This window comes from Undibacterium sp. 14-3-2, from assembly GCF_016595265.1.
In the GTDB taxonomy this organism is placed as follows: Bacteria; Pseudomonadota; Gammaproteobacteria; order Burkholderiales; family Burkholderiaceae_D; genus Undibacterium; species Undibacterium aquatile.
In genome coordinates this window covers 634084-691754 of record NZ_JAENGS010000002.1, presented here as the reverse complement: position 1 = coordinate 691754, position 57671 = coordinate 634084, and the positions used below count along the sequence as shown (strand labels likewise).

Sequence of the window (57671 nt, the reverse complement as noted above, 5' to 3'; positions counted from 1 at the left end):
ATACTGAAAATCAAAGGGACGGAAATTCAGCAAGCCATCAGCGAATTATTGATGCAGGCATTGGGACCGCAGGCGCAGCCATTCCAGCCGGAAACAGCTGTGTACGGATATGACGGCGATGCAGCGAACGATGGCGATGCGCGTTCGTTGGGATCAAATTATTTCAACCTGCGTAAGTTATCGATTTACGGCGGTTCAAACGAGATACAAAAAAATATCATTGCCCAGATGATGATGGGGTTGTAATGTCCCGCGCCGGAAGAGGCGGATGCCGAGGGCATTTGCTTCTGTTATCCGCTTATGTCATCCGTTTTTGTCATTCATTCCCAGTGCTGATTTTGCCGTTCGCTGAACAATAAAATGTCCTACAATGGCGGCTTGATTTCATCGCAAGGAAACTATCATGGCCGTCAATTCTCCCGTCCCTGTCGCTGCTGATCTGAAACCGGTTGCCGGTATTCGTCTGGGGCATGCCGAAGCAGGTATCCGCAAAGCTAACCGCAAAGATGTGCTGGTCATGGAACTGGCACCGACGGCAACTGTGTCCGGCGTCTTCACGACCAACCGTTTTTGCGCCGCGCCGGTACAGGTCTCGAAAGCGCATCTGGAAGGCATGCACATGGCGTCCGCCCCTATTCGTGCACTGGTGGTGAATACCGGCAATGCGAATGCGGGAACCGGCGATGCAGGCTTGGCGGCGGCAAATGCGACTTGTGCTGCGCTGGCGGATTTGCTGGGTTGCGAGGCCGCGCAGATTCTGCCGTTTTCCACCGGCGTGATTCTGGAACCTTTGCCTGTTGATCGTCTGGTGGCCGGTTTGCCGCAAGCGATTGCCAATCTGAAAGAAGACAACTGGTTCTTCGCTGCCGAAGCGATCATGACGACCGATACGCAGCCGAAAGCGGCATCCGCAACCGTAGAGATAGCCGGTAAAACCGTCACCATGACCGGCATCAGTAAAGGCGCCGGTATGATCAAGCCGAATATGGCGACCATGCTGGGCTATCTGGCGTTGGACGCAAAAGTTGCGCAACCCGTACTCGATCATCTGGTCAAGCAGGCCGCTGATAAATCGTTTAACTGCATCACAATTGATGGCGATACCTCCACCAACGATTCGTTCATGCTGATCGCGACCGGTGCGGGCGAACTGGAAGTGAATGAAATCGGTTCACCGGAATACGCGCAACTGGCGAAAGCGGTCATCGATCTGTCGCAAAAACTCGCGCACATGATTATCCGTGACGGTGAAGGTGCGACTAAGTTCATGACGATTGCCGTCGAAGAAGGGCGTGATATTGAAGAGTGCCGCAAAATTGCCTATTCGATTGCCCATTCGCCGTTGGTGAAAACCGCTTTCTTTGCATCTGATCCAAATTTGGGCCGTATCCTCGCGGCGATTGGTTATGCGGGCGTGACCGATCTGGATGTGAGCAAACTGAATCTGTATCTGGATGATGTCTGGGTAGCGAAAAATGGTGGCCGCAATCCTGATTACCGTGAAGAAGACGGGCAGCGCGTGATGAAGCAAAGCGAGATCACCGTCCGCGTTAAGCTTGCACGCGGTAACGCCAGCGCCACGGTCTGGACCTGTGATTTATCGCACGACTACGTATCGATCAATGCCGATTACCGTTCCTGATGTGCTGAACTATGACGCAGCTTGATCAGTTTTTACTCCGTGCCGAACATGTGTTAACCCGGCTGGAAAGTTTGTTGCCGATGGCTACACCAACGCCGGACTGGCAGCTAGGTCATGCGTTTCGCTGGCGTAAACGTGGTGGACAAGGTTATTTGCAAGTTGTCCGCCACGCGTCCGTTATTCGACTCGATGATCTGCACAACATTGCATCGCAAAAGGCGCAAATTGAGCAAAATACGCGGCAGTTTGTACAAGGGCTGCCGGCGAATAACGTCTTGCTGACCGGGGCCAGAGGCACAGGCAAATCTTCGCTGATAAAAGCTTGCCTGCATCAGTTTGCCAATCAGGGCCTGCGTCTGATTGAAGTCGATAAGAGCGATCTGGCTGATCTGGGCGATATCGTTGATCTGATCGCAGAGCGTCCTGAGCGCTTCATCATCTTCTGTGATGACTTATCGTTTGAGGAAGGCGAAGCCGGTTACAAAGCCCTGAAAGTGGCGCTGGACGGCAGCATTGCAACGCAATCAGAGAATGTCCTGATTTATGCGACCTCAAACCGACGCCATCTGTTGCCGGAAAAAATGTCGGATAACAGCAGTTATACGCATGGCGACGATGGTGATCTGCACCCCGGTGAAACGGTGGAAGAAAAAATCTCCTTGTCGGAACGCTTTGGTTTGTGGGTGTCATTTTACCCATTCAAGCAAGACGATTATCTGGACATCGTCGCTCACTGGCTCCGTCATTTTGGTTGCAGTGCCGCGCAGATTGAAGAAGCCCGCGCCGAAGCCCTGCGCTGGGCTTTGCAGCGCGGCTCGCGCTCCGGTCGCGTCGCGTGGCAGTTTGCACGTGACTATGCCGGTAAAGTGACGAAGGTGCCGCATGTCTGAAGTCGCGCCTGTGTCTGTCAAGCCAGTGGATGTGGCGGTTGGTATCTTAATGAAGCCGAACGGTGATGTCTTGCTCGGCCAGCGCCCCGCAGGAAAACCCTACGAAGGATATTGGGAATTCCCCGGCGGCAAAGTGGAAGCGGGTGAATCGATTCTGCATGCGCTGAAACGTGAATTTGTCGAAGAGTTGGGCATTCAGATTCTGAGTGCGGATCCGTGGTGTGGCGTTGAACATGTGTATCCGCATGCCCATGTCCGTCTCCATTTTTACATCTGCCGCGAATGGCAGGGGGAGCCGCAAAGTCTGGAGGGGCAGGCCTTCGCCTGGCAAGGCAGCGTCGGCGTGACACCGCTGTTACCCGCGACAATTCCCCTGCTTGAGTGGCTGGGGTTATTGCAAAACGACCAGATATCCACGCAGGCCGGCTCTCTTTCTTGAAACAATTTTCGACTTCGTAATTGCTTTGCTCTGTATCGTTGATAATGCTTCGACGATGCGGTACGCACGGTGTACCCGACGGAGCAGGCAGGAGCGCTTGCAGGTCAGATGCTTGCTAACATCGTATTCTCACGGGCGGAACCGCAACAGGTTCCGCCTTTTTTATGCCCGCAACGCGCAGAAATGGCTTCTGGCATTAAAAATATACTCCGGGGAGTATATTTAAAAGCCCTTTATTTACAAGGAGATGAAGGTGTTTTTGCCACATACTCCCCTAAAAATGCCTGATTGATCGATGTTTTCAGAGCCGTATACGTTGTATGCCGTTTCGCCCGCAGTAAGCGTTGGGTTGACCAATTAACCTGCGCGGTCAAAGATGGGGACAAGATTAGGGGAGAGTCATGCACAATTGCTACTACGTTCCTGGCTTGATGTCAGACTGGTCTATTTGTGTGAGCAGATTGGTGTTCCACACCGGAACCGCCAAAAAATTCCGTCATCCCAGACCCGGCCGTGCCAGGAAGCTGGGGAGCAACGGAGCAGTGAGCCGACTTAAGGATTTCCGGTCGAACTGCAAATCGCACGCAACTCGCACGCAGCTCGCACAGACTGATTGCATCATCGCAGCGTTTTAGGAAATGAAAATTAAAACGCTACGCTCCTGGAATCGCCTAACTGGGATCAACAGTCTCGGTGTCTGTGCTGGCAGTTGCTGCGTCACATGAACCGTTGTCTGCGAACATTGATGCGGCTTTTTGGATCGCCGTTGCGATTTGCTCTGCGACCGCCTGATCCGGGACAGCACGCGCCAACGTAACACCTCCGACCAGTAGAGATAGCAATACCCACGCATGGGCTGTGCGCTCGGTGTCTGTTTCCCCCGGTAATCCTGCCGCTACCGCTTCCAGTACGCGCAGCAGTTCGGTTTGATAGGCAGCACGAGCGACAGGATCTGAGCGCTCAATCTCGACGGATAAGCTGGGCAAAGTACATGCATCGGCCAAGTCGCATGTTCGCTTACGCCCCATGTAGAATGCGGCGAATGCGCCAATCCAGCCCGCGCCACGTTCCGCACGCACCGCCTCAACCCCAGCCCGGAGTTTTTGCAGATCGTTCACGACCGCCGCCATGAACGCCTCTGCCTTGGAGCTAAAGTGTCCGTAGAACCCCCCATGAGTAACGCCCGCTTCGCGCGCTAACCCATCGACCCCAATTCCGCCGTAACCGTGCTTTCTAAAGCCCCGGCCAGCGGCGTCCACGATCCGTGCCCGGCTTTCTTCTTTATGCCCCTGCGTATACCGCACCATATTGAATTTCCTTAATGTGACGAACGTAATATAATAATTGACGATATTACTATCGTAATGTAATGTGAACATGCTGTCCAACAACCTCTAAGGATATTTGTCATGCCATTACTACGAATCACACACCAGCGCGGAGCCCTGACTGACGCACAAAAAGTGCAACTAGCCGAAGAGTTGACCTCTGCCATTCTTATTGCAGAGGTTGGAGCGGACACTCCTGCCGGCCGAGCACTTGCTTACGTGCTGTTTGACGAGGTGGATCCCAAAACCTCGTGGTTCGTTGGCGGGAAACCTGACACGAGTCCACCCAAGGGCGGTCGTTTCCTGTTTGATATCGTCTATCCCGTGGGCGCCAGTATGCAGGCCGACAAGACCGAACTTCATGCCGCAATCAACCGGATTGTTGCGAAAGTCCTTGACGTCGACGGCAGTTTTCCAAATCGTGCCGGTGATTGGGTATTCGTGCATGAGGTACCGAATGGCAGTTGGGGCGCGAGCGGTCAGACTATAGGAATCCGCGAAATCAACCAAGTCGCAGGCGGTGGCCCTGAACGATCCGAGTATTTCGAACAGCTTCTGACCGCGCAGGAGCGCGTTCGTGAAGCACATGGATTTCCATCAGAAGTTAGCCGCGCCAATTCACAGCGCTTGTTGCTCCAGTCCGGCCATGATCAATCCCAGAACTAGGACGAGTCTATGCATTTATCCAACTATCTTTTCTTTACGACGACATGCGAACAAGCGCTGGATTTCTACACTACGTGCGGGCTTGGCGAAATGACCGAAGTGCTACGATACGGCATTGATGGAATGCCGCTCCCAAACGACACTATGCGCGGTCGTATCATGCATGCGAAGTTCGAGGGCCCGGGTATTTTGTTCTTTGCGTCAGATAACGATGATGCCGAGCCAATGCGTGGTTCCGCGCACATTTTGCAAATGAATGACCGAAATCGAACGGAGCAGCTTTTCGACCAATTGGCAAAGGATGGTAAGGTCACAACGCCACTCGCCACACAGCCCTGGGGTGATTACTTTGGTAAGTTGACAGACCAATTTGGTGTGCAGTGGATGTTGAATTGTTCAGTTTGAGTTGTGCCCGTTCAGCCTTCTGAGTGGCTACAGGCCCGCAATCGGTAACCACAATCAGGCGTAGATTGTCTGGCTCAAGAGAGAGTTAACAAGTTGCGGTAGGGTGATGGGTAGCCGTCGTCTCTACTGCGGCCTCATGATATCGTAATTTATGCTCCGGCCTTGTTGGCCACATATGCTGATTGTCTTTGGCAGCGTCTGTGGATCTATATTGCTATCTTTACTAAAAGAAGCGACGAAAACCAGCGTTCGTTCACCTCATTTATCGCCCTGGACGTGAATTGCTCAATGATTTGCTCCAGCAACTGTCATCAGCTCACGCCAGCAATGCTGGTCAATAAGTGTCAGACCATGCATCGGCCTTTTTCCAGAAATGCGAATTCGAAATAGTTTGAAGAAATTTTGAAATGAATTTAAAAATACCAGTGCAAATATTGCAATAATAATCTTGCGATTATGTTAACTAAAATATTCAATATGAATTGTTGCATGTATGTAGCTATGGTATCGATTGATCAACGCAGTTGCATCATAAATAAACTGGTCAATCTTTGTCGGCACGTAAGGTCAGCTTCACCGGGATACGCACAGTCACTCCATTTTTTTGAGTGGATAACAAGACACTGAGTCAGTTATCCACAAATCTCATTAGGGCGGACAATAATCTCACTTCGTATGTCACTCAACGTTTTTTGGTAAAAAAGGTCGTCGCTCGTTTTTAATTTGGTGCTGTATTAAAATACGTACACTGTATTTATTTATATACGATGTGCCGGTTTTGATACGATTCAGTCTGGCTCTGCATGTGATTCTCGGTAAATGCTGCAAACGGTGTATTGGTTTCAATACACCTGTTTCTGGGTGGTTTTTCGGGCGACAAGCTAAGTCTTTGAATTGATGAGACTAATTCACGTGGCACGGGCATTGCTATGAATACTCATCATTTTCCCGGTAGCGATGGAGTGCTAAGAACATGCAACAAGTAGCTGGAAAGAGTGGCGCGGTACTGCGTATTGATTTGCAGGCGGTGCGGGGTAATTACAGGCTGCTGCGCAGCAAACTCGGCACTGCGCATTGCGGCGCTGCAGTCAAAGCCGATGCTTATGGGCTGGGTGCCATTCCGGTCGCGCAGGTGTTGTTCGATGAAGGTTGCCGGCATTTTTTTGTCGCGCACCTTGAAGAGGCTATCAGCTTACGTCCACATTTACCTGAGACGGCTGAGATTATTGTGATGCACGGTTCGCCCGTCGGCTATGAGGCTGAATTTCTGGCGCATCGTTGCATGCCGGTGCTGAACAGCCTCGAACAGATTCAGGCGTGGCGTAATCTGGCTGCGGCAAAACAAACCGCGTTACCTGCGATTATCCAGTTTGATACTGGCATGGCGCGCATGGGCTTGTCTGCTGCTGAAGTGGCGGAATGGCGCGCTGATCCTGATTTTATTCGGGGTATTGATGTGCGATATGTGATGAGCCATCTGGCCTGCGCTGAAGACCAGAGTAATCCTATGAATCGTCAGCAACTTCAACGTTTTCAGCAGATTCGTCAATTGCTTCCTTCTGCGGGCGGTAGTCTGGCAAATTCTTCGGGCATTTTTCTGGGGCCTGATTTCCACTTCGATCTGGCGCGCCCCGGTGCGGCTTTGTACGGTATCGCCCCGGTTGCCGGGCAGGAAAATCCTTTATTCCCAGTGGCGTACTTGCAAGGTCGCATCATTCAGACCCGCGAAATCTCTGCCGGTACTACTGTCGGTTATGGCGCGACATGGCAGGCCAACGAAACGACACGCATTGCGACGGTGGCGGTCGGTTATGCCGATGGCTGGATGCGCAGTCTGAGCAACCGGGGTATCGCACAGATCGCCGGGCGCGATGTGCCTATGGTGGGTAAGGTATCGATGGATACGATCACGCTGGATGTGACGCACATCGCCAGCGAGCATTTGCAGCCAGGGGAATTGGTGGATTTAATTTCCGCAACCAATACCGTAGATGCGGTGGCCGGTAAAGCGTCCACCATTGCTTACGAAATTCTGACCAGTCTTGGCGCGCGTTATCAGCGCGAGTATACGGACGGCAAACCAGACGGCAAACAATAGACGAACAATAGACGAACAACGCATCCGCGCTTAATTCAGTATTCAGTATCCAGGAGAAATAATATGAAAGTAGTGATCCTCGGCTCCGGCGTCATCGGCACCACCTCCGCCTATTTTCTGGCTAAAGCCGGGCATGAAGTCACGGTGATCGACCGTCAGCCAGCTGCAGCGCTGGAAACCAGTTATGGGAATGCTGGTGAAGTATCGCCAGGTTATTCGTCACCATGGGCCGGACCGGGCGTGCCGCTAAAAGCCATCAAATGGCTGATGATGAAACACAGCCCGCTGGCGATTCAGCCCACGCTGGATCTGAATACCTGGCGCTGGGTCATGCAGATGCTGATGAATTGCACCAACGCACGCTATGAAGTGAATAAAGGCCGAATGTTGCGCATGGCAGAATACAGTCGCGATGTATTGCAGCAATTACGTGCTGACACTGGCATTTCTTATGATGAGCGCACGCAGGGAACCTTGCAGTTATTCCGGAATCAGGCGCAGCTCGATGGCGCGGCAGCCGATATCGACATTCTGAAACGCTATGATGTTCCTTACGAAACGCTGGATAAAGCGGGTTGTCTGAAAGTCGAGCCAGCATTGGTGAATGTGCAGGAAAAATTTGTCGGTGCCTTGCGTTTGCCGGGCGATGAAACCGGCGATTGCTTCAAGTTCACACAAAATCTGGCGAAGCTGGCAGAAGGCCTTGGGGTACAGTTTAAGTATGGCGTGACGATACAGAAACTGGTACACGAGGGCGACGAGATTACTTCCGTCATCACATCGGAAGGTGAATTCAAGGCCGACCGTTATGTGCTGGCGCTGGGAAGTTACTCGCCTTTCCTGTTGCGCGATCTGGGCATCAAAATTCCGGTGTATCCGATTAAAGGATATTCGATTACGGTACCGATCACCGATGCGACACGTGCGCCTGAATCCACAGTCATGGATGAAACTTATAAGATTGCGATTACCCGTCTTGGTGATCGCATCCGGGTTGGTGGAACGGCTGAGATTGCCGGTTATAACCTCGATCTGCGCAAAGAGCGACGCGATACCTTGGAGTTCTCTGTCAACGATTTATTCCCGGGTGGTGGCGATGTCAGTCAGGCAGAATTCTGGACTGGTTTGCGGCCGATGACACCGGACGGCACACCTATCGTTGGCCCTACACCTTACCGTAATTTATTCCTGAATACAGGTCATGGCACGCTGGGCTGGACGATGTCATGTGGTTCCGGCCAGTTCATCGCTGACATCGTTTCGGGCAAGCGTCCGGCGATTTCTACCGAAGGTTTGTTCATGGATCGTTATGGCAGCGTTAATCGTCCTGTTGTAATGCCTCAGGAATTGGTATGAGTCAGTTTGAGCAATTGCTGTCATCCACGCAGATATTTGCAGATGCGAATCTGAATACGCGTTTTTATACGGCAATTGAACTGCTGGCACAGATCATGATGGAGATGCCGAGAGCAACGAACATTAGCAGTCTGGTGGAAACGACGGGAAAATCACCGCGGCTGATCCGTTCTATTCTCTCGACTTTGAGTCAGAATGGCCTGGTCGGGCGTGATAGCAAAGAGAAAGATGCCTGGCATTGTCGTGACTGCAGCAGCATCTTTACACTGGCGGATGTTTATCGTTGCTTTGTTGAGGCTGAAGAGCGCGCTTTGAAAGGCGCAAGCAATGACTGCAGTCTTGTCGGTGACGAACCGCGATCTGGCCGGAACTCGAGCCAGCAGAGCGTGGATCTGTTACTGATCCAGGTCAGAATGACGGTGAACCGAGCCGTGCTGGAGCAACTCGAGCAATTTGATCTGGGACGCTTGCGCGGTCTGGCGGCAACAAATAGTTTTCGCAGTCACTACGCGCGCCCACGCGACTACATTCCCGAGCCGCATTGATTTTCCACCACATTCATTCATCAACTCATGCGCATTAATATTCAGTTTCGTGACCGGGTTGGCATCGCACATGAAATATTGGCGGTGTTGGCCAGACGCGGCCTGAATGTCGTTGCGGTTGAGGTTGACCCGCCGAATATTTACATCGACAGCCCGGAACTGCTTGAATATATGCTTCCTGCCTTGCAGGAGGATTGCCAGAAGGTGAATGGTGTCGGCCAGATTGAGGTGATTGATGTATTGCCTGGCATACGCCGGCGCTTGCATCTGGACACCATGATGGCGGTCATGGAAGACCCTGTGCTGGCGGTCGATGGCAGCGGTAATCTGGTCATCGCCAATGCCGCTGCGGCAGCGGTTGCGGGGATGGATGAAGCAGCGTTGTGTCGGTTGACCCTGAGTCAGGTGTTGGATGATGCGGCGCTGCAAGAGGAACTGATTGCAAACGGATTCCGTATTCCGAGTCGTGAAGTGAGCTTGTATGGTGAGCCTTTCTTTATGGATGTGACGCCGGTATCTGAACCCTTACTTCCGGAACTGACACCCTTATCGCGCTCTGTCGGTGCGGTACTGACGTTTCATGCGCCGACGCGCATCGGCGGCAGGATTCATGCCCTGCAGAATTCTGCAGGCAGCGGCTTTGACTTATTGATTGGTGAGTCTGAGCAGATGCGTGTTTTGAAGAAGCGCGCAGCCCGGATGGCAGTGGTCGATGCACCTTTGCTGATTACAGGCGAGACCGGCACAGGTAAAGAATTACTTGCGCAAGCTTGTCATGGTGTCAGCAACAGAAGTAACGCGCCATTTCTTGAGTTGAATTGCGCGGCATTGCCCGAGAGTCTTGCCGAAAGCGAGTTATTCGGTTACATGTCAGGTGCCTTCACCGGTGCGCAGCGTGGCGGCAAACCCGGTTTGTTTGAAATGGCCGATGGCGGCACCGTTTTTCTGGATGAAATTGGTGAGATGTCCCTGTATCTGCAGGCGAAGTTGTTGCGGTTTTTAAATGACGGTAAGTTTCGTCGTATCGGCGGCGATAAAGAAGTCAGGGTGAACGTGCGTATCATCAGCGCGACGCACAGGAATTTGCCCAAGATGGTACAAGAGGGCTTGTTTCGCGAGGATTTGTTTTACCGCTTGAATGTCCTGCATCTGGAGATGCCAGCTTTGCGCGACCGACCTGATGATATTTTGCTGCTTGCCGGACATTTTATTGAACGAGCCTGCACGCAATCACAAAAACCGGTTTGTCGTCTGAATACGTCTGCTTGCGCAGCGCTGGTATCGAATCGCTGGCCGGGAAATGTGCGACAGTTGCAAAACGTCGTGTTCAGGGCAATTACGATGTCGGATCAGCGGGTGCTTGGCGCTGCTGATGTGGATTGGGCAGAGGGCAGCATCAGTGCCGATGAGGTCAATCTGGATACGGCAGAAAACTGGGATTTATCGGTGTCAGCGTTTGAACGGGCGCTGCTTGAACGGCTTTATCCGCAATATCCTTCGAGCCGGAAACTGGCCGCGAGACTGGCAACTTCCCATTCCATGATTGCGACGAAGTTACGCAAGTATGGCATACCGCAAAAGCGTTAATTCACTGCGCTTTCTTCGGGGTCTTCCGGTAAATTAACGGCGGGAATCGTATATTTTTCTTCAGCCCATGCGCCAAGGTCGATCTGTTTGCAGCGTTCCGAGCAGAAAGGACGCCAAAGGCTGCTTTCTTTCCATTCCACCTTGTTGCTGCAGGTGGGGCAATTGACAAAGGTAGCCATATTCAGAAATTAAAAATTACAGAGTGTGAGGTCGAAGGTGATATCGCCCTCAAATGCTTTGGGTTTCATATCGCCATCTTGTGACATGAAGCGTATCCAGAGCATATATTTGTTGGCTGAAATTTCAGGAATAGCGCCAGTCTCACGAGCTACGTTGACGCGCAAGAGTTGATACACTTTTCCCTGTAACATCTGCTGATAACTACCGGTTTGCGCAATGACTTTGCTTGTTGTGCCGGACTCTCGCAAAAGACGTAAGACCACATTGATCGCATCAAATAACGGGGCGATCGGTGCAAACCAGGCAGTAATGTCGGCAAATCGTTTTTCAGTCGTGTTTTTTTGCCAGGCGTGATAGCTGGGCAAATCGAATTCACATGCGCCACCGGGAATAATGGTACGGCCGCGTATGCTCATCAGCCATTCATTGTCACGAATATTTTGTCCGGTTTTTCCGGTGCAGGCAATGAGTGCACTGCTGACGCGATCGACATCGTCAAGCACTTTATCCAGCATTTCTGCCTGCACATTGGGATTGGACTTGAAGCCGATCAGGGTGTGTTTTTGGCGCTCAAGCTCTTGTAATAAGTCGGATTTCAGATCGGCACGACCTGCCACTTCCAGCATTTCAAAAATGGTTGCGAGCGCGATGTGATGTTGCAGAGGGTCTGGCTGATGTAGGAAAAAAGTAAATTTTTCGTACAGGTCTTCCAAACGCAATAGCGTTCGAATACGCTCGTTGAAAGGGTATTCGTAAACAATCAAAATAGTTTCCCTGTTTAAATTTATGCCAACTCTAGCCTCACGTGATTCTGAACCATACTGTCAGAAAATACAAATGCCAAGTGAATTTTTTTTGTTCTTATCGGGAATTATCTGATGACGCTATTTTGTGATGATTATTTATTGATAATTTTGCCAGAGATGCATAGTGTTCATGCAATGCGCGGACTTCGGCTTTTACTGAACTCAGATCGCCGTCATTAAAGATAAGATCGTCCGCAGCTTCTTGTCGTTGCTGGCGACTTGCCTGGGCTCGCATAATGGCGCGAACTTGTTCAGCACTTAAATTATTTCGTGCCATCACTCTGTGAATCTGGGTTTGCTCTTCACAGTCAACAACCAGGATACGACTCACCTTGTTGCGCCAGGTTGTTGATTCGACGAGTAAAGGAACGACAAAAATAAGATAAAGACCAGTTGCCAGGCTGGCAGCTTTTTCAGTTTCCTGACGTATCAGAGGATGAAGGATATTTTCTAACTTTTGTTTTTCGCCGCTATCGGCAAAGACCAGCTCACGCATCCGTGCCCTATCCATGGCGCCATCGTCAGTCAGATATGCATCGCCAAATTGTTCTCGTATCACTGGCATGGCGATGCCACCTGGTTGGGTCAGTTGATGTGCGATGACATCGGTATCAATAATACTTGCGCCAAAGTCGGCAAACATATTGGCAATGGTTGTTTTTCCACTGCCGATACCGCCCGTCAGACCAACCGTAAATCTCTCAGACATCAGAAGGTACTCAGGTACATGGCTGATAACTGTTTTCCCCAGAATAAAGCAATCAACCCAGCTCCTGCGAGGTAAGGTCCAAAGGGAAGTGGGGTGTTTTTCCCCATTTTTGACATGATGATCAGCGCAATGCCAACAACAGCACCTACAACGGATGACAGTAAGATGATCACGGGCAGCATACTCCAGCCCATCCAGGCTCCGAGTGCAGCTAACAATTTGAAGTCGCCATAGCCCATGCCTTCTTTTCCAGTCGCCAATTTAAATATCCAGTAAATTGACCACAGAGATAAATAGCCTGCCACTGCACCTATGACTGCTGAAGGTAATGATGTGAAAGTGCCATTCAGATTGACCAATAAGCCCAGCCAGAGCAATGGCAACGTCAGGTCATCCGGCAGCAATTGCGTATCCGCATCGATCAGTGTCATCGCAATCAGGAAGTAAGAAAAAAACATTGCCGATAAACCGGCAATGCCACTGCCAAAGTGCCAGATCATGCCTGCGCTCAGCAAACAAGTGAACAGTTCAACGAGCGGATAGCGAATCGAAATCGGTGCTTTACAACCCGTGCATTTCCCGCCGATGACCAGATAGCTGATGATGGGGATGTTCTCAATTGCAGTAATTTTATGTCCGCAATGAGGACAAGCCGAGCGCGGTATGGTCAGGTTATAAGGTTCTTGATGAGGTAATTCCTGCCCGGTTTCATGCGCAACGTAGTTATCGGACTCTCGCTGCATCATTTTTGGCAGGCGATAAATAACCACATTCAGAAAGCTGCCTACTAACAACCCGAAGATGCCTAATATGACCGTACTCAGTACATTTCCGGGTTGTGCAAAAAAAATTTCTTCTAACATCAGACGACTGAACCCAGTTTGAAAATAGGCAAATACATCGCAACGACCAGACCGCCGATAATGACACCCAGAATCACCATGATCAGGGGCTCCATTAAGCTGGATAAAGACGCAACGGCCTCGTCGACTTCTTCCTCGTAGAAATCAGCTACTTTCCCCAGCATGTTATCGAGCGCCCCCGATTCTTCGCCGATGGCAACCATCTGCGTCACCATCGTCGGGAAAACATTTGAATTTTGCATTGCGACAGTCAGACTGGTACCGGTGCTGACTTCCGTCTGAATTTTTATCGTAGCGTCTAGATATACAGCATTACCGGCAGCGCCGCCGACGGAATCCAGCGACTCAACCAGGGGAACGCCGGCCGCAAACATGGTTGCCAAAGTACGAGTCCAGCGAGCAATCGTTGCTTTTCTGATCACTGCACCGAAAATAGGAGCTTGCAACAGTAGTCTGTCCATGGTGCGCTGCATTTGTAAGGAGCGCCGCCAAGTCTGAAAGAAAAAATAGACGGAGCCAAAAAGACCACCGAAAATCATATACCAATACTTTACAAAGAAATCAGATATTGCCATCACGAACAGTGTTGGCGCGGGGAGATCGGCACCGAAACTTGTAAACACTTCTTTAAATGCCGGAACTACCCAAATCATGATCACCGCTGTCACTATAAAAGCAACCGACAGAATCGCAATTGGGTAAGTTAATGCGGATTTAATTTTTTTCTTAATCGACTGGGTTTTTTCTTTGTAAATAGCCAAACGGGTCAGCAAATCTTCCAGAATACCGGCTTGCTCACCAGCGCCGACCAGATTGCAGAACAGGGGGTCAAAATACAAAGGAAATTTTCTGAATGCCTGATTCAGACTGGTCCCTGTTTCTACGTCGCCACGTATATCCTGTAACAACTTGGATACTGATGGATTTGCATTTCCTTTGGCGACGATATCAAATGACTGCAATAGTGGTACACCAGCTTTCATCATGGTCGCAAGCTGGCGTGTGAATAAGGTGATGTCCGCATCCGTAATTTTTTTACCTGAGCTATAAGTTTTTTTCTTTAGCTTGGTAACCAGAATACCCTGACGCCTGAGAGTTGCATTGACGATAGCCTCTCCGCCTGCGCGCAATTCTCCCTGCACTGTTTTTCCGAATTTATCTTTACCTTCCCAGGCATAGAGAACATCTTTGGTTTTTTTTATAGGTTTGGCGGAATTAGTTGCCATGTAACTGCTCTCCGATTATTCGTTAGTACATCCAAGTACTTCTTCCAGACTGGTTAATCCTTGCCGCACTTTCAGCAATCCAGATTGGCGCAAATTGCGTATTCCTTCAAGCTGTGCTTGTTCTTCAATTTCCATGGCACTACCATTATTTAAAATAATGCGCTCAATCGACTCGGAAATTGGCATGAGCTGGTAGATGCCGACGCGTCCTTTGTAACCATTTCCATTGCAGCGATCACATCCAACGGGTTCGTAAGGCTTCCATGTCCCGTCCAGATCTTCTTCTTTAAAGCCGGCCGCAAGCAGTACTTCATCCAGTACTTCTGCTGGGCGTTTGCAAGTGCAGAGGCGGCGTGCCAGACGCTGTGCAGTAATGAGAATGACCGATGACGCAATATTGAAGGGCGCTACGCCCATGTTCATCAGACGTGTCAGGGTAGAAGGGGCATCATTGGTATGCAACGTTGAAAATACCATGTGACCGGTTTGTGCAGCCTTGATAGCAATATCGGCAGTTTCCAGATCACGGATCTCACCGACCATGATGACGTCCGGATCCTGACGAAGGAAAGATTTTAGTGCTGCAGCAAAAGTGAGGCCGGCTTTATCGTTCACATTGACCTGATTCACGCCCGGTAAGTTAATCTCAGCAGGGTCTTCGGCCGTGGAAATGTTAATGCCCGGTTTGTTAATCACGTTCAGGCAAGTATATAAAGATACCGTTTTACCTGAACCGGTCGGGCCGGTCACCAACACCATGCCGTAAGGACGCTGAATCGCATTCATCAGCGTTTCTTTTTGATCCGGATCGTAACCCAGTGCATCGATCCCCATTTGCGCTTGCGATCCGTCGAGAATACGCATAACGATCTTCTCACCGAACAGTGTTGGCAACGTGCTTACACGAAAATCGATGGATTTATTGGCGTTCAGAACCAATTTCATCCGGCCATCCTGAGGTATTCTTTTCTCAGAGATATCGAGCTTGGAAATAACCTTGATGCGGGATGACAGCTTATCCTTGATCGCCAGCGGCGGCTGGGCAATTTCCCTTAGTTCACCGTCAACCCTGAAACGAATCCTGTAGAATTTTTCAAAGGGTTCAAAATGCAAATCGGATGCCCCCAGGTTGATGGCATCGACCAGCATTTTTTGCAAGAATTTGACGATAGGTGCGTCATCAACCTCATTGGCCTGGGCATCTGCCGCTGCCGCAGCAGCGGCTTGACCTAAGTCTTCTTCTTTAAAGTCCAGATCGAATTCATCGCCAGACAGGTCGTTCAGACTCTGCTCTGATGTTTTACTGATTTTTTCCAACATTTTCAGCAACGCATCATGCTGCACCATGATGAGTTCTATGCCCAGGCTGGTCTGGAATTTAACCTGATCGAACGCTGAGTTGTTGGTTGGGTCTGAAACCGCCAGTGCCAGTTTGTTTCCTTTTTTTGCGATAGGAACAAGGCGCTGCGTTTGCATGAGCTTGGGATCAACTAATTTGTCCGGTATCAGACTCTCATTGATTACCGATAAGTCCATTAGCGGGTAGCCAAAAGTTTCAGAGCAAAACGTGGCAAGGTCACGCGGACTGATAATGTTGCTTTGCAATAGCCCATCGATAAAACGTGTTTTGTCTATCTGAGTCTTTTTTACTATCGTGTCTGTTTGTGCTGCTGTCAGCAAATTGCCTTGCATTAAAGCTCGGGCAAGTCCTGGGGTTGTTACTTGCGGTGCAGTGTTTGGTGGAGCGGCAGACATAGTGACTTATGGGTTAGGTTTGCAAAAAGAATGAATTGCTTTGCGATGATGCAACTGAAGCCCTTTTTTGTAAAGGCATGCTACTTTTTTTTACATCTGAGCTGCATTCAGCCAACGGAACTGTTGTCTTTGTGTGAAAGTGCGCGACAAAAATACTGCTGAACTCAGGAGAGTCTGCTAATAAAGAGAGGCAAGCACATTTCTGTGATTGCCTCTATAGAAACTTTGCTTAAATGAGATTTTTTACGCTCAGTGATTGCGTTGAACGGCAAACTGACTCAAAGTGAGAAGTGCCTCTTTGTATGGAGATTCTGGTAAATGCGTGACCGCGGCTGATGCTTTACGCGCTGCTTCCACCGCTTTTTCTTTAGTGTAATTCAATGCGCCGGATTGCGTAATCGCATGTAAGATTTTATCGAACTGTGATTCATCACCTTGTTCTATACATGTGCGGACCAGTTCTTTTTCTTCGGCCGTACCATTTTTCATGAGATAAATCAGAGGCAATGTCGGTTTGCCTTCACGCAAATCATCACCGACATTTTTCCCGATTTCTTCCGCGTTTCCTGTGTAATCGAGCACGTCGTCGATTAATTGAAATGCAGTGCCTATGCTGCGACCATATTCTGCTGCCGCTTCTACCTGTTCTTCATTTGCCCCTGCAATAAGAGCGCCAACTTTTGCTGATGCTTCGAATAATTTGGCTGTTTTTGAACGTATTACTTGTAAGTAACGATCTTCCGTCACATCCGGATCGTGCATATTGAGTAGTTGCAGCACTTCACCTTCCGCGATCACGTTGGTGGCGTCGGCAACAACTTGCATAATCGGAACGCTGCCGACAGACACCATCATCTGGAACGCGCGTGAATGTAAAAAATCGCCGACAAGCACGGACGCCGCGTTACCAAACAGTGCGTTGGCAGTCTGGCGACCACGGCGCAGCGATGACTCATCAACAACATCGTCATGCAGCAAAGTTGCTGTATGGATAAACTCAATAGTTGCTGCCAAGTCGTGGTGGTTTTTCCCTTGATAGCCGTAAGCGTTCGCAATCAGCAGTACGAGAACGGGACGTAAGCGTTTTCCACCTGCACTGATAATGTACTCAGCAACCTGATTTACCAGAGGAACGTCAGAATAAAGCTGTCGGCGAATAACATCGTTAACCGCAGACATATCCGCAGTAATCATGTCGGTAATAGGGTTTGGGTTTGCAGTGGCAGACAAGGGGGAATCCTGCTAATTAATTCAAGACCGCGAGATTATACGACGACAATATTAAATTTGCGCTGTAAGCCGGTACGCAATACATCTGTTTTCTCGTTTCTTATTGAAATTCCTCAAACCGTTTTCATTCGTGAGGTTTTCTCTGCTGAAAAAATATGCAAATTGTTTTTGACGCAAACTCTAAGTCTATGTATAATTTGGGGTTTTCCCGAATTCCCAGGTCGTTTTTGAAGTGCGGGGGAAAATCCCTTTTATTTATTTGATGAGGTTTCACATGTACGCGGTCATAAAAACCGGCGGCAAACAATATAAAGTTGTCGCTGGTGAAAAACTTAAAGTAGAACAGATACCTGCAGACATTGGCTCCGAAATCACCATTGATCAAGTACTCGCGTTGGGTGCTGGAGAAACAATTAAATTTGGTACTCCATTGGTCGCAGGTGCTACGGTGCTGGCTAAGGTAGTAGATCACGGTCGTCACGACAAAGTACGTATTTTCAAAATGCGTCGTCGTAAGCATTACCAGAAGCGTCAAGGCCACCGCCAAAACTACACTGAATTGCAAATCGTATCTATCAACGGCTAATCTCTCGATTACCTGTTAATTACCTGTATCAAGGAGCTATTAAATGGCACATAAAAAAGGCGGCGGCACCACGCGCAACGGCCGTGACTCAGAGTCAAAACGCTTAGGCGTTAAAGTTTACGGCGGTCAGGCTATCAATGCTGGCGGTATCATTGTTCGTCAACGCGGCACACGTGTTCACCCAGGTGAAAACGTTGGCATGGGCAAAGATCATACTTTGTTCGCGCTGGTTAACGGTAAAGTACAGTTCGCAATCAAAGGTGCTTCCAAGCATCAATACGCGATTGTCGTTGCAGCTTAAGTTTTGAAGTAATTCAAGCTAAGGCGCAAGCCAGTATGATGAAAAGGCTCTGCCATTGGTAGAGCCTTTTTAGTTTCGAGAAATCCTGTATAAATCGTTTGTTCCATCTGGGTAGCAAAGATTTATACAAGCTTTTTTAGGTGGTAAAAATGAAATTTATTGACGAAGCCAGAATTGAAGTTATCGCCGGCGATGGCGGTAATGGGGTTGCCTCTTTCTGTCGCGAAAAATTCCGCCCATTTGGCGGTCCTGATGGTGGCGATGGTGGCCGTGGTGGCAGTATCTGGGCGGTTGCTGATCGTAATATCAACACTTTGGTTGATTATCGCTATTCGAAACTGCACAAGGCAAAAGACGGTGAAAATGGTCGTGGTGCAGATTGCTACGGTAAAGGCGCGGATGATATTTTTCTCCGCATGCCAGTAGGAACCTTAATCGCAGACCGTAACACAGACGAAGTGATCGCTGACTTGACCGAACATGGTCAGCAAGTGGAGCTGGTTAAAGGTGGTGAAGGTGGTTGGGGAAATATCCACTTCAAAACCTCGACCAATCGCGCCCCACGTCAGCGTACCGAAGGTAAAGAGGGTGAACGTCGTGAATTGCGTCTCGAACTGAAAGTGCTGGCAGACGTTGGTTTGCTGGGATTGCCAAATGCGGGTAAATCCACGTTCATCACTGCAGTATCCAATGCGCGTCCTAAGATCGCCGACTATCCATTTACGACTTTGCATCCGAATCTGGGTATGGTGCGTGTCAGCCACGAAAAGAGTTTCGTGATTGCCGATATTCCTGGTTTGATCGAAGGTGCTGCGGATGGCGTCGGTCTGGGGGTGCAATTTCTGAAGCATCTGCAGCGCACCGGCTTGTTGTTGCACATTGTTGATCTTGCGCCATTTGACGATAACGTTGATCCAGTTAAAGATGCGAAGGCCCTGATCAAAGAGTTACGTAAATACGATGAGAGCCTGTATGACAAGCCGCGCTGGCTGGTATTGAATAAGCTGGATGTCCTCAGTGAAGATGAGCGTAAGAAAAAAGTCAAAGACTTTGTTAAACGTTTTGGCTGGAAAGGCCCGGTATTTGAAATCTCCGCGTTGAATCGCGAAGGTTGCGAAGATCTGGTCATGGCGATTTACAAAGACATCGAAGAGAAGCGTACACAAGAGCAGCGTTCACAAGAAACACAGATGAAAGAAGAAGCGCAGGGCATTTTATCCATTGATCCGGATGATCCTCGTTTTAAAGTCTGGGACGAATAATCAAAAAAGCCTGAATTTCAGGCTTTTTTTTTTCGCCTGCTACTTTGTCAGACATTCAAAAATGATTTCCTGATTCGTATTGAAATAATATTTTTTCAGGATATTGGTATGAAAAGAAAAGATAAGTCTGAATTTAATTTAGTTTAATGTGATTAAGTCCACATAAAGTATAATTTAAGACTTTCCTTCCCATCGACTTTGGTTTTACTCTTTATGCATTCTGTGATCCAGCAAGCCAAACGGCTGATAATTAAAGTGGGTTCTTCACTAGTAACAAATGACGGCAAAGGTATCGACAAGGTAGCGATAGAACGATGGGCTGTACAGATTGCCGCATTGCGACAAATGGGAAAGGAAGTTGTTCTGGTCAGCTCTGGTGCCATTGCAGAGGGGCGGCAAAGGCTAGGCTTTGACAAACGACCTACAGGCATACATGAGCTGCAGGCTTGCGCAGCCGTGGGGCAAATGGGGCTTGCGCAAATATATGAAAGCAGTTTTCGGGCGCATGACATTGGTACTGCACAGATTTTACTTACTCATGCTGATCTTGCTGATCGCGAACGTTATCTGAACGCTCGCTCGACCTTATTCACCTTGTTGCAATTCGGTATCGTTCCTATCATCAACGAAAATGATACGGTTGTGACTGATGAAATCAAGTTTGGCGACAACGACACCTTGGGTGCGCTGGTGGCGAATTTAATCGAAGCCGATGCCTTGATTATTCTGACGGATCAAAAAGGCTTGTATACCGCAGATCCTCGGAAAAATCCCGATGCAAAATTTGTACATGAAGCGAAAGCAGGGGATTTAACACTAGAGGCGATGGCCGGCGGAGCAGGTTCCAGCCTCGGTAGTGGCGGGATGCTGACCAAGATTCTGGCCGCTAAACGTGCGGCGAGTTCCGGGGCGCATACCGTGATCGCCTGGGGGCGTGAAGAGAATGTGCTGGTCAGGCTGGCAAACGGCGAAGCCATCGGCACGCAGCTGGTTTCCGATATGGCACCGATTGCGGCACGCAAACAATGGCTGGCGGATCATTTGCAAACTGCGGGCACCATCGTGCTCGATGCTGGTGCCGTACAGAAATTAACACGGGAAGGTAAATCCTTGTTACCGATCGGCGTGCTGGAGGTGAGCGGTGAGTTTGGTCGTGGCGAGGTGGTGACTTGTGTTGATGAAGCGGGGCGCGTTATTGCGAGAGGTTTGTCGAATTACGCCAGCGCAGACGCGCGGCGTATTAAGCGCCATCCTTCGGCTGAAATTGCAGCCATTCTTGGCTTTGTCGAAGAGCAGGAACTGATACACCGGGACAACCTGGTTGTTCTGTAAAAAAAGGTGCCTGAGCCCCTTTTTTTGTATAAGTCCCGCGTTTTTTAGCGATTAAACGGCGAGCGTTTCCCGTTCAATCGGTCCGTGATCATTGCCGCTTTTCCTGCAACCGTATTACCGTCACACAAATACTCGGTGTATAAAACGTGGTGCTGCTTGTTAGCGCCAGCATTTGAAATTCTGTCCCACTCTTTACGTCGAGATGCTGACCAGGTGCCGTCGCTGCGACCAAATGCGTACAGCTTTTTTTCATAGCTTTCGCAACGTATCGCTTCATAGCTGACGTTTTTTGCGCCATTGCTGCTGGTCGACACCAGTGTGTAACGCACAGAACCATCTTTTTCGACCGAAACCGACGGCTTATCTATCGAAAAAGTCTGCGTGCCGCTGTTATAAAAAGGCAGCAGATTTTCTGATTTTGGTGCGGCAGGTAATTGCATAGCCGTTTCCTGCCATCCTGTATTCACTTCATCGTCTTCCTGATCTGCCGCGTACGTCAGCGGCAGATGCAATCCGGCTGCAATCAGCAGCAGTCCGAACAAGCCTTTGGCATAGCGGTGTTGATTGTCATGTGCCATAAATTATTTCGATTCTTCCTGTTCAGGTTTGTCCGGATTCATCAATTTTTCCGTGACCTTCGGCGTTTGTCGTTGCGAGCGTTGGCGCTGGGCTCCGGGGTGATCGCTTCTGTGCAGATAACGGGATAACTCCTGTAACGCCAGTTGATAAACACCACGTTTAAATTCAATCACCACATCCAGCGGCACCCAGTATTCATGCCAGCGCCACGCATCGAATTCTGGGTGGTTGCTGGCACGCAGGTTGATATCGCAATCGCGACCCACCATGCGCAGCAAAAACCAGATCTGTTTTTGCCCACGGTAATGCCCACGAATTTCACGTTTGATAAAATGATCTGGCACCTCATAACGGAGCCAGTCACGGGTGCGGCCGATAATTTTGACATGTTCCCGCAACAAACCTGTTTCTTCTTCCAACTCACGAAACATTGCCTGCTCAGGAGATTCGCCATATTTAATGCCGCCTTGCGGGAATTGCCATGAGTGCTCGCGCACGCGCTTTCCCCACCAGACTTGATTGTTGGCGTTAAGCAAAATTATGCCAACGTTAGGGCGGAAGCCTTCACGATCTAGCATGTCTAACCTCAAAACTTTCTGTGGCTAAACGGCTTGTCCCTGCAATTGAAAGCGTCGGTTACGTCAAAAAGCGAGCCCATTTAGTTCCGGGCAGCAGCCAGTCTGGCGAACAAAACGCGGTTTCCTTCATCAAATATGCAAAGAGTGGGCGCATTAGCCAGCTAATCCTTTAAAATTGAGTTGATTATAACCTTCCATTTAAAAAGAATCACTGTCATGCGAGCTACCCGATTTTTTATTTCTACACTTAAAGAAGCCCCTGCCGACGCTGAGATCGTCAGCCACAAACTGATGATGCGTGCCGGCATGATTAAACGTCTGGGATCCGGCATTTACAACTACATGCCTATGGGCTTGCGCGTGATTCGTAAAGTCGAAAATATCGTCCGCGAAGAGATGAATCGCGCCGGTGCGATTGAAATGCTGATGCCGGTTGTGCAGCCTGCGGAACTCTGGCAGGAAACCGGTCGCTGGGACAAAATGGGTCCGGAACTGATGCGCGTGAAAGACCGTCACGGTCGCGATTACATCATTCAGCCAACCTCGGAAGAAGCGATTACCGATGTCGTGCGTTCGGACATCCGTTCATATCGTCAGTTGCCAGTCAACTTCTATCACATTCAGACCAAATTCCGCGATGAACGCCGTCCGCGTTTCGGTCTGATGCGTGGTCGCGAATTTACGATGAAAGATGCGTATTCTTTCGATCGCGACGTTGAAGGCCTGAAGAAATCGTATCAGATCATGTTTGACGCTTACACCCGGATTTTCCAGCGCTTTGGCCTGCAATTCCGCGCGGTTGCCGCGGACAACGGTGCGATTGGCGGCTCTGGCTCGCATGAGTTCCATGTGATTGCAGAAACCGGCGAAGACGCGCTGGTGTATTGCCCGACATCGGATTACGCGGCCAATATGGAAGCCGCAGAAGCTGTGGCATTGTCGGCAACACGTCCTGCCGCGAGCGCAGCACTGACCAAAACAGCGACACCTGGCAAAGCCAAGTGCGAGGACGTTGCCGCATTCCTGAATATTCCTTTGCAAAGCACAGTCAAATCGATCGTACTCGCGGTGGATGATGAAGAAAAAGGCGAGGCTGGCAAACAAATCTGGCTGTTGCTGCTGCGCGGCGATCACGAGCTGAATGAAGTCAAGGCCAACAAAATACCGGGTCTGGCGAATTACCGTTTCGCCACCGAAGCGGAAATCGTCGAATGGTTCGGCACATTGCCAGGCTACCTCGGTCCTATCAATACTAAAAAACCGGTGCACGTCGTCGCTGATCGTACGGTGGCGAATATGGCCGATTTTGTTTGCGGCGCGAATGAAGCGGATTTCCATTTCACCGGGGCGAACTGGGGACGTGATCTGCCTGAGCCGCTGGTATTGGATATCCGCAACGTGGTTGATGGCGATCCTTCGCCTGATGGTAAAGGTGTGCTGGCGATACAGCGCGGCATTGAAGTTGGTCATGTATTCCAGCTTGGCACGCGCTATTCGCAAGACATGAAGGCCACATTCCTCGATGAAAATGGCAAACCACAATTGCTGCAAATGGGGTGTTACGGTATCGGTGTGACCCGTATTCTCGGCGCGGCAATTGAGCAGAATTTCGACGATAAAGGCATTATCTGGCCAACGGCGATCGCACCGTTTGAAGTCGTGATCTGCCCTATGGGTATGGATCGCAGCGAGGCCGTCAAAGCAGAAACTGAAAAACTGTACACGGCGATGCTGGACGCTGGCATTGACGTGATTCTGGATGATCGCGGTGAACGCCCTGGCGCGATGTTTGCCGACTGGGAGTTGATCGGTGTACCGCATCGTGTGGTAATCGGTGACCGTGGTCTCAAAGAAGGTAAGCTCGAATACGTCGGCCGCCGCGATGTGGAAGCGACCAATGTTCCGGTTGCTGAGATGCTGGCTTTTGTTCAGAGCAAGCTGGTAGCGGCGTAAAGCGGCTAAATATACTGGGGGGAGTATCTTCAAACCACCTTTTGTTTATTCAGACAATTGGCATGAAATGACAGATACTCCCCTTAAATCTTAATTTTTGAGAAGTTGAAAGCGATTTTGCTGTTGCCCCGATGGATGATCTTGCTGTTCAGTTTATGGACCGCATTGCTGTATGCCTTGCCGGCACACGCCGGTAATCAGAAAGAAGAAGCCATGGCGGATTCGGTTCGTCTCGCCTTGTCAAAAGCGATTTCTGACCCGCGTCCGCCCAAACCCAGCTTCAATACGATAGAAGAGCGCATCAGCTATCTGCACTGGCTGGGCGAAATGTCGTCGCGCCTGAAAAAGCGGATACCCGATTATCAGACGCGCATCGAGTTGCTCGAAACGATATGGTATGAATCCAAACGCGCTGGGTTGGATCCTGCGATGGTGATGGGTTTGATGCAGGTCGAATCGGCATTCCGCAAATACGCCACCTCGGTGGTCGGCGCGCGCGGTTATATGCAGGTGATGCCATTCTGGTCGCGCAGCATCGGTGATGGCGATGCGACTAAGTTATTTCACATGCAAACCAATCTGCGCTATGGTTGCTCTATCCTGCGGCTGTATATGGATATGGAAAAGGGCGATTTATATCTGGCGCTGGGGCGCTATAACGGCAGCCGTGGCAAGCCGGAATATCCGAATGCCGTACTGGCAAACTGGAAGAACTGGGAATTTAAGAAGTAAGCAGATATTTTCAGGTTTGAAAATAAAACCAGAAAACAAAAATGCCCGCGCGATGCGGGCATTTTTGTTTGGGATGGGACATTTTCTTCCCATAAAGTTTCCCAACGCAACTGCGGTTGCTATTCCTGAAGAATCAGGACAGGTGACCGGAAATGAGTTTTGTCATTTCAAACATGGAGACTTGCGCTTTACCACCGAAAACGGCTTTCAGCTTGTCATCTGCATTGATATTGCGTTTGTTTTCTGGTGCTTGCAGGTTATGCTTTTTGATGTATTCCCATACTTTTTTCGTCACTTCAGTACGTGGAATCGGTGCTGCACCGATCACTGCTGCCAGCGTTGGGGAAATCGTCATTGGCTTCATGAACGCTGCGTTTGGCTTGCGTTCTGCTGCCGGTTTAGCTGCTGCCTTTTTTGGTGCTGCGGCTGGTTTCGCTGCTGGTTTTTTTGCTGCTGTTGCCATAAATAGCCTCCTTCACAATTTTGTGGACGGAGCTTTGATCGTTTTGAAAAGCTCCTGCATTGCGTCACTTCACGCATCGCCCATAGTGGTGCGGTTTCCACGGTGATGCAAGTCTTTTTTGTGCGTTTTTTAAGAAAAAATGCAGGAAATGCTGCTTCGTTGGATTTCTATCCAAAAAAAAGCCGTATCAGCAGGGTTTTACCTCTGATACGGCCATTTTTTGTAACATCAGCTTACGTCTGAAAATCAGCGTTTTCCTGGCATCATTCCCTTCATTCCGCGCAGCATTTTCATCATGCCGCCACCGCGCAATTTTTTCATCATGGACTGCATTTGCTCGAATTGCGCCAGCATACGGTTAACTTCCTGAATCTGCACACCGGCACCGGTGGCAATGCGGCGTTTGCGTGAGGCTTTAATCAGCTCTGGTTTCGCGCGCTCGAGTGGCGTCATGGAATTGATAATACCTTCCATGCGGCGCACGGATTTTTCTGCCTGATCCATGTTCGCACCGGCGGCGGCCTGCTGCATTTGCGCTGGCAATTTATCCATCAGTCCTGATAGCCCGCCCATGTTCTTCATTTGCGAAATTTGCATTTTGAAGTCGTTCATGTCGAACTTGCCGCCGTCTTTAATTTTATGCGCAAGATTTTGCGCAGCGGCGACGTCCATGCCTTTTTGCGCCGATTCCACCAACGCCATGATGTCGCCCATGCCGAGCACACGGCTAGCCATGCGGGTCGCATCAAAGGCTTCCAGTCCATCGAGTTTTTCTGCGACACCGACAAACTTAATCGGTTTGCCAGTCACGTAACGGACAGACAAAGCCGCACCACCGCGTGAATCACCGTCGAGCTTGGTCAGCACAACACCCGTCAGTGGCAAGGCGTCATTAAACGCTTTGGCGGTATTGACTGCATCCTGCCCCAGCATGGCGTCAACGACGAATAAAGTTTCTATAGGCTTGACTGCGGCGTGTACAGCGGCGATTTCCTGCATCATCGCTTCATCAATACCAAGACGACCGGCGGTATCGATGATCAACACATCGTGGTAATGTTTTTTTGCGTAATCGAGCGCGGCTAAGGCAATATCGACAGGCTTCTGATCTGGTGTCGATGGGAAAAAGTCGGCACCGACTTGCCCGGTCACCGTTTGCAGCTGGCCGATCGCGGCCGGACGATAAACGTCGGCTGAAACGGTCAGCACTTTTTTCTTTTTCTGTTCGCGCAGATATTTGGCGAGCTTACCGACGGTGGTTGTTTTACCTGCACCCTGCAAACCCGCCATCAGAATAATCGCCGGTGGCTGGCAGGCAAAGCTGAGTTGCGAGGCTTCTTCGCCGAGATCGGCCCCCATCAATACGGCGAGTTCTTTCTGAACGATGCCGACCAATGCCTGGCCGGGAGTCAGTGACGAGATAACTTCTTCGCCCATCGCTTTTTCTTTAACGCGGGCGATCAGTTCGCGTACTGCAGGCAAGGCAACGTCCGCTTCTAACAATGCCATGCGCACTTCGCGCAGCATATCGGCTGTGTTGGATTCGGTCAGTCTGGCTTCGCCGCGCATAGTCTTAACGACTTTGGCGAGGCGCTGGGTAAGGTTATCAAGCATAGCGAACGAGTAGAATTTCTTGAGTAAAAAGCAAATTGAGCGCAGTTGCCAGCCTGGCGCTTAACTGCCAGAGGCAAAACAATCCGCCATTTTACCTGATCACCGCAGTGGCTCTGCGAATTCATAGAAAAGCTTGTGGTTGAAATGCAGATGTTCCGTAAAATCAGAATGTTTACATGAACTATTCTGTAAAATCAGAAGAGATTCGTTTCTGTTGTGGATATTTCTTTGCTGACACAGATAAGCGTCACCGGTTTTTGCTTACATTTTTCCTGGGAATAAAATCTGCTTTGGCCTGATAATTATATTTCTTTATGGTAATTATTTTTGTTGTCTTTGCTGCGAAATTGTAAAAAACCTAAGCCCATTGAAAAGCTGGAAATCAAATCAAATGAAAAAAAATCTATCGCGCCGTTTGTTTGTTGTCGGTTTGCTCGCCGTCGGCACGTTCTTCCCCTCCTTGCATGCAAACGCAGAGGATGGCGTGACGGATTCCACTATCTTGCTGGGGCAGACGATAGGCGTGACCGGGCAAATTGCTGGTCCTGTTAAAGAAATGATGGCAGGCGCTGCCGCCTATTTTGCCTACGTTAATAAAAACGGTGGAGTACATGGCCGCAAAATTGAAGTAAAGACGCTCGATGATAAATTTGATCCGGCGCTGGCACTGAGCAATGCCGATGCGCTGATCAGGAAAGAGCACGTGTTTGCGTTGTTCCAGAGTCGTGGTACCCCCCATACACAGGCGATTCTGCCTTTGCTGGCAGAACATAAAATTCCATTGATTGCCCCTTCAACCGGCGCGGTGACATTTCATACGCCGGTCAATCATTACGTGTTTAATGTCCGTGCCAAATATCAGGATGAAGTGAAAAAAGCCGTTGAGCAATTTGCTACCATCGGCCTGAAAGATATTGTTTTGGTCCACGTTGACGACAGTTTTGGGAAAGATGGACTGGAAGGGTTTCAAAGCGCGATGCAGCAATTCAAGCTGAAACCGGTCTCCATCATTTCTTACGACAGAGCCAAACCGGATATTAAAGCGGTCGCTGCAAGCGTCGTTCAAAGCGCGGGTAAGGCCTTAATTCTGGTGACGTCTGGCACGACGACAGCTGAATTGATCAATGCCATACGTGATGCCGGCAGTGCGATACAGATCATGGCGGTATCGAATAATTCGTCGCAGTCTTTTATTGATTCGCTGGGTAAACATGCGACTGGCATTATGGTGTCGCAGATCGTACCTGCACCGCATCTGTTGTCCAGCCAGTTGGGGCAAGAGTTCCGGCAAGTTACGAAAGAGCATCATGTAACTGAATCGTATGCCGCGATGGAAGGATTTGTCTCTGCCAAAGTGATGGTAGAAGGTTTGCGCCGTGCAGGTAAGAACCCCACAAGAGAGGGGCTGATCCGGGCACTGGAATCAATCAAACGCTTTGACCTCGGCGGGCTGACACTGACGTATTCAGAAAAAGACCACACTGGCAGTGAATTTGTGGAGCTGACCATGATTGGACGTGACAAGCGTTTCTTACGCTGATTCTTTTTATGATCCATCAGGATTTTTCGTCCTGTATGTGATTGAGTTTTTATATTTTTTGTTATGAGTTATGGAGCGCTGACGTCATAACCTGTTATTTTTTTCGGAGACTATTATGCGCAAAAAAAAATTGAATCATCTGATTGCTGGGCTCAGTCTGGGCGTGGTAGCCCTCTTCGCCAGTGCTATCGCTGCGGCTGAAGATGGTGTGACGGATTCGACGATATTGTTAGGACAAACCGTCGGTGTCACCGGCCCGATTGCCGGAGCTGTCAAAGAAATGCAGGCAGGTGCAAATGCCTACTTTGCTTATGTGAATAAAAACGGTGGAGTGAATGGCCGGAAAATTGAACTCATCACTCTGGATGATAAATTTGATGCGACCCAGGCCTATAAAAATGCGGAAACGCTGATTAAAAAAGACCACGTGTTTGCATTGTTTCAAAGCCGTGGCACACCGACGTCTGAGATTTTATTTCCGCTGTTGAATGAACATAAAATTCCGCTGGTTGCTCCGAGTACTGGCGCGGTAGTGATGCATCAGCCTTTGCATCGTTACGTATTCAACGTGCGGGCGAAATATCAGGATGAGGTCAGAAAAGCGGTCGAGCAGTTTTCCACGATAGGCCTGAAAGACGTCGGCATTATTCATATCGACGACAGTTTCGGAAATGATGCATTACAGGGCTTTCTAGCGGCAGAAAACAGCTTTAAGCTGAAACCGGCAGCAACGATTAAGTTTGACCGTTTAAAACCTGATGTGGCTGCGGTGGTTCATGCGGTAAAGGCGTCGAATGCAAAAGCCCTGATTATTGTCGGTGCTGCTCCTGTTACTGTGGATATCATTAAATCCTTGCGTGCCGGTGGCAACACCGCGCAGATCATGACTTTATCCAATAACGCGACACAAGGATTTATTGACAGTCTGGGCCCGCATGCAGTGGGCATTATGGTGTCACAGGTGATGCCCGCACCGAATCTGGCGACGCAACTGGGTCAGGAATTCAAGCAGGTGACGAAGGGGACTACGGTACCAGAGTCTTATTCCGCGATGGAAGGCTTCGTGTCTGCGAAAGTGCTGGTCGAAGGCTTGAAGAAAAGCGGTCGAGGTCTGACGCGTGATGGCTTTGTGCGGGCGCTGGAATCGATGCATAAAAATGATATCGGCGGCATTTTGTTGACCTATGGTGAGAAAGATCATAGTGGCAGTGAATTCGTTGAATTGACGATTATCAATCGCGACAAGAAATTTTTACGCTGATCCTTTGGGAACCTACCTTCGTTTCTGTTTAGTCCCAGACGGGCTGGAAAGCGAAGGTACAAATGATGCGACGCCGAATACAATGCTGGAGTCTCAGAAGATTCCGGCATTTTTTTCTGAATATTCAGACTGTTTGCGGCAAATTATTTATGGAGGTCTAATGGAATCAATTATTTACGTGAGTTGTGTTACTGGCACGATCTGTGCTGATAGATCCGTGTTGACATCAACGTTATCGAAAAATCATAAGGAGATAGTATGCTGAAGAAAGTATTGACGATGGCCGCCGTGATTCCTCTGGCATTGGCTGGCAGTGCTCAGGCACAGGAAGTTGTCCGTCTCGGTAACCTCAAATTCGCCCATTATGGTGCGGTATCCTACATCAAAGAAATCGCACCGAAATGCGGTCTGAAAGTAGAAGAGCGCGTTTTTTCCAAAGGCCTCGATGCGATGCAGGCAGTGATCGCCGGAGAGCTGGATGTCGGCGCAGTCTCTTCTGAAGCGGCGATTTCTGGTCGCGCTAGCGGCACACCAATTTATGTGGTGGCTGGTTTTGCCAAAGGTGGTGCGCGCCTCGTCGCTCGTGCTGATCTCAGCGTTAAAACGGTCAAGGATCTGAAAGGCAAAAAAGTGGGTGTCACGCGCGGTGGCATTCAGGATATTTTGCTGGCCGCCGAGTTATCGCAGAATGGGCTGACGTATTCCGATCAGCCTGGTAAAGATGTGCAGATTATTTACCTCGGTTTTCCTGATCTGAATCAGGCTTTGCTGGGTAAAAATATCGATGCGATGATGCAGTCTGAACCTTACTCGTCACAGTCGATTGGTAAAGGCTTCGGTAAAGAGGTCATCAAACCTTACGATACCCCGCTCGGTGAACCGGTACGTGCGATGGTGATGACAGAGAAGTTTTACAAAGAGCGTCGCCCTGTCGCTGAAAAATTCATGCGTTGTTTTGTCGAGGCGACGAAAGCCTTTATCGACAACAAAGATCTGGCTGAAAAATATGTGCGCGAAAATATGTTCAAAGGTCAGGTCAGTCACGAAGACTTTGTGAATGCGATAGAAAATTCGCCTTACTCTTACGATATGTCTGTGGAACATATTCAGGTCACAACGGATCTGATGCAAAAATACGGTATCGGTAAAATGAGCAAGCCGCCATTGGCGAAAGAGTGGGTCAAAACTGATTTGCTTGATCAGGCGAAGAAAAGTCTGAACATTAAATAAATACCGGTAAGCCCTGGTGCTCCCGGCACAACATCAGCCTGCAACATCCAGAACAGAAGCAAGTCTCTTGCTATTCCCTGACGCTGCTTCTGTTTCTTTTTCTAAGGAAAACAAATGAAATTCAAATGGCGTGAAATTGGCGCGGGTCTGATTGTGCCCGCCATCCTCATCGCGATCTGGCAAATCGTCACCAGCAATGGCTGGGTCAATCCGCAAGTATTACCTTCACCGATAGCCGTGGTGAAAAAATGGATAGAGTACGCATTGCCACTGGAAGCGTACGACCCGGCGACCATGAGCCGTTTGTCATGGGCATTTTCCGGCGAACTGGTGCGTGACACCATCGGTAGTATGTATCGTGTGCTGGTTGGTTTTGTCGTCGGTGCCGGGCTTGCATTGCCGCTGGGGCTGGCGATGGGATCAAGCCAGCGCGTCTATGCCTGGATGAATCCCTTGATGCAGGTCTTGCGTCCAATTCCGCCGATTGCGTATATTCCTTTGTCTATCCTCTGGTTCGGACTGGGTAATCCACCGGCAATTTTCCTGATTGCGATCGGCGCTTTTTTCCCGGTATTGATGAATACGATTGCCGGTGTGCGGCATGTTGACGGGATCTACATCCGCGCTGCCCGTAATCTCGGCGCCAGCCAGACCACGATGTTTGTCCGGGTCATGCTGCCTGCGGCTGTGCCGTATATTTTATCGGGGGTGCGTATCGGTATCGGTACCGCTTTCATTGTCGTGATCGTTTCTGAAATGATTGCGGTGAATAACGGTCTGGGTTTCCGGATTCTCGAAGCGCGTGAGTATTTCTGGTCGGACAAAATTATCGCCGGCATGATCAGTATCGGTATGCTGGGTCTGGCAATTGATCTGGCGATGAATAAATTAAATAACTATTTACTGCGCTGGCACCGTGGATTGGAGAACTGAGATGAATCCCACACATATCAAAGTGAATGCGGTCAATAAAATCTTCAAGACTGCAGACAAAGAAGTCGTCGCCCTGCGCGACATTAATCTGGAAATTCCCGAAGGGCAGTTTGTTTGTTTGCTCGGTCCGTCCGGTTGCGGTAAATCGACTTTACTGAATGCGATTGCCGGTTTTTCTTTGCCGTCGTCCGGCAGCATTATTGCGAATGGAAAAACCGTGACTGAACCAGGCCCGGATCGCGGTATGGTGTTCCAGGAGTACGCTTTGTTTCCCTGGATGACAGTCGAGCAAAACATTGCTTTCGGACTGGAAATTAAAGGTATGGGAAAAACCGATATAGCCTCACGCGTCAGCAAATTACTCGAGATGCTGGGGCTGGCCGATTTCAAACAACGCTTTCCTAAAGATTTGTCCGGTGGTATGCGTCAGCGGGTTGCGATTGCCCGCGTGCTGGCGCTGGATTCACCGATCATGTTGATGGATGAACCGTTTGGTGCGTTGGATGCGTTGACTCGCCGTAATCTGCAGGATGAATTGCTGCGCCTCTGGGCCGAGCTGAAAAAGACCATTATTTTTGTGACGCACAGTATCGAAGAAGCGATTTATCTGGCCGACCGGATTATCGTCATGACCTATCGTCCGGGCACCGTGAAGAAAGATATTCTGATCGACCTGCCACGTTTGCGTGACCCGTCTGCGGCTGAATTCAACGCCTTGAAACGTGAACTCGGACAGCTCGTCATGGAAGAGCAGCAGCGTCATCATAATGATGAACTGAAAATGGCTGCCGTCGATTAAACATGCCCGTCATGCCATCACTGTGATGGCAAAAGCAGGTCATTGAATAACATATGAACTCTCATCAGCGCATCATTACACTGTGTCTCAGTGCGGCATGTAGTGTGGCGCTGATTTTTTTTGCTTATTTATTTTTCGCACAAAAAGAAAAAAGCGAAATTCGTCTGGCCGGGGACAGGCAACTGCAAATCATTGCATTGGATCTGGAGTCGGTGCTCGAGCGCTACGAGACTTTGCCGTACTCGATTTCGTATCTGCCACTGGCCGCGCAGGTATTGGCGCATCCAGCCGACAAAGCGCTGGTGCAGCAATTAAATCTGACGCTGCAAGATATGCAGCAGCAGGCAAAAATTGCCGCGATTTATCTGATGGATGCGCAAGGTCTGACGATCGCCTCCAGCAACTGGAATAGCGCACAAAGTTACATAGAAAAAAATTTCAGCTTTCGCCCCTACTTTCAGGATGCGATGGTGAAAGGTGGTGGGGTAGGCCATTTTTATGGGGTTGGCAACACCACGAGTATCCCCGGTTATTTTATTTCCCAACCGGTTTATGCATCGGCCGCGCAACGCAGTCATAGTGCGCCTGTCGGTGTGATTACGGTCAAGATCAGTTTGGATGAATTTCAGAAATCCTGGCGCAGTAATAATGAACCGATAGCATTGACCGATCGTAATGGTGTGGTTTTTCTCAGCAACCGCGACGAATGGCGCTACCGCAGTTTGCGTTTGCTGGATAAAGATGTTTTAAACGATATTCAGGCGACCTTGCAATATTCCGGTAAGCCGGTTACGGCCATCAGTAGCCTGCCCAAAAAAGATCAGGCTGGCTTTGGTGATTATCTGACGCGTCCGATTGGCCGCCTTGGCTGGCAACTGATGCTGTTTCCTGATGAAAGCAAGGTGGTGCAGGCAGGTGTGCAGGCGGCGGTGATTTCCATGTTGTTGCTGGTGCTCGCGGCAACCGTTGCCGGTGTTTATTATCAACGCCGACGCCGTATCGAAGAACGGCAGGCGGCGGCAATTGCTTTACAGCGCGCTGCTGATGAACTCGAATTAAAAATTGAGCAGCGCACCGGTGATTTAATGCTTGCGAATACGCAGCTCGAAGAGCAGTTCCATAAATTGCAGACGACAGAGCAAGTGCTGCGTTCGACGCAGAATGAAATGGTGCAGACAGGTAAGTTGGCGATGCTGGGGCAAATGGCGGCAGGAATCACCCACGAACTGAATCAACCGCTGACCGCCATCCGCGCATTTGCCGACAACGCTGCGACTTATTTGCAGCGCGGCAAAACCGATGAGGCGGTAGCGAACCTGCAGCATATCAGCGACGCCAGCGCACGTATGGGTTCCATCATCGCTCAGCTCAAAGGATTTGCCAGAAAGAGCAGCGGGCAACTGGGCGCGGTCGATGTGTGTTCCGCCGTGCATGCGTCCATCGCGATGTTGCAGAGCGATATTGAGCGGCTCAAGGTAGAGGTACAACTGGCGATGCCAGATAAAGTGCTGGTGCTGGGCGACAGTGTGCGGATAGAACAGGTCTTGATCAACTTGCTCAGAAATGCGCTGGACGCGGTGGAACCCGCGGCAGTAAAAAAAATTAAAGTACTGCTGGAATTAAGTGATGCGCACATCAGCCTGCAGATTATCGATAGCGGCGCGGGTTTGCCGGAAGACGTGATTAGCCATTTGTTTGAACCGTTTTTCACCACCAAGCCCAGCGGTAAAGGCTTGGGACTGGGGTTGGCGATTTCGTCTTCTATTGTGCAGGCGATGAATGGCAGTCTGCATGCGGGCAATCATATTCATGGCGGAGCCCAGTTCGTGATCCGATTGCCCGTTTTGCCGGAATAACTTTGTCAGAATAATACTGGGGGGAGTATATTTTTTTGTCCTTTGTTTTCCTTGAGGTTAGACCGAAAAAGTTAAAATGAGGGGGGAGTATCTGATTTTCCTGGCATTCGCAGCCAGAATAATCAGCGCTATTGAGAGGAATAAATTGTGTCAGCTTTGTCGGTTGTATTAATTGAAGATGAACAAGCCGTGCGTCTGGCAACCACGCAGACGCTGGAACTGGGTGGCTTTACCGTCGCTGCTTTTGCCAGCGCAGAAGCGGCGCAGGCGCAATTGTCCGCAGGCTTTAGCGGGATCGTGGTGACGGATGTGCGCTTACCGGGAAAATCCGGGCTGGATTTACTGGCCGAGTTGGTCGCTGCGGATAAAGATTTACCGGTGATCGTGATTACCGGACATGGCGACGTCAGCATGGCGGTAGAGGCGATGCGCGCCGGTGCGTATGATTTCATAGAAAAGCCATTCTCGGCCGAGCGCTTGCTCAATACCTGTTTGCGCGCGCAGGAAAAACGCCGTCTGGTGCTGGAAAATCAGCAACTGAAACAAACGCTGGCGAATCGTCCGGCGATGCCTGAGCTGATCGGGCAGTCCGCGGCAATCGAAAAAATCCGCCATTTCATCCGCAATATCGGGCCGACGCCAGCCGACGTGCTGATTCACGGTGCGACCGGCACCGGTAAAGAAGTGGTGGCGCGCCAGTTGCATCTGGCGAGTGGACGGGCGGGCGCATTTGTCGCGATCAATTGCGGCGCATTGCCTGAATCCGTATTTGAAAGCGAAATTTTCGGACATGAGGCGGGCGCTTTTACCGGTGCGCAAAAACGTCGTATCGGCAAGCTTGAATACGCTAACGGTGGTACGGTATTTCTCGATGAAATTGAAAGCATGCCATTGGCGATGCAGGTTAAACTGCTGCGCGTGTTGCAGGAGCGCCGACTGGAACGACTGGGCGGCAACAATCTGATCGAACTCGATTGCCGGATTATCGCCGCAACCAAAACCGATTTGCTGGCGCTGAGCGCAGAAAATAAATTCCGCGAAGATCTGTATTTCCGCCTGGCGATCGTGCATGTGTATCTGCCGCGCCTGAATGACAGACGCGAAGATATTCCCCTGTTACTGGCGCATTTTTTACAAGGTGCAGCACAGCGTTTTCAACGCCCACTACCGGAATGGAGTGCGGCCGAAATGCAGCTCTGGCAGCAACGCGACTGGGTAGGTAATGTGCGTGAATTACGCAATTTTGCAGACAAGCTGGTGCTCGGTGTCGCTGATATGCAGAGTCAGAACGAGAGTGAATATGTGAACGAAAACGCGACTGATAAACAACCGCTGCCGGATGCGAACAGTCTGCCGAAAAAACTCGAGGCTATCGAAGCATCGCTGATCGCACAGGCGCTGCGTACGCATCAATCGAACGTCGCGCTGGCAGCCGACAGTCTCGGTATTCCTAAAAAAACCCTGTACGACAAACTCAAAAAATATCAGCTCAATTGAGTGAGTGGCGCTGATAATAAACCCGGGCGCGCTGAGTATTTAGCTGAGTTGCTGATACAGGCTGGTGACTTTATCCATCTGTTCCAGAATGCGATCACTGCTGGTGGCAACATTGATGGCAGACTGATGCCGCGTTTTAGCATCATCCGCTTGTTGCAGGGCAAGGTCGAAAAATAGCCATTGTTGCTGCGCCAGTTCAAGCTCATCTTTAATTTTTGCGGTGTTGACTGGTGCGTTCTTCAGCGCGTTCTGGGCCGCGACGAATTCTCTGCGCGCGCTGTCGAGCAGAGTGCTGGCGTCGGCTGGCGCGACATTCCATTGCCGACCTAAATAAAGCTTGGCCATTTTCTGCGACAACATCCTTTGCCTACCGGCGAGGTTGACCCATTTACCGCTGCTGTTTCCGGCAAGTTTTTCCAGTTGCAGCGTGCTGTCATCGGCCAGTTGCATCAGCTTGTCGCTCGATACGAGGATGCTTTTGCCATCGGTCTTGTTGGGCGCTTTCCCCACCAATAATTGTTTGTAATCGAGCCAGATTTTTTCGGCTTCGCTCAGGCGCGATTTGATGTCGGGATTCGGCGCGAAGGTCCGTAATTCCACCAGCTGGCGATCAAATACGGATAAGGACTGATCCAGAATTTTTCTGGCGTGTTCGGCATCGATATCCATGCCTAACTGCAGATAGGCTTTCGCCAGTCGCTGTGCCAGCATGCGCTGTCGTCCGGCTTTATTGATCGCATCACTGATGTTATTCACTTGTGCCGACGCCGGCAATATCAGTCCGCTGCTGAGGACCAGGCTGGTGAAGATGAAGGTTCTGCGTTTCATGATTGCTCTCCCGAATGACCTTGAGGATGCTAAGGGGTGGGGGAGTGCGCGTCTATTCGTCATTGGAACTAGACGCGGCAAGGCAAATGCCGGATACGTGGCGGCTTCCGGCTTATCAAGATACTCCGGGGAGTATCTGAACAGGCCTTTTATTGATGCTGACAATAAGGCTTTTTACGAAAAAAGAGGGGGGAGTATCTGGTAATGGGAAGCCGGACACGTAGGCTGAGATGCAGCATGTCCGGCATCAGGGGAAGGCGCTGACGAGCTAACACGTGTTAGCCCGCGTGGCGGCAGGTTTTACCACATCAGTGGCAATGCGACGAAACTACAGAGCATGATCCAGACGATGCCGCCGAAAGAGAAAATTTTGTAGCCCATGACTTGCGCATCAACGGTATCTTCTAATTTCAAAATCGCATACAGGCCATGATACAGCACGCTGGCCGCCAATAGCAGACCCATAATCACGCAGGCGATCACCAGCCAGAGATCGGCGGATAACAAGCCCAGACTGGATAACCACATCGGCACCGCAGTAATGCTGGCCAGCAGAAAACTATCCTGAAAGTCCATGGTCACCTGATGATCTTTCGCCAGCTTGCGAATCAGCCAGCCCATCAGCGGTACGGTCATTAATTCCATGATCAGAAAAACGGCAGCCACATCAAGCCAGCGTAGGTAAGGCGCATCAACCCAGTATAAGGCGGCATGATGGCTGCCCGCATACAGCAATGCCAGCGGCGGTATCAATGAGCATGGCAACACCAGCAACAGAAAACTACGGATCACAGAAGGGTGAATCTTACTCACCGTATCCCAACCGCCATGAAATGAAAATGGCATTTTTCCCAGATTCAGCAGATTCATCATGTCTCGTCCTTATCCTTATTGTGCTTTGATGGATATCGGTGTCAGTCTGGCTGCTCACCAATCAGTGAACTCGTGCAGCGGGCATCCGCCAGGGGAATTACTGATGCACAGAATTTATACCAATGTATGAAATAAGCAGAGAAAGTCAAGGAAGCGATAGGCGGTGCTGCGTGAAGGACCGGTCTTTGCGGGTCATCGTCGGCACTCATGCGCAACAAAAAAAAGCCACGCTGACCGCGTGGCTTTTGGTAAGAAGCAAGGCGAATTATTCTGCGCCCATTTCCTTGATCAGTTTGTCTGCTTTATCGACATGTTTCATTTGCCATAACATGTAGCGCAGATCGACCTGAATCGAACGGGTATTTGCTTTGTTGTAATCCCAGTCAGAGATGATGGAATCGAGAGTACCATCAAAGGCCAGGCCGATGAATTCACCTTTTGCATTCAGCGCAGCAGAGCCGGAATTGCCACCAGTGATATCGAGTGTTGCCAGATAGGCGAGTGGCACTGCTTTCAACTTAGGATCTACATATTTTCCGAAGTCTTTGGCTTTGATTGCGGCCAGCTGAGCAGCAGGCGCATTGAATTCACCCTGGCCTGTCGCTTTTGGCGGAATACCGTTGACTGTCGTGAATGCAGACCATGCCAGACCATCGGCTGTGCCGTGATCGCGTCCAGCCACTTTACCGAATGTCACGCGTAATGTGCTGTTCGCATCAGGGTAAACCGCTTGTCCTTTGCTCTTCATGAAGGCGATTTTTGCTTTCATGTAGTTGGCATAGGCTTGTTGGATTTTACCTGCCAGTTCTTCGTCTTCCGCTTCGCGTTTCAGACCGCCTTCATACATTGCTACCGCTGCTTTGATGAAGCTGTCGTTGCTGGATTTAAAGTCTTCAGGTTTAGCGCTCAGCCAGGCTGCACGCGTCGCTTTATCACCCAGTTTGCTGCTAGCATACAAGTTATCCAGCAAGGCTTTCAGGTCAGCTTCGTTCATGCCGTCTTTGATGCCAATCGCCGCATCGAAGTTGGCGCTGCGCTGATCTTTTGGCAGTGCAGCGTATTGGCTCAGACTGTTCAGTACCAGCGCTTTATCGACCTTCTCTACATAGTTGCGCTCAACTGCTTCCACACCTGCTTTAAAGCGTGGCAGGTCGCGGACCTGGAAGCCAGCTTTGCGCTCAGCATCCGGTTTCGTCGTTTCATTTGCCAGGCGATACAGACTGCGGGCAGTGCTCAGCAGACGCGGATATGAACGGTCGAGGAAAAATTCACGTTTGCCTTGTGCATCGCGCTGAGCGATCAGTTTTTCTACATCCGCAATATCGCTGGCAAATTCTTTTGCGCGGGCCGGATTGCTATTGACCCATGCTTTTAACTCTTCATGTTCTTTAGTTTTGCGGGCAAGAAAATCGCTGCCAGCGTAACTGTCGAGCATGCCCTGACGGTTTTTGTAGTAGTTGTTGATACCGGCAACCTGGCTGGCATATTTCAGCTTGGCGTCAGGATCATTGGCGGTTTCTTTAGCGATGATCGCGAGTGACTCACCGGAAGCTTTGACGAACGCAGGGTAGCTCCAGTCAAATGTGTACGCGACTTCAGATGGCAGACGGTGACGGTTAGTGCGGCCAGGGTAGCCCAGTACCATGACGAAATCGCCTTCAGACAAGCCGTCTTTTGCCAGTTTCAGGTAATGTTTAGGAACGTAAGGAACGTTATCCTTGCTGTAGTCAGCGGCTTTGCCATCCTTGCTGACATATGCGCGGTAGAAACCGTAGTCGCCGGTGTGACGTGGCCACATCCAGTTATCCGTATCACCACCGAATTTGCCGACACCTTCGGCAGGTGCGTGTACCAGACGGACGTCACGGATTTCCATCTGTTTGATCATGTAAAACTCAAGACCGCCATAGTATGGATAGACGTTGCAACGGTGACCGGCATCTTTTTCGCATTCGGCAACCAGGGCTTTGGAGTTTTTTTCTATCGCGTCAACGCGCTTTTTGCCTTCCAGTTTCGCAACATCTTTGCTGATAATTTTGTCCGAAACATTGGTCACTTCTTTGGTGACAAAAATACGTGAGCCGGGTGCTGCGGGCAATTCTTCTGCCAGCGTATTTGCCAGGAAACCATTCGCCAGCAGATTGCGCTCAGGCTTGGAGTTGTACGCCACGCTGCCATAAACGCAATGGTGGTTGGTTGCAACCAGACCTTGTGGTGAAACAAAAGAAGCCGAACAACCACCGAGACTGACGATGGCGCCCATAGGGAATTCTGTCAGTTTGGTTAAGCTTGCCGGATCCAGTTTTAAACCGGCGGCTTTCAGCTCTTTAGCTACTTGTGGCAGCTGTTGTGGCATCCACATGCCTTCGTCGGCATAGGCGACTGAGGCTGTGCTCAGAACTGCCAGCGTAATGAGTGTCTTTTTCATGGTTTTATTATTGAAAAGTGAGAAAACGAAGTGAGTCTATCCCTTGGCTCAGTATATGAATACTGGACACAGTGAGTTTAGTCGCGAAAAATTCCGAAAAGTTCAAATTCACGTCTAATTTCTGCAATTAATCCTGATGCGATCGCTTGTTTCGGGATTTTTCAGACATTTCAATTTTCAGTCGGCGTCGGAAATGCAGTCAGTATGCAAGCGAACATCAATTTTTAAGGCGACATGGTGTAAACTTAGCTGATGCAGATCTATTTATCTTTTCTGGTGGTCGCCCTCTATCTGGCCGCTGTTTTTATTCCGTTCCCGCAGCGCATCGTTGGCGCTGGGGTCAGCGTCCTTGCGTGGTTGCTGCATGCCGCTTCATTATGGCTGGCGGTGTTTGCGGATGATGCTTTACGTATCGGTTTTGCGACCATGTTATCGGCTGCGCTATGGGTGACCGTCTCTGTGTATCTGATAGAGAATCGTAATTTTTCACTCGATGGTTTGAAGTTTTTATTATTTCCGCCTGCAGCAGGATTTTCTATCCTGCCCGTATTTTTCCCGGGGGCAGTGATTGCACTGACAGGGAAAACAGCAATGTTTCCATGGCATGTCAGCATCGCTTTGCTGGCCTACAGCACGTTGACTATCGCGGCGTTTCATGCCGCGATCATGAGTCTGCAAGACAAACATTTACATAAATTGCGTTCACGCACCTTGCCGTCATGGCTGAGTGCGGTGATTGATAAATTGCCGGCCTTACTGACGATGGAAAAGGTCTTGTTCAGACTGATTTCTGTCGGATTTGTTTTACTCAGCCTGACCGTATTGTCTGGTATCGTGTTTTCTGAGCAGGTACTGGGCGTGGCATTTAAGTGGGATCATAAAACCATCTTGTCGTTATTGTCATGGCTGTTGTTTGCCATCTTGCTGGTGGGGCGCCGGTGGCGCGGCTGGCGTGGGAAAACTGTATTGAATTTCACGTTGTCCGGTTTCCTGACCTTATTGCTCGCGTATGTTGGTAGTCGTTTCGTGCTGGAAGTGGTGTTGCACAGGAGTCTTGTATGAAATTGCTGATGTGGCTGGTATTGGGCGTGTTGGTCATTCTGGCGATACGTAAAAAAGCTAAACCTTTGACGCAGGACAGCATGCGCAGCCGGAATGCTGAAACGACATCCGATGCGTCGTCATTTGATATGCCGGCGACGGCCGCTGCACCAGTAGAAACCATGGTTTGCTGTGCGCATTGTCAGATTTATTTACCAGCTTCTGAAGCCGTTATCCGGGAGCAGCAAACCTATTGTTCTTCAGCGCACGCTGATTTGCACTAGTTCAAAAATAAGCTGAACCCATGGCAGCGACTTTTTCTGTTTTTCCTGAGCCGACGCCCTCGTTCTGGCGATCCCTGCAAACCCTGAATATTTCCCGGGTCATCATTGCGATCAGTCTTTTGTTGCTGCTCAATTTACGCAGTACCAAAGATATCTGGGTATTTTCCCATGTGTTTGCCATTGATATTTGTACCGCCTACTTAATTTCCAGTCTGGGCTTTGCGATACTCAAAGTCGTACACACGCGGCATTTCATTTTGCAACTGCTGTCGCAGATTACGCTCGATATCATCATCATTTCCTTGCTTTATCTTGGATCCGGTGGCGGGCGTGGAGGCTTCAATATCTTATTTTTGTTTCCTCTGGCAGGCGTTTCAATTCTGGCGCCTTTATTGTGGGCTTTCTTTTTCTGTTCGCTTGTCAGTTTGTTGTTGTTGAGCGAAGGGATGTACCGTTCCCTTGAATTAGATGATGGCAGTCTGGTTTCTCAGGCCGGTTTATTCGGCGCATCCTATTTTGCTGTTGTGTACGTGGTGAATCGTCTCGCGAGTAATCTTATCCGCCAGGAGCAACTCGCGGCACTGCGTGGAAATGAATTAGTGATGCAGCAGGCGATTAATCGTCTGGTGATCGCGGATATGGATGATGGAATACTGGTGCTTGATCATTCCGGGCGCATGTTTGAGATGAATCCGGCCGCAGAACGTATGCTCGGGGGAAATCTCAAAAAAGGCATGATTGGCGTCAAATTGGCAGATGTCATCGCTTTGCGTCCTATGGTCGACACCTTGGCTGATATCCAGATCCGCAATGCGGGTAAGACGCCCAGAGAATTGGAAGATGAGATTTCATTTGTTTCTATTCCCTGCTACCTGGATGAAAGTAAAGGAAGTGTTTCCGGCTCAGCGATACCGCGCTCAGGTTTTGAACACAGCAGTTTTGGTTTCAGATCAGAACGGCCGCATTTTGTCACGCATCTGAAATTGCGGATGATTATCGTCAAGGATGCGAATGAAACTGGTCTGCAGGCATCTGCGAATGATTACACCGTTATTTTTATGCAGGATGTGTCGGATATCGAGAATCATGCGCAGCAATTGAAACTGGCATCGATGGGACGCCTGACCGCCAGCATTGCGCACGAAGTCAGAAATCCGCTGTCGTCCATTTCTTATGCGGCCTCTTTGTTGAACGAAGATATTGCTCACATAGAGGACAATAAAGAGCAGGCAAAACGCCTCTTAAAAATTGTTGACGATAATGTCGGACGCTTAAATCAGTTGATCGAAGATATTCTGAAACTCTCACGTAAGGCGCGCAATGATGTGGAGCCTTATTTCCTGATGCCGCTGGTGCTCCAGTGCGTGCAGGATTTCGTCGAGATAAAACAAGTCGCCCCCGATCTGATCGCCGTTGCTCATGAAGTAGATTTCAAAGTCAGCTTCGATCCTGGTCATTTGACTGAAATCGTTTCAAACTTGCTGTCGAATGCAATCCGGTATGCGAGCGGTCGCTCTGGCAGCATTCGTTTGTATGCCATGATAAATCCTGGCGGCCGGCAGGAGTTGCATATTCAGGATGACGGTCCCGCTATCAGTTTTGAAGTCCGTGCGCATTTATTTGAACCCTTTTATACGACATCGCGGATGGGAACTGGTCTGGGCTTGTATATGGCGCGGGAATTATGCCTGAATAACAAAGCCTTGCTAGATTATGAATATCGTGTCGATCACAGCGATGCTGAAGACAGTGAACCTAAGGGGCGTTTCGTGATTAATTTTTCTGGATTAAACGCATGAGCAACACTAGCGGCAACACTTGTCCACGCATCCTGGTGGTGGATGATGAGGCGCATTTGCGCGAGTTGTTAGAGATCACGCTGATTAAAATGGGGCTGGATGTTGATAGCGCCGAAAATCTGGATATCGCCAGAACGCTGCTAGCCAAAAACTGCTATTCGTTGGTGTTGACTGACATGCGTTTGCCCGATGGTTCGGGAATGGAGTTAGTGGAAGAGGTTAATCTTCATTATAAAAATACCCCGATCGCGGTGATTACAGCCTTTGGCAGCACCGATAATGCGGTGATTGCCCTGAAGGCCGGGGCGTTTGATTATGTTTCCAAGCCTGTGGCTCTTGATCATTTACGCAAACTGGTGCGTTCTGCGCTGGAAATAAATCTGGTCAATGAGGAATCCGAAGTGGCATCCGATGTCTGTGAAATGACGCCAGCCTCGTTTCTGATTGGCTCATCGCCAGGTATGCAGGACGTCCGGGCACAAATCAGTCGTCTGGCGCGTAGCATGGCACCGGTCATTATTACCGGGGAATCCGGTAGCGGTAAGGAACTGGCAGCGCGTGAAATTCACACATCCAGTTCGCGCGCTGGCAAACCGTTTATTGCGGTTAATTGCGGGGCAATTCCTGAAACGTTAATGGAAGCGGAATTTTTCGGTTATCGTAAAGGTGCTTTTACCGGGGCGGCAGATGATCGCGAAGGATTTTTTCAGGCGGCGAATGGCGGCACGCTGATGCTGGATGAGGTCGCCGATTTACCGCTGGCGATGCAGGTGAAGTTGTTGCGGGCAATTCAGGAGCGCCGTATTCGCAAAGTCGGTGCAACACTGGAAGAGTCCGTGGATGTCAGGATTATCAGTGCAACCCATCAGAATCTGAGTACTTGTGTAGACGAAGGGCGATTCCGGCAGGACTTGTATTACCGCTTAAATGTCATTGAGCTGCACTTGCCGCCGTTGCGTGAGCGTCTTGACGACATTGCCGATTTATCTGCTGCGATATTACGTAAGCTCGCTGGCGGTGATGTCACCTTGTCGCCAGCAGCATTGCAAGCCTTACGTGCTTATGATTTCCCCGGCAATGTCCGTGAACTGGAAAACATACTTGAGCGGGCACTCGCGTTTGCCAACGATGGTTGTATACAAGTGGCTGATCTGGCCTTACGCAATCAAAAAAAACTACTAACGGAACAGCATGTTGATGATGTTGTGCAGCCTGAGCAAATCGTTACTGAGGCTATATCAAAGAAAGATGAAGACGTTTTTTCTCCCCCTACGCTTCCTTGCTCCTTGCCTGAGTATCTGGAGAATATCGAACGCGAAATGATTATGCGGGCTTTGGAGCAGACCCGGCATAACCGGACCCAGGCGGCGGAGCTGCTCGGCGTCAGCTTCAGGCAGTTGCGTTACCAGATACAGAAATTAAAAATTCAGGATTAGTTTTCCCGAGAATTCAATTGGCGCTTGTGCGTCCGCTTTCACGCCGACGAAAGTATTGCCAGCATGTTGCCAGTGTCACTTTGCTTGCTCCCTAAGATCTGCTTCGCCTCGTTGCAGTCTTGTTGAGAACGATGCTGAAAACCGATAGATAAAGATCCTGTAAGCGGTGCGACTATTTTCTGTTAGCACTCACTTACTCAGCTTGCTGCAGATTTCTGATCATCTGCGAAAGTCAATCGCCTGCACAAAAAAATTACTGAAAAATTAGCAAATAAAGCGGTTGCACACCTTAGCCTCGGGTACTAGAATTAGGGCTATAAATTATTTGTGCACTATATATAGTAGTTTTTCTTGTTTTGCCTTTCTTGCTTCACATTCCCCTTTTTCGCAGCAATTGATTTAAAAATGAAGAAATAACACGGCCGTTTTCCGTGTAAAGCTAGTTTGTAATAAGGCGCAACATTCAGTTAACCCGAGCGTTTCATGATCGTCTGAGGTCATGAACGACTCAAGATATCACCGACTCCGGAGGTTCAATGCACTCTTCAATGGAAACATCAACGCCATCTCATTCCGATCTAAGCTCCGCAAGCGGCAACGCCGTTCAGGCGAGTGCTGGCAGCGGATACAGCGAGCACCGGGTTATTCGCCGGAATGGTGCCGTAGTTGGTTTTGAGCCGCAAAAAATTGCGATCGCGATGACGAAGGCATTCCTGGCCGTCAACGGTGGTCAAGGCGCAGCCTCTGCCCGTATCCGTGAACTCGTTGAGCAACTGACTTCGACGGTTGTTGCGGCATTGCTGCGCAGACAGCCAACCGGCGGCACGTTTCATATTGAAGATATTCAGGATCAGGTTGAACTGGCGTTAATGCGTTCCGGTGAGCATGATGTTGCCCGTTCTTATGTGCTGTATCGTGCAAAACATCAGGAAGAACGCCGCCTGCAACGCGAAGCGCAACAAGCCTCGCAGGCAAAACTGCCGCAAATCCATGTGGTTATTGATGGTGAAAAAGTCATCCTCGACATTGAAAAAGTTCGTGACCTTATTACTGCTGCCTGCGTTGGTCTCGACAAACTGGCGGATGCAGAAGCGATCCTGACTGAAACATTGAAGAACTTGTACGACGGCGTGCCTGTCGAGGAATTGCATAAATCAGCGATTCTGGCTGCGCGCGCTTTGATGGAAAAAGAACCAGCCTATAGCCAGGTGACTTCCCGCTTGCTGTTGCACACAGTGCGTAAAGAAGTCTTTGGCAAAGAGGTGGCTCAGCAGGATGCCGCCGCCGAATACATTCGCTATTTCCCGCAATTTATCCAGAAGGGTATTGCTGCCGAATTACTGGATACAAAATTGGCGGAATTTGATCTGGACCGTCTGGCAAAAGCATTGGTCGCTGACCGCGATCTGCAATTCAGCTATATCGGTTTGCAGACTTTGTATGACCGTTATTTCCTGCATGTCCGCGGCACCCGCATTGAAATGCCGCAGGCTTTTTATATGCGCGTGGCGATGGGCCTGGCGTTGGAAGAAAAAGATCGTAACGCCCGTGCCATCGAGTTCTATCACCTGTTGTCCAGCTTTGATTTCATGAGCTCGACACCGACACTATTTAATTCCGGCACACAACGTTCGCAATTGTCGTCCTGCTACCTGACTACGGTCTCTGATGATCTTGCCGGTATTTATGACGCGCTCAAAGAAAACGCTTTGCTGGCGAAATATGCCGGTGGTCTGGGCAATGACTGGACACCGGTACGCTCACTCGGCGCGCACATCAAAGGCACGAATGGTAAATCCCAAGGTGTGGTGCCGTTCCTGAAAGTGGTCAACGATACTGCGGTTGCGGTCAATCAGGGTGGTAAACGTAAAGGTGCAGTCTGCGCCTACCTCGAAACCTGGCACATGGATATCGAGGAATTCCTTGATTTGCGTAAGAACACCGGTGATGACCGTCGCCGTACGCATGACATGAATACCGCCAACTGGATTCCTGATCTGTTCATGAAGCGCGTGATGGAAAAAGGAGAGTGGACCCTGTTCTCTCCATCGGATGTGCCGGATCTGCATGATAAATTCGGTAAGGCATTTGAAAGTGCTTACCTCGCTTACGAAGCCAAAGCGGCTTCTGGGGAAATCGAATTGTCGAAAAAAATCCCGGCACTCGACCTCTGGCGCAAAATGCTGTCCATGTTGTTTGAAACAGGACATCCATGGATCACGTTCAAAGATCCTTGCAATATCCGCAGCCCGCAGCAGCATGTAGGCGTGGTGCACTCGTCGAATCTGTGTACCGAGATCACGCTCAACACTAACGAAAGCGAAATCGCCGTATGTAATCTGGGCTCGGTTAACCTGCCAGCGCACATGAAGAACGGCAAACTAGATCACGTCAAACTGCAAAAAACGATCCGTACTGCGATGCGTATGCTCGATAACGTGATTGATATTAACTACTACGCCGTACAAAAAGCACGCGATTCCAATCTGCGTCACCGTCCGGTCGGCATGGGTATCATGGGTTTCCAGGATTGTCTGCACATGATGCGTGTGCCATATGCGTCGAATGACGCGGTGCAGTTTGCCGACACCTCGATGGAAGCCGTGTGTTACTACGCTTATCTGGCATCGACTGAGCTGGCGGAAGAGCGTGGCACTTATAGCTCTTACAAAGGTTCGCTGTGGGATAGAGGTATTCTGCCGCAAGACTCATTGAAACTGCTGGCAGAAGAGCGTGGCGGTTATCTGGAAGCAGATTTTAGCGAAACCATGGACTGGACTGTGGTGCGTGATCGCATCAAACAATTTGGTATGCGCAATTCAAATTGCGTCGCGATTGCGCCGACTGCAACGATTTCTAACATCATCGGCGTATCAGCTTGTATTGAGCCGACCTATCAGAATCTGTACGTGAAATCGAACTTGTCCGGCGAGTTTACCGAGATTAATGAACACCTGGTGCGCGATCTGAAATTGCGCGGTTTGTGGGATGAAGTGATGATCGCCGATCTGAAATATTTTGATGGCAGCCTGGCACGTATAGATCGTATTCCACAGGATTTACGCGAACTGTATGCTACTGCGTTTGAGATCAGCCCGTCGTGGTTGGTCGAAGCGGCTTCGCGTCGCCAGAAATGGATAGATCAGGCGCAATCCCTGAACATCTATATGGCAGGCGCTTCAGGTAAAAAGCTGGATGAGACCTATAAACTGGCCTGGTTGCGAGGTCTGAAAACGACTTACTACCTGCGTACGATTGGCGCGACGCATACAGAAAAATCCACATCGAAAACTGGTGCGTTGAATGCGGTTGCGGTGGATGGCGGTGCGGGTGCATTCAGCGCAGCACCGGTTGCGGCAGCGCCAGCAGTCGCTCCTGAAGCAGAAGGTGCCGCTTGCTACCTTCGTCCAGGTGACCCCGGTTTTGAAGAGTGCGAAGCCTGTCAGTAATGCTGTTGGCGTTCAGACAGTAACTGACAGAAATACAGAACTAATCAATTAAACTTTAAGCGAACGATGTGAGGTATCCATCGTTCGCAATTTTCGGCACATTTTTGCTTATGCGCAAAGATAAAGTGTCATCTTGTAAGGAATAAAAATGTTATCTTGGGACGATGAAGCCACACCAGCGGCACCTGTAGCGCCATCAACTGTGCGGCCAGCAGGCAACGATGTACAAGCTGGTTTGCAATTACAGGAGGTTGCGTTGAATCCTCCGTTGGTAAAAAACACCGAATCAGCGGCGAGTGCAGAAGATATTGCACGTCGTGTGAACGCTGCCGACAAACGTATTATCAATGGCCAGACAGACGTTAACCAGCTGGTGCCATTCAAGTATAAATGGGCATGGGATAAATATCTGGCTGGTTGTGCGAATCACTGGATGCCGCAGGAAATCAATATGCAGCGCGATATTGAATTGTGGAAAAATCCAAATGGACTGACTGATGATGAGCGTCGTTTGGTGACACGTAATCTCGGTTTCTTCGTGACTGCAGATTCTCTGGCAGCAAACAATATTGTGTTGGGTACCTACCGCCACATTACTGCGCCGGAATGCCGTCAGTATTTGCTGCGTCAGGCATTTGAAGAAGCGATTCATACTCACGCGTATCAATATATCGTTGAGTCACTGGGTTTGGATGAAGGTGAAATTTTTAACGCTTATAACGAAATCGAATCCATCCGTGACAAAGATCAGTTTCTGATTCCATTCATCGATGTGTTGACGAACCCTGAATTTAAAACAGGTACGACTGAAGCGGATCAGACATTGCTGCGTTCGCTGATTGTCTTTGCGTGTCTGATGGAAGGGCTGTTTTTCTATGTTGGATTTACGCAGATTCTGGCGCTGGGTCGTCAGAATAAAATGATGGGTGCAGCCGAACAGTATCAATACATTTTGCGCGACGAATCGATGCACTGCAATTTCGGTATTGATTTGATCAATACGATTAAGATGGAAAATCCGCATTTGTGGACAGCGGAATTCAGAGATGAAATTAAATCGTTGTTTTTGCGCGCGGTGGAGTTGGAATATCGCTACGCAGAGGATACAATGCCGCGTGGAGTGCTTGGATTAAATGCGCCGATGTTCAAAGGATATTTACGCTTCATCGCAAATCGCAGAGCACAACAAATTGGTCTTGATGTTTTGTTCCCTCAGGAAGAAAATCCTTTCCCGTGGATGAGTGAAATGATAGACCTGAAAAAAGAGCGCAACTTTTTTGAAACGCGCGTGATTGAGTATCAAACAGGCGGAGCCCTCAATTGGGAGTAGCTGCTGAATAAGCGCCCCGGCCTCCTGAAAAGGGATACTCAAGGTTTGCACGAGATGTAAAACTCGAGAGGCCTCACCAAACTGAATGGACAGTCAAAGATTAAATTACTTGTACTGTTAGTGCCGCAATACCTGGCGAAATCGGGTATTGCGGTTTTTGGCTTTGTGCCTTGAGTTCTGTAACTAATATTGACGTACGCAGGTAGTGCGGGCGTTGCAGATCGATCGCTTCAGACGACGATCGCAGAGCGAAAGTTTGATGGCTGAAGTGCTGCATCATCGAGGGCATGCAGCAGTTCAGCCGGTGCCGAATTCATTAGCGCAAACATCGTTTATGTTTGTGCCCATGAATAATCCGCTTGAAAGGATAGAGCGGATTTAATTTTTATCCGATTTTTTCCATCTCTATCGAAGGAGAAACAAAATGGCAACAGCACCAAAAACGGCAGCGGGCGATTCCGCCTCTGCGAAAAAGACGACTGCTAAAAAAGCTGTCGCAAAAAAAGTAGCAGCGAAACCGGCAGTAAAAGCAGCTGCAAAGCCAGCAGCAAAAGCAGCGGCCAAACCAGTGGCGAAGAAAGCCGTCGCTAAAGTGGCAGCGAAGCCAGCAGCGAAAAAAGTAGCAGCGAAACCAGCAGCAAAAGCAGCGGCTAAACCAGTAGCGAAGAAAGCCGTCGCTAAAGTGGCAGCGAAACCAGCAGCGAAAAAAGTAGCAGCGAAACCAGCAGCAAAAGCAGCGGCCAAACCAGTAGCGAAGAAAGCTGTCGCTAAAGTGGCAGCGAAGCCAGCAGCGAAAAAGGTAGCAGCGAAACCAGCAGCAAAAGCGGCGGCCAAACCAGTAGCGAAGAAAGTTGTCGCTAAAGTGGCAGCGAAGCCAGCAGCGAAAAAGGTAGCAGCGAAACCAGCAGCAAAAGCAGCGGCCAAACCAGCAGCGAAGAAAGCCGTCGCTAAAGTGGCAGCGAAGCCAGCAGCGAAAAAAGTAGCAGCGAAACCAGCAGCAAAAGCAGCGGCTAAACCTGCCGCTAAACCAGCTGCAAAAAAAGTAGCGGCGAAAAAGGCTGCTCCAGCGAAGCCAGCGACTCCTGATGCAAAAACGGTCGTTAGCCCGAATGCTGCGTGGCCATTCCCAACTGGCAATCGTCCAGCGTAATTTTGTGCTACTTGGTTGCCTGACCTTATTCAGGCACAATACCCACTATGTGATGATTCACCTGGTGGGTTTTTTTTGAGGATAACTTGTGCTGCATGGAATTTTTACCTTCGTCATCGATATCCTGACTGGTTTTTTTGCCGGCTTTTTGCTGTTACGTTTCTGGATGCAAGTACAACGGGTCCGTCCCCCTGCTGGTTTAGCACAGGCGATTTTTCAGATCACAGATTGGCTGGTACATCCGATACGACGTGTCGTTCCGGGATTTCGTGGCTACGATTGGGCAACGATGGTCGGCGTTTTTCTGACCGCGTTGTTGTCGATGGTATTGGATTTCTGGTTGTTATCCGAAGTCTCATTCAGTGCGATTTTGCTGCTCACAGTATTTCGTGTGTTGCAGTGGGTACTGTATGGTTTGATGGCTCTGCTGGTGCTTGAGGCAATTTTCAGCTGGGTGAATCCACATGCGCCATTGGCACCCTTTATCCGGGCGTTGAATGAGCCCTTGTTGTCACCGTTCCGCAAGGTATTGCCTGCATTGGGCGGTCTCGATTTTTCGCCCTTGCTGGTGTTGATTTTATTGCAGATATTGAGCCGGGTGCTCAATGAGTTGATGCCTCGCTTGTTGATGCTATAACCGGATATCTTAGTTTTCCGGTCTGGCGGTCGATTGACGGATAATCAGCTGCGACCTTAGCATTTCCCGTCGTAACGGAAGGGTAGGATTCGTAATTCTGGCGACCAGAACCTGCGCGGTGAGTTGTCCTATATCGTGTTTCGGTTGTGCGATGGTCGTCAATGGTGGCGTGCTGAATGAGGCCAGTGCAATATCGTCGTAGCCGATGACAGAGAGCTGTTGCGGTATTTTTACGCCAGCTTCATTTGCTGCACAGATGCCGCCGATGGCCATCAGATCATTGCTGACAAAAATCGCCGTCGGTCTTTCAGGTAAGGCCAGTAACTGTTTAAATGCATTAAATCCGCCCTGGCTGGTAAAGTCACTATGGATCAGATATTCAGTGCGGAATTCCAGTTTCGCTTCGGCTAAAGCACGTAAATAACCTGTGACCCGCCCACCGCTCGGCAGCAGCGTGTCTGGTCCGGCAACGCAGGCAATCCGGCGATGTCCTAATCCTATCAGATAGCGGGTCGCATCATAGCCGCCCTGTACGTGATCCGCTTCAATTAAATCTGCCGCAACGCCTGCCACTTCACGGTCAACCAGCACTTTCGGGATGCCTTCATCAGCCAGTAATTTTGTTAATTCTTCGTCGGATCCTGATGGCACCAGAATCAGGCCATCGATACGTTTTTCCATCAGTACGCGGATATACGCTGCCTGTCTTTTCGGGTCATCATCAGAATTGCACAAAATAATGTTGTAGCCGAGTTTGAATGACGCATCTTCTATGCCCTGGATCACTTCGGCAAAATAGGGATTCGAATTATTCGGAATCATCATGCCGAGAGTATGGGTCCGGTCATTTTTTAAACTGCGTGCAACGGCGCTGGGGATGTAGCGTAATTCTTTGATGACAGAGAGAACACGTTCACGGGCATCATCGCTGACAACCCGGGTATTATTGATCACATGCGAAACGGTAGTCGTTGATACGCGCGCTTTTTCCGCGACCTGCTTCATTGTTGCCATAAAAATTCCTGCTTTTCGATGATGAGATTATGACGCAGGATAACGGTAGCGGTTAAAATTTTTGCAAACATCCAGAAAGGATTTCACATGCATGATCTGATGATCCGGAATGCTCATTTGCCTGATGGGCGCAGCGGTGTCGATATTCTTGTGCGGCAGGGCAGGATAGAAGTAATAGCGGAACGCTTACCGAAGATAAGTATTCCTGAAATTGATGCAAACGGGGATTTGCTCAGCACGCCGTTTGTTGATGCGCATTTCCATATGGACGCCGTGCTTTCATACGGTTTGCCACGCGTGAATCAGTCAGGAACGCTGTTGGAAGGAATCGCTCTATGGGGCGAACTCAAACCAATGCTGACGCAGGAAGCGCTGATTGCCAGAGCAATCGAATATTGCGACTGGGCGATCGCCAAAGGCTTGCTGGCGATACGTACCCATGTCGATATTTGTGACGATCGTTTGCTGGCTGCAGAGGCTTTACTGGAGGTGAAGCGGCAGGTCGCACCGTATATCGATTTGCAGTTGGTGGCATTTCCGCAGGATGGCTTGTTACGTAGCCCGACTGCATTCGATAATCTGAAGCGCGCGATTGCGATGGGAGTGGATGTGGTCGGCGGTATTCCACATTTTGAGCGGACTATGGCGGAGGGCGCTGAATCTGTGCGCCTGCTATGTGAGTTCGCCGCAGAAAAAGGTCTGCGCGTTGATATGCATTGCGACGAATCCGATGATCCCTTGTCACGTCATATAGAAACGCTGGCCTTTCATACTCAGCGTCTGGGTTTGTACAACCGGGTGACAGGATCGCATCTGACATCAATGCATTCCATGGATAACTACTACGTCAGTAAGTTGTTGCCTCTGATGCGTGAAGCAGGTGTCGCCGCCATTGCCAATCCCTTGATCAATATTACTTTGCAAGGCCGTCACGATACTTACCCGAAACGTCGCGGCATGACGCGGGTGCCGGAAATGCTGGCGGCGGGAATCGATGTGGCTTTCGGGCATGATTGCGTGATGGATCCCTGGTATAGCCTGGGGTCTGGTGACATGCTGGAAGTGGCGAGTATGGGCTTACATGTTGCACAGATGACCGGTCAGCAGGCGATGCGGCAGTGTTTTGATGCCGTGACTAAAACGCCCGCCAAAATCATGGGGCTGGACGGCTATGGTTTGCAGCCGGGTTGCTTTGCTGATTTCGTTATTCTTGATGCTGCCAGCAGTATCGAGGCATTACGTTTGCGCCCGGTGCGACGCTACGTGATTAAACGCGGCCAGATCATCAGTGAAACACCAAAACAGGAAGCACTGCTGCATTTATCCGGCAGAGAAACGCGGGTGAGTTTCAGAAGGCAAGGGGATGGAAAAGGCGCGTAAAAAAGGAAGGAAAAAACAGGACTCTGAATATTCACGCGGCTGACAGGCTATTTTTGCTCTGTCAGCCGCGTAAATATTAGGAGTTACAGTTTTGAAAATGCCTGTTTTGCTGCTGCTATCGTCGTCTCAATAATCGCGTCGTCATGCGCGATCGAAACGAAGCCGGCTTCAAACGCTGATGGTGCGAGATAAACACCAGCATCCAGCATCAGATGGAAGAAGCGGTTAAATTTATCTTTGTCCGTCGCCATCATGGCTGCATAGGAGTCGGGAATCTGCGCGGCGAAATAAAGGCCAAACATGCCGCCGACCGCATCGGCACAGAAGTCAAATCCTGCTTGCTTCCCTGCCGCAGTCAGACCATCCGCGAGTTTGCGGGTTTGTGCGGTTAATTGCTCGTAAAAGCCAGGTTGTTGGATGATCTTCAATGTTGTCATGCCCGCCGCGACGGCGACCGGGTTGCCTGACAAAGTCCCCGCCTGATAGACTCCGCCGAGTGGTGCCATGTGCGCCATGAGATCTGCGCGCCCGCCAAATGCCGCGACCGGTAAGCCGCCACCGATGACCTTGCCCATACAGACCAGATCGGCCTGTATTCCGAACAAGGCTTGCGCACCCTGTAATCCGACGCGGAAGCCGCACATCACCTCGTCAAAAATCAGCACACTGCCATGCGCAGTACAAAGGCGGCGCATGGTTTGCAGGAATTCTGGGGTGGCACGGATCAGATTCATATTGCCTGCAACTGGCTCAACAATAATGCAGGCGATCTGGTCACCGATCGATTGAAATACCTCTTCCAGTTGCTGGCTGTTGTTATAGTCGAGCACCAGCGTATGTTTGCTGAAATCTTCCGGAACACCGGCCGATGTCGGGTTGCCGAAAGTCAGCAAGCCGCTGCCAGCCTTCACTAACAACGAATCGGCGTGGCCGTGGTAGCAACCCTCGAATTTAATAATTTTGTCGCGTTTAGTCGCGCCGCGGGCGAGGCGCAAAGCGCTCATCGTCGCTTCTGTTCCACTCGATACCAGGCGAATTTGTTCTACCCCTGGAACGATGTTGCAGATTTCTTCCGCCATCAGCACTTCGCCCTCTGTCGGCGCGCCAAAACTCAGTCCGCGGGCAGCTGCTTCCTGAACGGCTTGCACCACATCTGGGTGCGCATGGCCGACAATCGCTGGCCCCCAGGAACCGATATAGTCGATGTAACGCTGATCTTCTGCATCCCAGAAGTAGGCGCCTTCAGCGCGGGTGATAAAGCGCGGCGTGCCGCCGACAGAGCGAAAAGCTCTGACTGGAGAATTGACGCCACCGGGAGTTGTTTTTTGTGCGCGTGCAAACAGGGTTTCGTTTTTATTCGTCATGATAGAAAGGGTAATTGATTCGGATGATGTTGCCGCTGGATGATGTATCCATACAGCGTGTATTCAGTGTTCTGGTTCTCTCGCCCAGAAATAGCGGTCAGGAATCAGCTTTCCCATACCTAATTGCTGCGCGTGGCTTACGGCTGCCATGGTAAATTCCTGTGCTTCCATTACTGCCTCGGGGATTTCAAGACCCGTTGCCAGTAAGGCTGTAATTGCAGCCGAGAGCGTTGACCCGGCTCCGGCATGAGAGCCTGGCACGCGTTGCCAGACGTCTCTTCTGACGACGCCAGATTCGCTGAACAGCGTATTCGCGACTTCTCCGTTGTTGCACGGTGTTCCGGTGACAAAAACATATTCACAGCCGGAATCAATTAACGCCATGGCATCTGCTGTTAAGTCTTCCGGTTCTGCATTTTCCTTCCAGGTTTCTGCCAGGCGTGACAGTTCCACCGCTGAAATGAGTAATAAGGTCGCTTGTGGGATTAATAATTCCCGTATAGATAAAGTCAGATCTTCCGCATCGGGAATGTGATCCGTGATGGCGGTATTAAATGGATCCAGAATCAAGGGCATTTCTGGATAATCGGAGACGATCTCGGCAATGGTCGTGACGTTATCCACACTGCCGACCTGGCCAACTTTAATCGTGAGTACAGGCATATCTTCCAGTACGGTTCTGGCCTGTTCGTCAATCAGATCCGCATCCAGAGGGTGGATACCGTCGATCTGTGAAGTGTCGCCGGTGAGTATGGCGGTCACAACCGGTAATCCGTGGCAGCCCATTGCGGCAAATGATGCCAGATCTGCAAATAGTCCCGTTGCACCGACCGGGTCAGAGGCGCCGAAACTAAGAATAATGGGAGAAATTTGGTTTTGCACGTTTGGTAGATTAATATAGGCAACCTTAACGAGCCAGGGACGGTTCGAAAAAGAAAAATTACACAGGAGAATGCAAGCTTTTGTAATTTTATGCAGGATATTTAATATTTTACTTGATTGAAGGATTTTAGTCGTGAGTGATAGTGCTGGCGAAAAGCCACAGTATAAAACATGGATGTGTCTGATTTGTGGCTGGGTTTATGATGAAGAACAAGGTTCCCTCGAAGATGGCATTCCTGCCGGCACTTTATGGGATGATGTACCCATGAACTGGACTTGTCCTGAATGTGGTGCTCGTAAAGAAGATTTTGAAATGACAGCAATTTGATGGGAATGTGTCTTTTAGACTATAAAAGTGTGTCTTTTTGGCGATACGGAATGTTTATTCCAGGGAAATAAACGCCAGATCGAAATTTTTTTTGTTAAAGTGGTAGCTTGCTATTTTTCTGTCGGGAAGATGATTTTATGTCAGCGTTGGCAAGCAATGAAAACTTGAAAATCATGGTGATTGACGATAGCAGCACGATACGTCGATCGGCAGAGATATTCCTCGGACAAGCTGGTTATACAATCGTCTTGGCGGAGGATGGTTTTGACGCACTCGCAAAGATTAACGATTCTCATCCTGACCTGATTTTTTGCGATATTCTGATGCCAAGGCTGGATGGTTATCAAACTTGTGCTTTGATAAAGAAAAGTGTCAAATTCAGGGATACACCTGTCATTATGTTATCTTCCAAGGATGGACTGTTTGACAGAGCGCGCGGCGCCATGGTCGGTTCTGATGAATATCTGACCAAGCCTTTTACAAAAGATAGTCTTTTGAGAACTGTGCGGAATTACACGTCCGATACACAGGAAAAATAATTCAGTTTTATGTGAGGAATTAGCGAATGGCTATTCAAAAAATATTAATAGTAGATGACTCTCCTACAGAGCGTTATTTTTTAACAGAAGTTTTGGTTAGAAATGGCTTCTCTGTATCTACCGCTGAAAATGGCGAGGAAGCCCTGACAAAAATTAAGGCAGATAAACCACAGTTGATTCTGATGGATGTCGTGATGCCTGGGCAAAATGGTTTTCAGATCACGCGTGCTATTGCCAAAGATCCGGAAACACAGGATGTGCCAATTATTATCTGTACCAGCAAGAATCAGGAGACAGATCGTATCTGGGGTTTGCGTCAAGGCGCCAAGGATTACCTGGTAAAGCCGATTGACCCACAAGAGTTGTTAGCAAAAATTGCCGCTCTTAGTTAACGATCCGCAGATAGCCTGCTTGCCTCTATTTATAAGAAATACCCGGATAGCCTCATGACTAAGACTTTGAGTGACTCTGCTGCCAACCTTGAAATTACCAAGTCAGACAGTGGCGTGAGACGTACGCGCTTGCGTGAGTTTCAGGCGCAGTTGGTTGAGCGTATGCAGGCTGCGCAGCGTGGCGGCTTCTCCAAGCTTAGTCAATTGGGGATTATTATCGGGCAGCAGCGTTATTTGCTTGATCTGCGGGAAGCTGGCGAAATTGTTAGTGCCACA

At 49.8% G+C, this 57671-nt stretch carries 56 protein-coding genes (2 of these 56 only partly in view); 38 read left to right on the top strand and 18 right to left on the bottom strand.

Annotated elements, in window-relative coordinates:
* From Undi14_RS07580 to Undi14_RS18190, 5 genes are all read left to right on the top strand, one after another.
* Positions 1–246: the 3' portion of an acyl-CoA dehydrogenase family protein gene (locus Undi14_RS07580; protein ID WP_200179105.1), read on the top strand. The gene continues 963 nt to the left of window position 1, outside the view; the window shows 246 of its 1209 coding nt (coding positions 964–1209); its start codon lies beyond the left edge, outside the window; the stop codon is at positions 244–246.
* Positions 247–403: 157 nt separating this feature from the next.
* Complete coding sequence (gene argJ, locus Undi14_RS07575) at positions 404–1642, top strand: bifunctional glutamate N-acetyltransferase/amino-acid acetyltransferase ArgJ (protein WP_200179104.1); 1239 nt, start codon at positions 404–406, stop codon at positions 1640–1642.
* A gap of 11 nt (positions 1643–1653) precedes the next feature.
* Positions 1654–2532: an ATP-binding protein gene (locus tag Undi14_RS07570; protein WP_200179102.1), complete on the top strand. Its 879-nt coding sequence runs from the start codon at positions 1654–1656 to the stop codon at positions 2530–2532.
* Entirely contained in the window at positions 2525–2971 is a 447-nt protein-coding gene (locus Undi14_RS07565; protein WP_200179100.1) for an NUDIX domain-containing protein, read from the top strand. The genes Undi14_RS07570 and Undi14_RS07565 overlap by 8 nt, the downstream gene beginning before the upstream one ends.
* A 108-nt stretch (positions 2972–3079) precedes the next feature.
* Positions 3080–3259, top strand: a complete 180-nt coding sequence (locus Undi14_RS18190; protein ID WP_234030466.1) for a hypothetical protein — start codon at positions 3080–3082, stop codon at positions 3257–3259.
* A gap of 383 nt (positions 3260–3642) precedes the next feature.
* Here the strand turns inward: Undi14_RS18190 and Undi14_RS07560 are convergent, their stop codons facing one another.
* Positions 3643–4230 carry a TetR/AcrR family transcriptional regulator gene (locus Undi14_RS07560; RefSeq protein ID WP_370589904.1) on the bottom strand — a complete coding sequence of 196 codons (588 nt, stop codon included), beginning with the start codon at positions 4228–4230 and terminating at the stop codon, positions 3643–3645.
* 150 nt (positions 4231–4380) lie between these two features.
* Here Undi14_RS07560 and Undi14_RS07555 point away from each other — a divergent pair, with 150 nt between their 5' ends.
* The 6 genes from Undi14_RS07555 (at position 4381) to Undi14_RS07530 (ending at position 10956) form a co-directional block, all read left to right on the top strand.
* Positions 4381–4965, top strand: coding sequence for a tautomerase family protein (locus Undi14_RS07555; RefSeq protein ID WP_200179099.1), 585 nt, complete (start codon positions 4381–4383; stop codon positions 4963–4965).
* A gap of 9 nt (positions 4966–4974) precedes the next feature.
* The gene (locus tag Undi14_RS07550; RefSeq protein WP_200179098.1) at positions 4975–5370 is read left to right on the top strand and encodes a VOC family protein; all 396 of its coding nucleotides are present in this window, start codon (positions 4975–4977) and stop codon (positions 5368–5370) included.
* Positions 5371–6343: 973 nt separating this feature from the next.
* Positions 6344–7468 (top strand): alanine racemase, encoded by a 1125-nt coding sequence (gene alr, locus Undi14_RS07545; protein WP_200179097.1) that lies wholly within the window; start codon positions 6344–6346, stop codon positions 7466–7468.
* 63 nt (positions 7469–7531) lie between these two features.
* Positions 7532–8824 carry a D-amino acid dehydrogenase gene (locus Undi14_RS07540; RefSeq protein ID WP_186882801.1) on the top strand — a complete coding sequence of 431 codons (1293 nt, stop codon included), beginning with the start codon at positions 7532–7534 and terminating at the stop codon, positions 8822–8824.
* Entirely contained in the window at positions 8821–9369 is a 549-nt protein-coding gene (locus Undi14_RS07535; protein ID WP_200179096.1) for a hypothetical protein, read from the top strand. Before Undi14_RS07540 ends, Undi14_RS07535 begins: the two co-directional genes overlap by 4 nt.
* Before the next feature lie 27 nt (positions 9370–9396).
* Positions 9397–10956: a sigma-54-dependent transcriptional regulator gene (locus Undi14_RS07530; protein ID WP_200179094.1), complete on the top strand. Its 1560-nt coding sequence runs from the start codon at positions 9397–9399 to the stop codon at positions 10954–10956.
* Here Undi14_RS07530 and Undi14_RS07525 read toward each other — a convergent pair.
* The 7 genes from Undi14_RS07525 to ispB form a co-directional block, all read right to left on the bottom strand.
* A complete protein-coding gene (locus tag Undi14_RS07525; RefSeq protein WP_186882804.1) occupies positions 10953–11135 on the bottom strand; it encodes a DNA gyrase inhibitor YacG in 183 nt (60 codons plus the stop codon). The genes Undi14_RS07530 and Undi14_RS07525 overlap by 4 nt on opposite strands.
* 9 nt (positions 11136–11144) lie before the next feature.
* Positions 11145–11900 (bottom strand): cell division protein ZapD, encoded by a 756-nt coding sequence (gene zapD, locus Undi14_RS07520; RefSeq protein WP_186882805.1) that lies wholly within the window; start codon positions 11898–11900, stop codon positions 11145–11147.
* 97 nt (positions 11901–11997) lie between these two features.
* Complete coding sequence (gene coaE / locus Undi14_RS07515) at positions 11998–12651, bottom strand: dephospho-CoA kinase (protein ID WP_200179090.1); 654 nt, start codon at positions 12649–12651, stop codon at positions 11998–12000.
* Positions 12651–13514, bottom strand: coding sequence for an A24 family peptidase (locus Undi14_RS07510; protein WP_200179088.1), 864 nt, complete (start codon positions 13512–13514; stop codon positions 12651–12653). Before Undi14_RS07510 ends, coaE begins: the two co-directional genes overlap by 1 nt.
* Positions 13514–14740, bottom strand: coding sequence for a type II secretion system F family protein (locus tag Undi14_RS07505; protein ID WP_200179086.1), 1227 nt, complete (start codon positions 14738–14740; stop codon positions 13514–13516). Before Undi14_RS07505 ends, Undi14_RS07510 begins: the two co-directional genes overlap by 1 nt.
* 15 nt (positions 14741–14755) lie before the next feature.
* On the bottom strand, positions 14756–16495 hold the full coding sequence (pilB, locus tag Undi14_RS07500; RefSeq protein ID WP_186882809.1) for a type IV-A pilus assembly ATPase PilB: 1740 nt from the start codon (positions 16493–16495) through the stop codon (positions 14756–14758).
* 249 nt (positions 16496–16744) lie between these two features.
* The gene (gene ispB, locus Undi14_RS07495) at positions 16745–17725 is read right to left on the bottom strand and encodes an octaprenyl diphosphate synthase (protein WP_255520377.1); all 981 of its coding nucleotides are present in this window, start codon (positions 17723–17725) and stop codon (positions 16745–16747) included.
* A gap of 274 nt (positions 17726–17999) precedes the next feature.
* On the opposite strand from ispB, the gene rplU reads away from it, so the two are divergent.
* The 4 genes from rplU to proB all read left to right on the top strand — a co-directional run bounded on the left by rplU (position 18000) and on the right by proB (position 21206).
* Positions 18000–18311 carry a 50S ribosomal protein L21 gene (rplU, locus tag Undi14_RS07490; RefSeq protein ID WP_186882810.1) on the top strand — a complete coding sequence of 104 codons (312 nt, stop codon included), beginning with the start codon at positions 18000–18002 and terminating at the stop codon, positions 18309–18311.
* Positions 18312–18354: 43 nt separating this feature from the next.
* Positions 18355–18612 (top strand): 50S ribosomal protein L27, encoded by a 258-nt coding sequence (gene rpmA / locus Undi14_RS07485; protein ID WP_186882811.1) that lies wholly within the window; start codon positions 18355–18357, stop codon positions 18610–18612.
* A 149-nt stretch (positions 18613–18761) separates the two neighbouring features.
* On the top strand, positions 18762–19874 hold the full coding sequence (obgE, locus tag Undi14_RS07480) for a GTPase ObgE (RefSeq protein ID WP_186897069.1): 1113 nt from the start codon (positions 18762–18764) through the stop codon (positions 19872–19874).
* A 213-nt stretch (positions 19875–20087) separates the two neighbouring features.
* The gene (gene proB, locus Undi14_RS07475; RefSeq protein WP_200179084.1) at positions 20088–21206 is read left to right on the top strand and encodes a glutamate 5-kinase; all 1119 of its coding nucleotides are present in this window, start codon (positions 20088–20090) and stop codon (positions 21204–21206) included.
* A gap of 44 nt (positions 21207–21250) precedes the next feature.
* Here proB and Undi14_RS07470 read toward each other — a convergent pair whose 3' ends face one another.
* Positions 21251–21784, bottom strand: coding sequence for a CNP1-like family protein (locus Undi14_RS07470; protein WP_200179082.1), 534 nt, complete (start codon positions 21782–21784; stop codon positions 21251–21253).
* A gap of 3 nt (positions 21785–21787) precedes the next feature.
* Positions 21788–22363: an RNA pyrophosphohydrolase gene (locus Undi14_RS07465; protein ID WP_186882815.1), complete on the bottom strand. Its 576-nt coding sequence runs from the start codon at positions 22361–22363 to the stop codon at positions 21788–21790.
* A gap of 216 nt (positions 22364–22579) precedes the next feature.
* On the opposite strand from Undi14_RS07465, the gene Undi14_RS07460 reads away from it, so the two are divergent.
* Both Undi14_RS07460 and Undi14_RS07455 read left to right on the top strand, forming a co-directional pair.
* Entirely contained in the window at positions 22580–24316 is a 1737-nt protein-coding gene (locus Undi14_RS07460) for a proline--tRNA ligase (protein ID WP_200179080.1), read from the top strand.
* A gap of 135 nt (positions 24317–24451) precedes the next feature.
* A complete protein-coding gene (locus Undi14_RS07455) occupies positions 24452–25048 on the top strand; it encodes a lytic transglycosylase domain-containing protein (protein ID WP_223826977.1) in 597 nt (198 codons plus the stop codon).
* Positions 25049–25181: 133 nt separating this feature from the next.
* Here Undi14_RS07455 and Undi14_RS07450 read toward each other — a convergent pair whose 3' ends face one another.
* Together Undi14_RS07450 and ffh are read right to left on the bottom strand one after the other, a co-directional pair.
* Positions 25182–25511 carry an SWIB/MDM2 domain-containing protein gene (locus Undi14_RS07450; RefSeq protein ID WP_186882817.1) on the bottom strand — a complete coding sequence of 110 codons (330 nt, stop codon included), beginning with the start codon at positions 25509–25511 and terminating at the stop codon, positions 25182–25184.
* A gap of 246 nt (positions 25512–25757) precedes the next feature.
* A complete protein-coding gene (ffh, locus tag Undi14_RS07445; RefSeq protein ID WP_186882818.1) occupies positions 25758–27125 on the bottom strand; it encodes a signal recognition particle protein in 1368 nt (455 codons plus the stop codon).
* Positions 27126–27516: 391 nt separating this feature from the next.
* Here ffh and Undi14_RS07440 point away from each other — a divergent pair, with 391 nt between their 5' ends.
* The 7 genes from Undi14_RS07440 to Undi14_RS07410 all read left to right on the top strand — a co-directional run bounded on the left by Undi14_RS07440 (position 27517) and on the right by Undi14_RS07410 (position 36241).
* Positions 27517–28665: an ABC transporter substrate-binding protein gene (locus Undi14_RS07440; RefSeq protein ID WP_200179077.1), complete on the top strand. Its 1149-nt coding sequence runs from the start codon at positions 27517–27519 to the stop codon at positions 28663–28665.
* 115 nt (positions 28666–28780) lie between these two features.
* Positions 28781–29926, top strand: a complete 1146-nt coding sequence (locus tag Undi14_RS07435; protein ID WP_200179075.1) for an ABC transporter substrate-binding protein — start codon at positions 28781–28783, stop codon at positions 29924–29926.
* Positions 29927–30184: 258 nt separating this feature from the next.
* Positions 30185–31156, top strand: coding sequence for an ABC transporter substrate-binding protein (locus tag Undi14_RS07430; protein ID WP_200179074.1), 972 nt, complete (start codon positions 30185–30187; stop codon positions 31154–31156).
* 114 nt (positions 31157–31270) lie between these two features.
* Positions 31271–32089, top strand: coding sequence for an ABC transporter permease (locus tag Undi14_RS07425; protein WP_200179071.1), 819 nt, complete (start codon positions 31271–31273; stop codon positions 32087–32089).
* 1 nt (position 32090) lies between these two features.
* A complete protein-coding gene (locus Undi14_RS07420; protein ID WP_200179069.1) occupies positions 32091–32888 on the top strand; it encodes an ABC transporter ATP-binding protein in 798 nt (265 codons plus the stop codon).
* A 53-nt stretch (positions 32889–32941) separates the two neighbouring features.
* Positions 32942–34744: an ATP-binding protein gene (locus tag Undi14_RS07415; protein WP_200179068.1), complete on the top strand. Its 1803-nt coding sequence runs from the start codon at positions 32942–32944 to the stop codon at positions 34742–34744.
* 147 nt (positions 34745–34891) lie between these two features.
* The gene (locus Undi14_RS07410; RefSeq protein WP_370589899.1) at positions 34892–36241 is read left to right on the top strand and encodes a sigma-54-dependent transcriptional regulator; all 1350 of its coding nucleotides are present in this window, start codon (positions 34892–34894) and stop codon (positions 36239–36241) included.
* Positions 36242–36280: 39 nt separating this feature from the next.
* On the opposite strand, the gene Undi14_RS07405 is transcribed toward Undi14_RS07410, so the two are convergent.
* Positions 36281–37069, bottom strand: coding sequence for a type IV pili methyl-accepting chemotaxis transducer N-terminal domain-containing protein (locus tag Undi14_RS07405; protein WP_186882825.1), 789 nt, complete (start codon positions 37067–37069; stop codon positions 36281–36283).
* Positions 37070–37369: 300 nt separating this feature from the next.
* Positions 37370–37942, bottom strand: a complete 573-nt coding sequence (locus Undi14_RS07400) for a YIP1 family protein (RefSeq protein ID WP_200179067.1) — start codon at positions 37940–37942, stop codon at positions 37370–37372.
* Between Undi14_RS07400 and Undi14_RS18395 the strand changes: the two genes are divergently transcribed.
* A complete protein-coding gene (locus Undi14_RS18395; RefSeq protein WP_255422764.1) occupies positions 37941–38072 on the top strand; it encodes a hypothetical protein in 132 nt (43 codons plus the stop codon). The two genes, Undi14_RS07400 and Undi14_RS18395, sit on opposite strands and share 2 nt — an antisense overlap.
* A gap of 135 nt (positions 38073–38207) precedes the next feature.
* Here the strand turns inward: Undi14_RS18395 and Undi14_RS07395 are convergent, their stop codons facing one another.
* Complete coding sequence (locus Undi14_RS07395; RefSeq protein ID WP_200179066.1) at positions 38208–40370, bottom strand: S46 family peptidase; 2163 nt, start codon at positions 40368–40370, stop codon at positions 38208–38210.
* 252 nt (positions 40371–40622) lie between these two features.
* On the opposite strand from Undi14_RS07395, the gene Undi14_RS07390 reads away from it, so the two are divergent.
* The 8 genes from Undi14_RS07390 (at position 40623) to Undi14_RS07355 (ending at position 51496) form a co-directional block, all read left to right on the top strand.
* Positions 40623–41432, top strand: a complete 810-nt coding sequence (locus Undi14_RS07390) for an inner membrane protein YpjD (RefSeq protein ID WP_200179065.1) — start codon at positions 40623–40625, stop codon at positions 41430–41432.
* On the top strand, positions 41429–41695 hold the full coding sequence (locus tag Undi14_RS07385; RefSeq protein WP_200179055.1) for a PP0621 family protein: 267 nt from the start codon (positions 41429–41431) through the stop codon (positions 41693–41695). Before Undi14_RS07390 ends, Undi14_RS07385 begins: the two co-directional genes overlap by 4 nt.
* 20 nt (positions 41696–41715) lie before the next feature.
* A complete protein-coding gene (locus Undi14_RS07380; RefSeq protein WP_200179048.1) occupies positions 41716–43494 on the top strand; it encodes a PAS domain-containing sensor histidine kinase in 1779 nt (592 codons plus the stop codon).
* On the top strand, positions 43491–44930 hold the full coding sequence (locus Undi14_RS07375; protein WP_200179045.1) for a sigma-54 dependent transcriptional regulator: 1440 nt from the start codon (positions 43491–43493) through the stop codon (positions 44928–44930). Before Undi14_RS07380 ends, Undi14_RS07375 begins: the two co-directional genes overlap by 4 nt.
* A gap of 536 nt (positions 44931–45466) precedes the next feature.
* A complete protein-coding gene (locus Undi14_RS07370; protein WP_200179043.1) occupies positions 45467–48379 on the top strand; it encodes a ribonucleoside-diphosphate reductase subunit alpha in 2913 nt (970 codons plus the stop codon).
* Between the two features lie 148 nt (positions 48380–48527).
* Positions 48528–49709: a ribonucleotide-diphosphate reductase subunit beta gene (locus Undi14_RS07365; protein WP_200179041.1), complete on the top strand. Its 1182-nt coding sequence runs from the start codon at positions 48528–48530 to the stop codon at positions 49707–49709.
* A 424-nt stretch (positions 49710–50133) separates the two neighbouring features.
* On the top strand, positions 50134–50859 hold the full coding sequence (locus Undi14_RS07360) for a histone (protein ID WP_200179039.1): 726 nt from the start codon (positions 50134–50136) through the stop codon (positions 50857–50859).
* A gap of 88 nt (positions 50860–50947) precedes the next feature.
* The gene (locus Undi14_RS07355) at positions 50948–51496 is read left to right on the top strand and encodes a YggT family protein (RefSeq protein WP_186882836.1); all 549 of its coding nucleotides are present in this window, start codon (positions 50948–50950) and stop codon (positions 51494–51496) included.
* Positions 51497–51505: 9 nt separating this feature from the next.
* Here Undi14_RS07355 and Undi14_RS07350 read toward each other — a convergent pair whose 3' ends face one another.
* Positions 51506–52510, bottom strand: a complete 1005-nt coding sequence (locus Undi14_RS07350) for a LacI family DNA-binding transcriptional regulator (RefSeq protein WP_186882837.1) — start codon at positions 52508–52510, stop codon at positions 51506–51508.
* Between the two features lie 87 nt (positions 52511–52597).
* Here Undi14_RS07350 and Undi14_RS07345 point away from each other — a divergent pair, with 87 nt between their 5' ends.
* A complete protein-coding gene (locus tag Undi14_RS07345; RefSeq protein ID WP_200179037.1) occupies positions 52598–53890 on the top strand; it encodes an amidohydrolase family protein in 1293 nt (430 codons plus the stop codon).
* 83 nt (positions 53891–53973) lie between these two features.
* Here Undi14_RS07345 and hemL read toward each other — a convergent pair whose 3' ends face one another.
* Both hemL and Undi14_RS07335 read right to left on the bottom strand, forming a co-directional pair.
* A complete protein-coding gene (gene hemL / locus Undi14_RS07340) occupies positions 53974–55254 on the bottom strand; it encodes a glutamate-1-semialdehyde 2,1-aminomutase (protein WP_200179035.1) in 1281 nt (426 codons plus the stop codon).
* 63 nt (positions 55255–55317) lie between these two features.
* A complete protein-coding gene (locus Undi14_RS07335) occupies positions 55318–56136 on the bottom strand; it encodes a hydroxymethylpyrimidine/phosphomethylpyrimidine kinase (RefSeq protein WP_200179033.1) in 819 nt (272 codons plus the stop codon).
* Positions 56137–56311: 175 nt separating this feature from the next.
* On the opposite strand from Undi14_RS07335, the gene Undi14_RS07330 reads away from it, so the two are divergent.
* The 4 genes from Undi14_RS07330 to Undi14_RS07315 form a co-directional block, all read left to right on the top strand.
* The gene (locus Undi14_RS07330) at positions 56312–56464 is read left to right on the top strand and encodes a rubredoxin (RefSeq protein ID WP_200179279.1); all 153 of its coding nucleotides are present in this window, start codon (positions 56312–56314) and stop codon (positions 56462–56464) included.
* Between the two features lie 137 nt (positions 56465–56601).
* Entirely contained in the window at positions 56602–57003 is a 402-nt protein-coding gene (locus tag Undi14_RS07325; protein ID WP_186882841.1) for a PleD family two-component system response regulator, read from the top strand.
* 26 nt (positions 57004–57029) lie between these two features.
* The gene (locus tag Undi14_RS07320) at positions 57030–57395 is read left to right on the top strand and encodes a response regulator transcription factor (protein ID WP_186882842.1); all 366 of its coding nucleotides are present in this window, start codon (positions 57030–57032) and stop codon (positions 57393–57395) included.
* Positions 57396–57449: 54 nt separating this feature from the next.
* Positions 57450–57671, top strand: the 5' end (the start) of a protein-coding gene (locus Undi14_RS07315; protein ID WP_190479003.1) for a chemotaxis protein CheW. It continues 360 nt past the right edge of the window; the window shows 222 of its 582 coding nt (coding positions 1–222); it begins with the start codon at positions 57450–57452; its stop codon lies off the right edge, out of view.

What these genes read in the sequence shown, in the direction of transcription:
- Undi14_RS07320 (WP_186882842.1), top strand. Translation starts at nt 57,030, where the DNA reads ATGGCTATTCAAAAAATATTAATAGTAGATGACTCTCCTACAGAGCGT.
- ffh (WP_186882818.1), bottom strand. Translation starts at nt 27,125, where the DNA reads ATGCTTGATAACCTTACCCAGCGCCTCGCCAAAGTCGTTAAGACTATG.
- argJ (WP_200179104.1), top strand. Translation starts at nt 404, where the DNA reads ATGGCCGTCAATTCTCCCGTCCCTGTCGCTGCTGATCTGAAACCGGTT.
- Undi14_RS07565 (WP_200179100.1), top strand. Translation starts at nt 2,525, where the DNA reads ATGTCTGAAGTCGCGCCTGTGTCTGTCAAGCCAGTGGATGTGGCGGTT.
- proB (WP_200179084.1), top strand. Translation starts at nt 20,088, where the DNA reads ATGCATTCTGTGATCCAGCAAGCCAAACGGCTGATAATTAAAGTGGGT.
- Undi14_RS07345 (WP_200179037.1), top strand. Translation starts at nt 52,598, where the DNA reads ATGCATGATCTGATGATCCGGAATGCTCATTTGCCTGATGGGCGCAGC.
- Undi14_RS07350 (WP_186882837.1), bottom strand. Translation starts at nt 52,510, where the DNA reads ATGGCAACAATGAAGCAGGTCGCGGAAAAAGCGCGCGTATCAACGACT.
- obgE (WP_186897069.1), top strand. Translation starts at nt 18,762, where the DNA reads ATGAAATTTATTGACGAAGCCAGAATTGAAGTTATCGCCGGCGATGGC.
- Undi14_RS07325 (WP_186882841.1), top strand. Translation starts at nt 56,602, where the DNA reads ATGTCAGCGTTGGCAAGCAATGAAAACTTGAAAATCATGGTGATTGAC.
- Undi14_RS07450 (WP_186882817.1), bottom strand. Translation starts at nt 25,511, where the DNA reads ATGGCAACAGCAGCAAAAAAACCAGCAGCGAAACCAGCCGCAGCACCA.
- Undi14_RS07390 (WP_200179065.1), top strand. Translation starts at nt 40,623, where the DNA reads ATGCAGATCTATTTATCTTTTCTGGTGGTCGCCCTCTATCTGGCCGCT.
- Undi14_RS07470 (WP_200179082.1), bottom strand. Translation starts at nt 21,784, where the DNA reads ATGGCACATGACAATCAACACCGCTATGCCAAAGGCTTGTTCGGACTG.
- Undi14_RS07400 (WP_200179067.1), bottom strand. Translation starts at nt 37,942, where the DNA reads ATGATGAATCTGCTGAATCTGGGAAAAATGCCATTTTCATTTCATGGC.
- Undi14_RS07530 (WP_200179094.1), top strand. Translation starts at nt 9,397, where the DNA reads ATGCGCATTAATATTCAGTTTCGTGACCGGGTTGGCATCGCACATGAA.
- Undi14_RS07395 (WP_200179066.1), bottom strand. Translation starts at nt 40,370, where the DNA reads ATGAAAAAGACACTCATTACGCTGGCAGTTCTGAGCACAGCCTCAGTC.
- Undi14_RS07380 (WP_200179048.1), top strand. Translation starts at nt 41,716, where the DNA reads ATGGCAGCGACTTTTTCTGTTTTTCCTGAGCCGACGCCCTCGTTCTGG.
- Undi14_RS07430 (WP_200179074.1), top strand. Translation starts at nt 30,185, where the DNA reads ATGCTGAAGAAAGTATTGACGATGGCCGCCGTGATTCCTCTGGCATTG.
- pilB (WP_186882809.1), bottom strand. Translation starts at nt 16,495, where the DNA reads ATGTCTGCCGCTCCACCAAACACTGCACCGCAAGTAACAACCCCAGGA.
- Undi14_RS07330 (WP_200179279.1), top strand. Translation starts at nt 56,312, where the DNA reads ATGTGTCTGATTTGTGGCTGGGTTTATGATGAAGAACAAGGTTCCCTC.
- Undi14_RS07570 (WP_200179102.1), top strand. Translation starts at nt 1,654, where the DNA reads ATGACGCAGCTTGATCAGTTTTTACTCCGTGCCGAACATGTGTTAACC.
- Undi14_RS07425 (WP_200179071.1), top strand. Translation starts at nt 31,271, where the DNA reads ATGAAATTCAAATGGCGTGAAATTGGCGCGGGTCTGATTGTGCCCGCC.
- Undi14_RS07420 (WP_200179069.1), top strand. Translation starts at nt 32,091, where the DNA reads ATGAATCCCACACATATCAAAGTGAATGCGGTCAATAAAATCTTCAAG.
- Undi14_RS07505 (WP_200179086.1), bottom strand. Translation starts at nt 14,740, where the DNA reads ATGGCAACTAATTCCGCCAAACCTATAAAAAAAACCAAAGATGTTCTC.
- Undi14_RS07375 (WP_200179045.1), top strand. Translation starts at nt 43,491, where the DNA reads ATGAGCAACACTAGCGGCAACACTTGTCCACGCATCCTGGTGGTGGAT.
- Undi14_RS07435 (WP_200179075.1), top strand. Translation starts at nt 28,781, where the DNA reads ATGCGCAAAAAAAAATTGAATCATCTGATTGCTGGGCTCAGTCTGGGC.
- Undi14_RS07370 (WP_200179043.1), top strand. Translation starts at nt 45,467, where the DNA reads ATGCACTCTTCAATGGAAACATCAACGCCATCTCATTCCGATCTAAGC.
- Undi14_RS07540 (WP_186882801.1), top strand. Translation starts at nt 7,532, where the DNA reads ATGAAAGTAGTGATCCTCGGCTCCGGCGTCATCGGCACCACCTCCGCC.
- rplU (WP_186882810.1), top strand. Translation starts at nt 18,000, where the DNA reads ATGTACGCGGTCATAAAAACCGGCGGCAAACAATATAAAGTTGTCGCT.
- Undi14_RS18395 (WP_255422764.1), top strand. Translation starts at nt 37,941, where the DNA reads ATGTCTCGTCCTTATCCTTATTGTGCTTTGATGGATATCGGTGTCAGT.
- Undi14_RS07460 (WP_200179080.1), top strand. Translation starts at nt 22,580, where the DNA reads ATGCGAGCTACCCGATTTTTTATTTCTACACTTAAAGAAGCCCCTGCC.
- hemL (WP_200179035.1), bottom strand. Translation starts at nt 55,254, where the DNA reads ATGACGAATAAAAACGAAACCCTGTTTGCACGCGCACAAAAAACAACT.
- Undi14_RS07465 (WP_186882815.1), bottom strand. Translation starts at nt 22,363, where the DNA reads ATGCTAGATCGTGAAGGCTTCCGCCCTAACGTTGGCATAATTTTGCTT.
- Undi14_RS07360 (WP_200179039.1), top strand. Translation starts at nt 50,134, where the DNA reads ATGGCAACAGCACCAAAAACGGCAGCGGGCGATTCCGCCTCTGCGAAA.
- Undi14_RS07525 (WP_186882804.1), bottom strand. Translation starts at nt 11,135, where the DNA reads ATGGCTACCTTTGTCAATTGCCCCACCTGCAGCAACAAGGTGGAATGG.
- Undi14_RS07550 (WP_200179098.1), top strand. Translation starts at nt 4,975, where the DNA reads ATGCATTTATCCAACTATCTTTTCTTTACGACGACATGCGAACAAGCG.
- Undi14_RS07440 (WP_200179077.1), top strand. Translation starts at nt 27,517, where the DNA reads ATGAAAAAAAATCTATCGCGCCGTTTGTTTGTTGTCGGTTTGCTCGCC.
- alr (WP_200179097.1), top strand. Translation starts at nt 6,344, where the DNA reads ATGCAACAAGTAGCTGGAAAGAGTGGCGCGGTACTGCGTATTGATTTG.
- coaE (WP_200179090.1), bottom strand. Translation starts at nt 12,651, where the DNA reads ATGTCTGAGAGATTTACGGTTGGTCTGACGGGCGGTATCGGCAGTGGA.
- Undi14_RS07510 (WP_200179088.1), bottom strand. Translation starts at nt 13,514, where the DNA reads ATGTTAGAAGAAATTTTTTTTGCACAACCCGGAAATGTACTGAGTACG.
- Undi14_RS07555 (WP_200179099.1), top strand. Translation starts at nt 4,381, where the DNA reads ATGCCATTACTACGAATCACACACCAGCGCGGAGCCCTGACTGACGCA.
- Undi14_RS07405 (WP_186882825.1), bottom strand. Translation starts at nt 37,069, where the DNA reads ATGAAACGCAGAACCTTCATCTTCACCAGCCTGGTCCTCAGCAGCGGA.
- Undi14_RS07415 (WP_200179068.1), top strand. Translation starts at nt 32,942, where the DNA reads ATGAACTCTCATCAGCGCATCATTACACTGTGTCTCAGTGCGGCATGT.
- Undi14_RS07365 (WP_200179041.1), top strand. Translation starts at nt 48,528, where the DNA reads ATGTTATCTTGGGACGATGAAGCCACACCAGCGGCACCTGTAGCGCCA.
- Undi14_RS07385 (WP_200179055.1), top strand. Translation starts at nt 41,429, where the DNA reads ATGAAATTGCTGATGTGGCTGGTATTGGGCGTGTTGGTCATTCTGGCG.
- Undi14_RS07455 (WP_223826977.1), top strand. Translation starts at nt 24,452, where the DNA reads ATGATCTTGCTGTTCAGTTTATGGACCGCATTGCTGTATGCCTTGCCG.
- rpmA (WP_186882811.1), top strand. Translation starts at nt 18,355, where the DNA reads ATGGCACATAAAAAAGGCGGCGGCACCACGCGCAACGGCCGTGACTCA.
- Undi14_RS18190 (WP_234030466.1), top strand. Translation starts at nt 3,080, where the DNA reads ATGCTTGCTAACATCGTATTCTCACGGGCGGAACCGCAACAGGTTCCG.
- Undi14_RS07535 (WP_200179096.1), top strand. Translation starts at nt 8,821, where the DNA reads ATGAGTCAGTTTGAGCAATTGCTGTCATCCACGCAGATATTTGCAGAT.